The organism is Clostridium sp. 1001271st1 H5, from assembly GCF_005845215.1.
Taxonomy (GTDB): Bacteria; Bacillota; Clostridia; order Lachnospirales; family Lachnospiraceae; genus Enterocloster.
Genome location: NZ_SPHO01000032.1, coordinates 1 through 51,221, shown reverse-complemented (window position 1 = coordinate 51,221; position 51,221 = coordinate 1). Strand labels below are relative to the sequence as shown.

At 52.0% G+C, this 51,221-nt stretch carries 39 protein-coding genes; 32 read left to right on the top strand and 7 right to left on the bottom strand.

The features are described 5' to 3' along the window. The first annotated feature begins 227 nt into the window (after positions 1-227). Complete coding sequence (locus FGS84_RS28385) at positions 228-581, top strand: MGMT family protein (protein ID WP_138311547.1); 354 nt, start codon at positions 228-230, stop codon at positions 579-581. Here the strand turns inward: FGS84_RS28385 and FGS84_RS28380 are convergent. After that, on the bottom strand, positions 544-1,110 hold the full coding sequence (locus tag FGS84_RS28380) for a PadR family transcriptional regulator (RefSeq protein ID WP_138311546.1): 567 nt from the start codon (positions 1,108-1,110) through the stop codon (positions 544-546). The genes FGS84_RS28385 and FGS84_RS28380 overlap by 38 nt on opposite strands. A gap of 122 nt (positions 1,111-1,232) precedes the next feature. Here FGS84_RS28380 and FGS84_RS28375 point away from each other — a divergent pair, with 122 nt between their 5' ends. From FGS84_RS28375 to FGS84_RS28350, 6 genes are all read left to right on the top strand, one after another. Further along, entirely contained in the window at positions 1,233-2,576 is a 1,344-nt protein-coding gene (locus FGS84_RS28375) for an MATE family efflux transporter (protein WP_138311545.1), read from the top strand. Between the two features lie 477 nt (positions 2,577-3,053). Continuing rightward, positions 3,054-3,755 carry an ABC transporter ATP-binding protein gene (locus FGS84_RS28370; protein ID WP_138311551.1) on the top strand — a complete coding sequence of 234 codons (702 nt, stop codon included), beginning with the start codon at positions 3,054-3,056 and terminating at the stop codon, positions 3,753-3,755. Positions 3,756-3,757: 2 nt separating this feature from the next. Continuing rightward, entirely contained in the window at positions 3,758-6,127 is a 2,370-nt protein-coding gene (locus tag FGS84_RS28365; RefSeq protein WP_138311544.1) for a hypothetical protein, read from the top strand. Further along, positions 6,124-7,497, top strand: coding sequence for an ABC transporter permease (locus tag FGS84_RS28360; protein ID WP_138311543.1), 1,374 nt, complete (start codon positions 6,124-6,126; stop codon positions 7,495-7,497). The genes FGS84_RS28365 and FGS84_RS28360 overlap by 4 nt, the downstream gene beginning before the upstream one ends. A 162-nt stretch (positions 7,498-7,659) precedes the next feature. Further along, positions 7,660-8,370: a response regulator transcription factor gene (locus FGS84_RS28355; protein ID WP_138311550.1), complete on the top strand. Its 711-nt coding sequence runs from the start codon at positions 7,660-7,662 to the stop codon at positions 8,368-8,370. Continuing rightward, positions 8,363-9,703: a HAMP domain-containing sensor histidine kinase gene (locus FGS84_RS28350; protein ID WP_138311542.1), complete on the top strand. Its 1,341-nt coding sequence runs from the start codon at positions 8,363-8,365 to the stop codon at positions 9,701-9,703. The genes FGS84_RS28355 and FGS84_RS28350 overlap by 8 nt, the downstream gene beginning before the upstream one ends. A 56-nt stretch (positions 9,704-9,759) precedes the next feature. Here the strand turns inward: FGS84_RS28350 and FGS84_RS28345 are convergent, their stop codons facing one another. The 3 genes from FGS84_RS28345 to FGS84_RS28335 all read right to left on the bottom strand — a co-directional run bounded on the left by FGS84_RS28345 (position 9,760) and on the right by FGS84_RS28335 (position 13,061). Then, positions 9,760-10,962, bottom strand: coding sequence for an MFS transporter (locus tag FGS84_RS28345; protein WP_138311541.1), 1,203 nt, complete (start codon positions 10,960-10,962; stop codon positions 9,760-9,762). Between the two features lie 360 nt (positions 10,963-11,322). Then, positions 11,323-12,390, bottom strand: a complete 1,068-nt coding sequence (locus FGS84_RS28340; protein ID WP_138311540.1) for a HAMP domain-containing sensor histidine kinase — start codon at positions 12,388-12,390, stop codon at positions 11,323-11,325. Next, positions 12,387-13,061 (bottom strand): response regulator transcription factor, encoded by a 675-nt coding sequence (locus FGS84_RS28335; RefSeq protein WP_138311539.1) that lies wholly within the window; start codon positions 13,059-13,061, stop codon positions 12,387-12,389. The genes FGS84_RS28340 and FGS84_RS28335 overlap by 4 nt, the downstream gene beginning before the upstream one ends. A gap of 288 nt (positions 13,062-13,349) precedes the next feature. Between FGS84_RS28335 and FGS84_RS28330 the strand changes: the two genes are divergently transcribed. The 4 genes from FGS84_RS28330 to FGS84_RS28315 all read left to right on the top strand — a co-directional run bounded on the left by FGS84_RS28330 (position 13,350) and on the right by FGS84_RS28315 (position 19,999). Next, positions 13,350-14,465, top strand: coding sequence for an efflux RND transporter periplasmic adaptor subunit (locus FGS84_RS28330; RefSeq protein ID WP_138311538.1), 1,116 nt, complete (start codon positions 13,350-13,352; stop codon positions 14,463-14,465). A gap of 3 nt (positions 14,466-14,468) precedes the next feature. Further along, on the top strand, positions 14,469-17,474 hold the full coding sequence (locus tag FGS84_RS28325) for an efflux RND transporter permease subunit (RefSeq protein WP_138311537.1): 3,006 nt from the start codon (positions 14,469-14,471) through the stop codon (positions 17,472-17,474). Between the two features lie 18 nt (positions 17,475-17,492). After that, positions 17,493-18,653 carry a TolC family protein gene (locus FGS84_RS28320; RefSeq protein WP_138311536.1) on the top strand — a complete coding sequence of 387 codons (1,161 nt, stop codon included), beginning with the start codon at positions 17,493-17,495 and terminating at the stop codon, positions 18,651-18,653. Positions 18,654-18,730: 77 nt separating this feature from the next. Further along, a complete protein-coding gene (locus FGS84_RS28315; RefSeq protein WP_138311535.1) occupies positions 18,731-19,999 on the top strand; it encodes a TolC family protein in 1,269 nt (422 codons plus the stop codon). Between the two features lie 33 nt (positions 20,000-20,032). Here the strand turns inward: FGS84_RS28315 and FGS84_RS28310 are convergent, their stop codons facing one another. Further along, positions 20,033-21,910, bottom strand: coding sequence for a sensor histidine kinase (locus FGS84_RS28310; protein ID WP_138311534.1), 1,878 nt, complete (start codon positions 21,908-21,910; stop codon positions 20,033-20,035). After that, entirely contained in the window at positions 21,907-23,463 is a 1,557-nt protein-coding gene (locus FGS84_RS28305; protein WP_138311533.1) for a response regulator, read from the bottom strand. The genes FGS84_RS28310 and FGS84_RS28305 overlap by 4 nt, the downstream gene beginning before the upstream one ends. Before the next feature lie 161 nt (positions 23,464-23,624). Between FGS84_RS28305 and FGS84_RS28300 the strand changes: the two genes are divergently transcribed. Both FGS84_RS28300 and FGS84_RS28295 read left to right on the top strand, forming a co-directional pair. After that, complete coding sequence (locus tag FGS84_RS28300; RefSeq protein ID WP_227146058.1) at positions 23,625-24,653, top strand: substrate-binding domain-containing protein; 1,029 nt, start codon at positions 23,625-23,627, stop codon at positions 24,651-24,653. Positions 24,654-24,863: 210 nt separating this feature from the next. Next, on the top strand, positions 24,864-25,091 hold the full coding sequence (locus tag FGS84_RS28295; protein ID WP_002565147.1) for an HPr family phosphocarrier protein: 228 nt from the start codon (positions 24,864-24,866) through the stop codon (positions 25,089-25,091). Between the two features lie 99 nt (positions 25,092-25,190). Here the strand turns inward: FGS84_RS28295 and FGS84_RS28290 are convergent, their stop codons facing one another. Then, positions 25,191-25,850, bottom strand: coding sequence for a GntR family transcriptional regulator (locus FGS84_RS28290; RefSeq protein ID WP_138311532.1), 660 nt, complete (start codon positions 25,848-25,850; stop codon positions 25,191-25,193). 398 nt (positions 25,851-26,248) lie between these two features. On the opposite strand from FGS84_RS28290, the gene FGS84_RS28285 reads away from it, so the two are divergent. The 19 genes from FGS84_RS28285 to xylB all read left to right on the top strand — a co-directional run bounded on the left by FGS84_RS28285 (position 26,249) and on the right by xylB (position 50,729). After that, complete coding sequence (locus FGS84_RS28285; protein ID WP_138311531.1) at positions 26,249-27,649, top strand: alpha-glucosidase/alpha-galactosidase; 1,401 nt, start codon at positions 26,249-26,251, stop codon at positions 27,647-27,649. 17 nt (positions 27,650-27,666) lie between these two features. After that, complete coding sequence (locus tag FGS84_RS28280; RefSeq protein ID WP_138311530.1) at positions 27,667-28,563, top strand: sugar ABC transporter permease; 897 nt, start codon at positions 27,667-27,669, stop codon at positions 28,561-28,563. A 4-nt stretch (positions 28,564-28,567) separates the two neighbouring features. Then, complete coding sequence (locus FGS84_RS28275; RefSeq protein WP_138311529.1) at positions 28,568-29,416, top strand: carbohydrate ABC transporter permease; 849 nt, start codon at positions 28,568-28,570, stop codon at positions 29,414-29,416. Positions 29,417-29,450: 34 nt separating this feature from the next. Next, positions 29,451-30,869: an ABC transporter substrate-binding protein gene (locus FGS84_RS28270; protein WP_138311528.1), complete on the top strand. Its 1,419-nt coding sequence runs from the start codon at positions 29,451-29,453 to the stop codon at positions 30,867-30,869. A gap of 79 nt (positions 30,870-30,948) precedes the next feature. Further along, positions 30,949-32,043 carry a mandelate racemase/muconate lactonizing enzyme family protein gene (locus FGS84_RS28265; RefSeq protein WP_138311527.1) on the top strand — a complete coding sequence of 365 codons (1,095 nt, stop codon included), beginning with the start codon at positions 30,949-30,951 and terminating at the stop codon, positions 32,041-32,043. 20 nt (positions 32,044-32,063) lie between these two features. Beyond that, the gene (locus tag FGS84_RS28260; protein WP_138311526.1) at positions 32,064-33,362 is read left to right on the top strand and encodes a 3-isopropylmalate dehydratase large subunit; all 1,299 of its coding nucleotides are present in this window, start codon (positions 32,064-32,066) and stop codon (positions 33,360-33,362) included. A gap of 4 nt (positions 33,363-33,366) precedes the next feature. Continuing rightward, entirely contained in the window at positions 33,367-33,882 is a 516-nt protein-coding gene (locus FGS84_RS28255) for a 3-isopropylmalate dehydratase small subunit (protein ID WP_138311525.1), read from the top strand. Then, positions 33,872-36,298: a nickel-dependent lactate racemase gene (gene larA / locus FGS84_RS28250; RefSeq protein ID WP_138311524.1), complete on the top strand. Its 2,427-nt coding sequence runs from the start codon at positions 33,872-33,874 to the stop codon at positions 36,296-36,298. The genes FGS84_RS28255 and larA overlap by 11 nt, the downstream gene beginning before the upstream one ends. Before the next feature lie 176 nt (positions 36,299-36,474). Continuing rightward, positions 36,475-37,281 carry a GntR family transcriptional regulator gene (locus tag FGS84_RS28245; RefSeq protein WP_243130102.1) on the top strand — a complete coding sequence of 269 codons (807 nt, stop codon included), beginning with the start codon at positions 36,475-36,477 and terminating at the stop codon, positions 37,279-37,281. 196 nt (positions 37,282-37,477) lie between these two features. After that, entirely contained in the window at positions 37,478-38,812 is a 1,335-nt protein-coding gene (locus FGS84_RS28240) for an NCS2 family permease (RefSeq protein ID WP_138311522.1), read from the top strand. Positions 38,813-38,861: 49 nt separating this feature from the next. Further along, entirely contained in the window at positions 38,862-40,619 is a 1,758-nt protein-coding gene (locus tag FGS84_RS28235) for an adenine deaminase C-terminal domain-containing protein (protein ID WP_138311521.1), read from the top strand. 207 nt (positions 40,620-40,826) lie between these two features. Then, positions 40,827-42,014 (top strand): SLC13 family permease, encoded by a 1,188-nt coding sequence (locus FGS84_RS28230; protein WP_138311548.1) that lies wholly within the window; start codon positions 40,827-40,829, stop codon positions 42,012-42,014. A gap of 121 nt (positions 42,015-42,135) precedes the next feature. Next, on the top strand, positions 42,136-43,542 hold the full coding sequence (amrA, locus tag FGS84_RS28225) for an AmmeMemoRadiSam system protein A (protein WP_138311520.1): 1,407 nt from the start codon (positions 42,136-42,138) through the stop codon (positions 43,540-43,542). Continuing rightward, complete coding sequence (gene amrS / locus FGS84_RS28220; RefSeq protein WP_138311519.1) at positions 43,539-44,366, top strand: AmmeMemoRadiSam system radical SAM enzyme; 828 nt, start codon at positions 43,539-43,541, stop codon at positions 44,364-44,366. The genes amrA and amrS overlap by 4 nt, the downstream gene beginning before the upstream one ends. A gap of 87 nt (positions 44,367-44,453) precedes the next feature. Beyond that, positions 44,454-45,857, top strand: a complete 1,404-nt coding sequence (locus FGS84_RS28215) for a collagen-like protein (RefSeq protein ID WP_138311518.1) — start codon at positions 44,454-44,456, stop codon at positions 45,855-45,857. A gap of 213 nt (positions 45,858-46,070) precedes the next feature. Continuing rightward, positions 46,071-46,925 carry an AraC family transcriptional regulator gene (locus FGS84_RS28210; RefSeq protein WP_138311517.1) on the top strand — a complete coding sequence of 285 codons (855 nt, stop codon included), beginning with the start codon at positions 46,071-46,073 and terminating at the stop codon, positions 46,923-46,925. A 140-nt stretch (positions 46,926-47,065) separates the two neighbouring features. Further along, complete coding sequence (locus FGS84_RS28205) at positions 47,066-47,683, top strand: DUF4867 family protein (protein WP_347563904.1); 618 nt, start codon at positions 47,066-47,068, stop codon at positions 47,681-47,683. A 68-nt stretch (positions 47,684-47,751) separates the two neighbouring features. Continuing rightward, a complete protein-coding gene (locus FGS84_RS28200; protein WP_138311515.1) occupies positions 47,752-49,236 on the top strand; it encodes an L-fucose/L-arabinose isomerase family protein in 1,485 nt (494 codons plus the stop codon). A gap of 20 nt (positions 49,237-49,256) precedes the next feature. After that, positions 49,257-50,729, top strand: a complete 1,473-nt coding sequence (xylB, locus tag FGS84_RS28195; protein ID WP_138311514.1) for a xylulokinase — start codon at positions 49,257-49,259, stop codon at positions 50,727-50,729. The last annotated feature ends 492 nt before the right edge of the window (positions 50,730-51,221 follow it).

The window sequence follows — 51,221 nt, the reverse complement described above, 5'->3', positions numbered from 1 at the left end:
TAGACATAGCCACAAAATACGCTATTTCTTAAATTTTAAATTTCGTCACTTTGCCGATACTGATTTATGATACCTCTGAACAGTAACGGGATTTGTCCTGCGGGCCTTCTTTGTTGTTTGCCGGGTCTGTTAAATCAGCACCCGCCATGGTACAATGTTGATATGTTTTTATAATGAGGAGTCTGATGGCGGGCTTACAGAATATCTGTTGCAGGAGGATGGAAAAGATGGATTTTTATAAAAGGGTTGGGATTGCGGTGAGGGCGGTGCCGGAAGGAAAGGTGGCCACCTATGGTCAAATCGCCCTGCTCTGCGGAAAACCGAAAAATGCAAGGCAGGTGGGATACGCGCTGAACCGCGGACTGGCTGGAGAAGTTCCGGCCCACCGTGTGGTCAACGGACAGGGATATCTGACCGGCGCAGCGTCCTTTGAACACCCGGACCTGCAGAGAATGCTTCTGGAGGAGGAAGAGGTCCTGGTATCGGCAAAAGGACGTGTGGACATGAAACGGGATGGCTGGAGGAATACGCTGGAGGACGCCCTCAGGCTGAAGGAGATGTTTGATCGGGAAGGGATATGAATTCCGGCAAAGTACTTCTCAGGGAGGCAATCCATGATTCAATTGCCTGGGCCAGGATGAACTGCTGCTGCAGTACTGCCTTTCCTGTCTCAGGAATCTCCGGCAAATGTTCCTTCAGCGAGATGTTCTCTTCCAGGTATGTCTTTAAAATGTTTACGTTCTGTTCAATCCTGTCCAGGCAGGATGCCTGCTTTTCCGGGGGCAGGCTTGACAGATTCACAATGACGGCATTGAAATCCAGAAAGATGTTGATGGGTTTGGACGCAAGTTCCAGCATCAGGCTTTCAAATGCCTGTTCACCGGTTTCTGTCAGGGAATAGACCGCTTTTTCGGGCATTTTTCCTTCTTTTATCATATTGCTTTTAATGTATCCTTTTTCTTCCAGCTGGATTACCTTTTTATAGATGGATGGGGTACTGATTTTTACCCATTTCGAGATATTCCGGTATTCTACTAATTTCTGAATATCATAGGCACTCAGGGATTCTTTTTTTAAAATACCCAGCACAATTAAATCTATGGTTGCCATGACAACCTCCTTTTTTCTCTTGACAAATACTATAATTTATAGTAGTATGTGCCCTATGGCCAACTACTATAAATTATAGTACTATATTTTACAACTTGTGTCAAGTGAAAGGAGAGTACAAGATGGAAGGACGTAATAAGAAAATGGAGCTGCTGGGAAGCGCGCCCATACCAAGGGCGCTGTTAGCCATGGGACTTCCCACCATGGTTGGAATGATGATTAATGCGCTGTATAACCTGGTGGACGCATATTTTGTGGGAGGACTTGGAACCAGCCAGATGGGAGCGATTTCAGTGGCATTTCCACTGGGGCAGGCAGTGGTTGGATTGGGCCTGCTCTTTGGAAACGGCGCAGCATCCTATATCTCACGGCTGTTAGGCAGCGGGGACCGGGAGACTGCTGACAGGGTGGCAGCCACTGCCCTGTACAGCAGCATGTTGGTCGGCGGGGCGGTTATTGTCTGCGCAGTGGTTTTTTTGAAGCCAATCTTAAGATGCCTGGGGGCAACGGACAGTATCCTTCCCTATGCCGTTACATATGCAGGGATTTATGTGGTATCATCCATATTTAATGTGTTTAATGTCGCCATGAATAATATTGTAACCAGCGAGGGCGCTGCCAGGACAACCATGTGCGTCCTGCTGACAGGGGCTGCCCTGAATATGATTCTGGACCCTGTTTTTATCTATGTCCTGAATCTGGGAGTGGCCGGAGCAGCCATTGCAACGGCTATCTCACAGGCAGTCTCCACCCTGGTCTACCTGTATTACATTATCCGTAAAAGAAGTATCTTTTGTTTCAGCTTCAGAAAGTGCTGTTTTTCCAAAGAGATTATGTCTGAGATACTGAAAATAGGTATTCCTACCCTGGCCTTCCAGCTGCTGACCAGCCTGTCCATCACTATGATTAATATGGAGGCAAAGCAGTACGGGGATTCTGTGATTGCCGGAATGGGCGCTGTCACCAGGGTGATTTCCCTGGGAAGTCTGATGGTGTTTGGATTTATCAAAGGTTTTCAGCCCATTGCAGGTTATAATTACGGTGCGGGAAACTATAAGCGCCTTCATGAGGCAATCAGGACATCCGTGGTGTGGTCCACCCTGTTCTGCGGTGTATTCGGATTGACCATGGCTGTTTTCTCCGGACCTGTTGTTTCGCGGTTTACAAAGGATGATATGGAGATGATACGCACAGGGCAGAGGGCTCTCAGGGCCAACGGATTATCCTTTCTGCTGTTTGGATTCTACACCGTGTATTCTTCCCTGTTCCTGGCCTTGGGAAAGGCCGGGGAGGGATTTTTTCTTGGAGCCTGCAGGCAGGGAATCTGTTTTGTTCCCATTATCCTGGTTCTTCCGGCTCTGTGGGGATTAAACGGCATTCTGTATGCGCAGCCGGCGGCAGATATTATTTCCGCAATTGCAGCCCTGTATATGGCAATCCGTCTGAATCGGAATATAAGAGGATGAACAGGGCTGTTTGGGGGTGAGCAGTGATACAGCAGGATGAAACAGGAGAGTAAGAAATGAACCCTGAAAAGGAGAGGAGCCGGCGCGATGGGAGTCGTGCCGGCTGAGTATGAAAAAGCTATATATTGTATTAATAGGATGTTTTGTTTATCTATAATTCAAGTATAGGGTTCAGTTATGTCAAAAGTTTGAGCAGCCTATTAATAAAATATGAAAATATTTAATAATTACTTATGAGAATCTTATTTTTGGCAGCAGTAATTCTGAGGCCGTGCCCAATGGACCTTAAATCCGGCGGCACGGCCTTTTCCGTCTGCAGGCGGCAGTCTGCCGTCCATTGATATGGAACCATTATAGCAAAGAGCCATCCAAAAATACAGGCAAGAGGGAAATTAAGATTTCTTAAGATTTATATGAGGTAATTTCCATGGGATTATTTTCTATGATAGAGCCCATGAAAAGAGGAGTGACAAGATGATGGAACATGGAAAACCGATTATATATGTTAAAAATGTACGGAAGGTTTACCGGATGGGGGATGAGGAAGTGGTAGCCCTCAAACGGATTAATCTGAAGATTTATAAAGGCGAGGTCTGCTGTATTTTCGGCACGTCCGGTTCTGGCAAGAGTACGCTTTTGAATCAGCTGGCCGGGATGGAAAAGCCCACGGACGGACAGGTGTTTATCCGGGGAAAAAGTATTTCCCGGATGAGCGAGGAGGAGCTGGCTGCCTTCCGGCAGGAGCACATGAGCTTTATCTTTCAGTCCTATAATCTGCTGCCGTCCATGACAGCGGTTGAAAATGTGGCCATGCCCCTGATGTTTAAGGGGATGGAACGGAAGAAGCGGGAGGCCATGGCAGAAGAACTGCTGAAACGCGTAGGGCTTTCACACCGGCTTCACCACTATCCCTCACAGATGTCAGGCGGACAGCAGCAGCGGGCCGGGATTGCCCGGGCATTTGTGTCCAGGCCTGAGGTGGTGTTTGCAGATGAACCTACCGGCAATCTGGATACAAAAACAACAGCGGAAATCATGGACATGGTCATGGGATTTGCCAGAAGGTTCAACCAGACCATCATACTGGTAACTCATGACCCGGGCATGTCCAGGTATGCAGACCGAATCGTGACGCTGGTGGACGGAATCATAACGGGAGACGAAAGGAAAGGACGGTAAGGATGGAGATAGCGGGAAGGATAAAAAGGGCGGCAGCCGTGATGATTTCAGTTATTATGATAATTGGACTGTGCGGCAGCGCCATGGCAGAGGAGGCAGGCAGTCCGGCGGCGCAGGAACATATTGCCGCCGCAGGGACGGATGGTGAAACCGGTCCCGCCGGGACAGAAGGTGCCGGGGCCGGGGCAGAAGGTGCCGGGGCCGGGACAGAAGATGCCGGGGCTGGGGCATCTGAAACAGGAACAGTACAGCCAGGCAGAGACATGGAAAGTTCCGGCTCTGATTCCGGCAATGCAGTGCAGGGGGGAGAAAGTCAGGGCAGCGAAGGAAACGGCAGCCTGTGGGTGAGTGAATATGAGATTTTTGCCCTGGGCGGTTCAAAAGACACCCTGGATGTGCTGCGCAAAGGACGTCAGGCAAAGGTGGTGGTCAATGTAAGAAGCAATGGGGTCAGGACAAGTGAGGTGGGAAGACGGGGCATAACCGTAACAAAACTGAGTGACAGTTTCCGGAATGGGGAAAATCCAAAGGTAAAGATTACATCGGATAAGGAGGATGACCTGGAGTTTACAGTGACATTTTCCAAGCTTACCTATACGGGCAGGGGGGATGCCCTGAGACTGAAGGTGGGATTTAAGAGTTCGGGAATTCCTCCTGAACAGCTGGAGGTGAACATTTCGGAATGCGAGGAGTCGGCTCCCAGGGAAAATGGGGATACGGGAAGCACCACGGGACAGCCCATCATAAGAGTCAGAAGAATCTCGCCGCAGAATCCGGTGGGGCCCGGGGACCATTTCACGCTGGAAGTGGAGCTTGAGAACACCAGCAGGGATGCGGATATTGAGGATATGGTGGTCAATGTGACACCGGGAGGTTCCCTGTTCATAGGAGATGACACCAACGCAAGAATCATTAACCGTCTGGATACCGGGAGAACCGGACAGGTCAAATTCAACCTGATTGCAGGACAGGATATTTCCGGCCCCAGCCAGCTCATTGATTTGGAATTAAAATATAACTATTATTCAGGCGGACAGCTGACATCAGCCACCTCTTCCCAGAAGGTGCTTCTGCCTGTAAAAGGAGGAACCGCCGCGGGCCAGCCGGTTCTGCGCATAGACAGAGGACCTATGGGGCCGGTCAATTCCGGCCAGCCGTTTCAGATTCTTTTAAAACTGGAAAATACGGACACGGTCAAAGGAATCAGGAATCTCACGGCCACCTTTGAGCCCAATGACCAGATATCCCTTCTGGAAGCAACGGATACCCGGCAGATTGGGGAGATAGGGGCAGGCCAGTCCGTGGATGTGCCGGTGAACCTTAAAGCAGGAGCAGAGCTGTCGGCTGCGGCATCCCAGCTTCTGGGGGTCACATTAAAATTTGACTACGATACAGATAAGGGAACGGTCCAGGGCACCTATTCAGAGCGTATTGTGGTGCCCACCAATGGCAAGGCGGCCACACCGGGAGCCCCCACGCCCAATATCATACTCACCAATTATACATATGGCGATAAAGTCTCAGCGGGACAGGTGTTCCATCTGAGCATGGAGTTTATGAATACCAGTCAGGTATCGCCCATTGAAAATGTAGTCATTTCCCTGGAAACAGGAGAGGGATTATCCATCAACTCGTCATCCAACACATTTTACGTTCCAAAGATGGGACCCGGGGAGAAAAAAGCGCAGCAGGTGGATGTCCAGGCATTATTCCAGACAAAGGATTCCAAGGTACAGTCCCCGAAAATAACCATATCCTGCAAATACGAGTATATTGATAAGACAGAGAGAAAACAGTCCACTGCCGCCGAGACCATTGCAGTACCTGTTTACCAGCCTGACCGGTTCCATGTGAGTCCTCCTTCTTTTGTGGAGGAAATACGTCAGAATGAAGAAACCACCATCTCACTTCCCTATGTGAATAAGGGGAGAGGACAGGTCTACAATGTGGAGGCAAGTCTGGAAGGCGATATCCAGGTGATTGACAGAAGCCTGAACCTGGGGAATTTTGATGCCGGAAAAAGCGGGACCATTGACTTTATAGCAACCCCGAAAAAGACAGGAACCTTTGAGGGCAAGGTAAAGGTGACATATGAGGATGAGTCCATGGAGATACGGACTATGGAGATTCCTGTGACATTCCAGGTGAAAGAAGGCGCTGCCGAGGAACTGGCAGGTGCGGATATAATGGACGGGGAAACGGATGGAGGAAGGAAAATGGACTGGAAGCTGCCGGCAGGTATGCTTACCGCCGTATTGCTGGCAGGAGTCCTGTGGATAAAGAAAAAGAAAGTCGGGAGATTAGATGTTCAAAGGGAAAATCCCGGTCAGAATGGCTGGGATGAGCTGGAAGAAGAGGATGATGAATCATGAAAACAAAGGATTTATTTACCATATGTATCCAAAATCTGACCCGTCACAAGAGCAGGACATTTCTCACTGTATTGGGAGTTATCATCGGCTGCTGTTCCGTGGTCATTATGATATCCATTGGAATTGGAATGAAGGAGGCCCAGAAGAGCATGCTGGCCCAGATGGGAGACCTGACCATCATCAATGTTTATGCGGCCGGCAAAGGGAGCCGTTCGGCAAAGCTGGATAACCAGGCAATCCGGCGTTTAAAGGAAATGGGGTCAGTGGAAGTAGTGACGCCAAGGCTTACGGCGGAAAACATCCCCATCACCCTGTATGCAGGACGGAACCGCCGCTACAAGTCAACCTACACCAGCATAGTAGGGATTGACATAAAGGCGGCCCAGGCCATGGGATACAGGCTGACAGACGGGGCATGGGATAAGGCGGGAAGAGACAGTGTCTTTGTGGGGGAGAATTTTGCTTATATATTTGAGGACACCAAGAGGCCCCCGGGCAGGAATACGGTGGACATGTACAGCGGATATGATAATCTGGATAAAAACGGAATGCCTGTGAAGCCCCCGCCTTATTTTGATTCCATGAAAGAATCTTATACATTGGATATCAGCAGTGATAAGGAAGACGACAGGAAAATCACCCGCCGGCTGGAAGCCGCAGGAAGGATGAAGGAGGATTACGGAAAAGGCGAGGAGACATCCATGGGCCTTGTGATGGACCTGGAAATGCTTAAGACCCTGCTGGACCAGCAGGCAAAGCTTAACGGAAAAAAAACGGAGTGGAAAAAGGGGTATTCAGGCGCCCTGGTCAAGGTAAAGGATATGAACCGGGTGGCGGAGGCGGAGGCGGAAATAAAGCGTATGGGATTCCGGACCAGTTCCATGGAAACCATCCGCAAGCCCATGGAACAGGAGGCCAGACAGAAGCAGATGATGCTGGGCGGCCTGGGTGCCATTTCCCTGTTCGTCGCTGCCCTGGGAATCACCAATACCATGATTATGTCCATATCTGAACGGACCAGGGAAATAGGCGTCATGAAGTCACTGGGGTGTTTTGTCAGGGACATAAGGAGAATATTCCTGCTGGAAGCAGGCTGTATCGGGCTTTTGGGGGGAGTGGCAGGTACTGTGTTCAGCTACGCCATATCATTTATCATGAATATGACCTCCAAAGGCATGTCATCCTCATCCATGGTCATGGGAGTCATGGACACGGACATGGCGGACACGCCCTCCGGATTATCTGTGATACCGTGGTGGCTTTCCCTGTTTGCGGTCCTGTTTTCCATAGCAGTGGGCGTGGGGGCCGGGTATTATCCGGCCAGCAAAGCAGTGAAGATTTCAGCGCTGGAGGCAATCAAACATGACTGACAGGAAAGGGCGTTAGGAAAGGGCAGCAAAAAAGATGAAAGAAAATAGTTAAATGTATCCGTTTATTCTGGTGGAAGAGATGGTATGTCTGAGCTATAATGGAAGATAGCTTTACATGGCTGATACATCCCATGTGAAAAGATGTACGGTAAAAGCGTGATTATGGAGAGAGGTGTCAGGTTGGACAAACGGAAGATATTATTTGCAGATGATGACCCCGAAATACGGGAGGTAGTGAGAATCCTGCTGGAGAGTGAGGGGTACCAGGTTGTGGAAGCAGAGAACGGGGAGCAGGCGGCATCCATGGCAGACGGCACATTCGATTTAATCATACTGGACGTGATGATGCCGGGCCGCAATGGGGTCTCAGCCTGTGCAGAGATACGCAGAAAGTTAAACACTCCCATCCTGTTCCTTACGGCCCGCACCCAGGATTCCGATAAGACAATGGGATTCGGGGCAGGGGGTGACGACTATCTGGCAAAGCCATTTTCCTACGCAGAGCTGGCTGCCAGGGTAAAAGCCATGATACGCCGGTATCATGTGTACAAGGGAAAAGAGGGGGACGGAGCGGAGACGATAGTCATACAGGACCTTGTCATTCAGAAAACATTCAACGAGGTCATGAAAAACGGAGGGGAGATTTTTCTCACAGACCTGGAATACCGTATCCTTTTGCTGCTTGCGTCCAACCGGGGCAAACTGTTTACCATTGAGAATATCTATGAGAGCGTGTGGGGGGAGGCGTACTTTTACAGCGCCAATAATACGGTGATGGTCCATATCAGAAATCTCCGAAGAAAGCTGGAGACAGACCCAAAGAATCCCAAATATATTGTAAATGTATGGGGAAAGGGGTACCGGATTGAATAGAAGAAGGAGTATCAGCAGACTGGGAACAGAGCTTGCACTGGCAGCAGTGGCATCTGCCCTTGTGTCCCTGGCTCTCTATATGGCCCTTAACACCTTGTTTTTTAGCTTTCTGGACCAGGTGGTTTACAGCGAAGAGAGAATGAACCTGAGGGAGCAGGCAGGCGTGGAACGGCTTCAGGCTTATGTGACGGAAAACGGGCTGTCCGTGCATGACAGTAAGATGCTGGATAAGTGGGCCTCAGGGGAAAAGAATCTTCTCATATCCATTTATAAAGACGGCAGATTTCAGTACAGTAATGATGCCAAGGTGATGGTGATGGTTCCTGACATGGATGAATGGGAGGATACCGCGTGGCTCTATGAGGTGAAATTTGCAGACGGAACAGCCCAGGCAGGAATCAGCTATTATATGGAGTACGGTTACTATACTGCTGCCAGCGTGCTGGGCGGTGTGATATCCATGGCAGTCTTTGCCCTTGTACTGGTCATGCTGATTCGCGGAAAAATCAGATATATAGATTTAATGGAACAGGAGATACAGATACTGAAGGGCGGGGACCTGGATTACCGGATTACGGTGAAGGGAAAGGATGAGCTTGCCTCCCTTGCATGGGAGATTGATGCCATGCGCTGTGCCATCAAAGAACGGCAGAAGAAGGAGGAGGAAGCAGGAAAGGCAAACCGTGAACTGGTCACAGCCATGTCCCATGACCTGCGGACCCCCCTGACCAGCCTGTTGGGTTATGTGGACATACTTCAGATGGAAAAGGAGGAAGACAGGGGACGGCAGAGAAGGTATCTGAATTCCATCCGGGATAAAGCATACCAGATAAAGGAGCTTTCGGATAAATTGTTTGAGTATTTCATTGTATATGGAAGAGAACGGGAGGAGCTGGAGGCAGAGGAGGTCAATGGGGCTGAGTTCCTGGGACAAATCGTGGAGGAGAGCCTTTTTGACATGGAAAGCGAGGGGTTTGACATCAGGCGCAGTTCCGATGAAATCAACTGCAGGCTTTGGGCGGACATCAATCTGTGCCGCCGGGTATTCGGAAACATCTTTTCCAATCTTTTAAAATATGCGGACAGGGACCGCCCGGTAACCGTGTCCTACCGGCAGCGGGCGGATTGTCTCGTCATCTGCATTGGCAATTACGCAGCAGAGAATGCGGAGACAAAGGAGAGCAGCGGAATCGGCCTTAAGACCTGCGCTAAAATCATGGAGGCCCACGGAGGAAGCTTTTTCAGCGGACAGGAGGGTGATTTCTTCCGGACGCAGATAAGCTTTCCGCTAGGGCGTGCAGATGGAGGAAATGAATTTTCTGACAGGCCATAGTACGGCGTTGTGTAAGACAGCAGGTGCCATATCACGGTTAACTGTACAATGCTGTACTAATCATTTCCTGAAAGGCCGCATACAGCCACAACCGCCAGGATACCGATTCCAGCCACCAAAAACCACATATTTACCCCGAAAATCTGGGCCACAGGGCTGGATATAAGGAGGCCCACAGGCATGGCCAGGGACATGATGCTTCCCAAAAGGGAGAAGGCCCGCCCCTGGGCTTCGGCAGGTATGGTTTCCTGCAGATAGGCTATGAATGGTATATTGTAAACACTGCCTGAGCCGCCCATGAACATGCAGGTCACTGCAAAGACGTACCAGGCCCGCATATCAGGGGGCAGGATGCCGCAGATAAAACAGGTGATGCCGCTTCCTGCCAGTCCAAGGTAGGAGGCTTTCAGTTTATTATTTACTTTTCCCAAGCTGCCGAATATCATGGCGGATACCATCATGCCAAAGGCATAGAGGAATTCCACTGCGCTGCCATGCCATGCGCTGGCCTTAAAATATGTGCTGGACATCAGGGGGTAATAGGAGGCCAGGGGCAGGTAGAACACCATGGTAATGGCTGCGGCCGCAGTCAGTTTCATCAGTCTTCGGTCACTCATGCAGATACCCAGGCCCTCCTTCATCTCACGGATTAAATGAGGGGGTCCCTGATGGCTGTGTTCCGGCTCCGGTATGGTTACTGCTGCCATGGTAAGGCTGGCAGCTGCTGCACCGATAAAATCAGTCAGCAGGATGACGGGAAGAGGCAGCGCGGCATACATGGCGGCTCCTATGACAGGTCCCAGCATAAAAGCGCCGGACTGCATGAACTGGTTCCACCCATTGGCCCGGACCAGTTTGTCCGGAGGCACCAGCTGGGGTACGATGGACTGAATGGCAGGCGTATGGAATACGCCTCCCACGGCCCGTATGCCCAGAACCGCGCAGGCAGACCAGTACGGGGGATGGCCCAGCCACAGGAGGGCGGCAAAGACCACGGCTGTCAGGCCGATGAACATGTCCGCAGCAATGGCCACATATTTACGCTTCAGGCGGTCAATCCACACTCCGGCAAAAGGACCAAGAAAGATTTGGGGCAGAAATGCCACCAGGCCGGATAATGCCATCATTAAAGGGGAGCCGGTTTCGCTGGCCAGCCACCAAATCAGCGCAAACTGGACAGCGGAGCTTCCGATAAGGGAAACAGTCTGGCCCGCTGCAATGGTCAGGAACTTTTGTTTCCATTTTGAATAGTCATTCATATGAAAGTATCCTTTCTGTATTAAATCAGTTTCAAACACCTAAAAAGGCAGATAAAACCAATATGGTCTTATCTGCCTTGCCTGCATACGGAAAGAAAACTGTCCCCGGGGTCAGCGGCGGACAATTCACATAATATACGAAATGATATCAGGCGTATCTGCATCTCATCCGTAAAACAGGCACAACAAAAAAACCATGTAAGGTTTTATTTACTTGCTGCTTATCTTAAACGAATGGATAAATACATCAAACGCCCTCCTCTTTGTAAAGTACAGTTATCATATCAGAAAATGCGGGATATGTCAAAAGGAATTGATTCCAGGTAAATGTATCCGGAGAGATAATACCCCAGAACAGACTTACAGGCTGGAAGGTGAGGGTTCAATGGGAAGGTCTGCCGTGAAGGTGGTGCCGATGCCAGCCTCGCTGATGACCTGGATGCTGCCCTTGTGGAGGTGGATGATTTTTTCCACCACAGTCAGGCCGATACCGTTCCCTTCCGTTGTATGGGAACTGTCACCCTGGTAGAACCGGTCAAATATATGGTCTTTTGTCTCTTCATCCATACCGCATCCATTATCCATAATCTGGAAAATAATCTGGTCCTTTATCCGGTGCAGCTTCAGCTTTATTTTTCCGTTTTGTGGGGAAAATTTGACGGCATTGTCAATCAGGTTAATCCATACCTGGTTCAGAAGCGCCTTGTTTCCATGGTATTCCAGTTCATCCAAGTCAATAATCAGTTCCAGTTCCTTTTTCTGCCATTTTGATTCCAGCAGCAGGATGGACTGGCGTATTTCTTCCGACAGGTCAAAGGTTTCCATATCGGACAGGATGCTCATTTTCTCTATCTTGGACAGGTTCAGCACGTTGGTGGAGAGCTGGGACAGGCGGTTGGATTCGTTTATAATAATATCCAGATATTCGTCCCGTTCCTCCTTGGTGAGACTGTCATTTTTCAGTATCTTGGCAAAGCCCCTCAGGGATACGATGGGGGTTTTGAATTCGTGGGAAAAATCATTAATGAAGTCTGAGCGCAGCAGCTCCGTATTCTCCAGCTCCTGGGCCATGCGGTTAAAGCTTTCGGACAGCCGTTCAAATTCCCGGTTCAGCTCCAGATGGATGCGTACCTTGAAGTTGCCGTCCGCCAGCTGGTTGATGGCTTCAATCAGGTCCCGGATGGGTTTGAGGGGGATGCGGCTCAGGAGCAGGGTGAGTCCGGCACCCACCACGGCGCTGAGCACGGCCAGTAAGGGGATGGGGCGCCAGAACTGGGGAATGGGGATGTCAGCCTGGTAGAAAATCCTCCAGTATAAATACATTAAAAATCCCTGCAGGGTCATGACCGTGAGCATGATTAGGAAAATCCCTGCAGTCAGGATGAGGGTCATGGTACCCAGCGGCTTGCGGCCGTTTTTGTGTCTCATAGGTTTTTCACCGCCTTATAGCCCAGGCCGCGTATGGTTTCAATTGTAAACTCAGGATAGTCCTCAAAACGCTTCCGCAGCCGGTTTATGTGTACATTGATGGTATTGTCGTCTGATTGGGACTCCATGCCCCATATCTCATCCATGAGCTGGATTCGGGTAAATATCTTGCCGGGATAGGACAGGAGCTTGTAGAGAAGATAAAATTCCTTGCGGGGCAGGGTCTGGCTCTCATTCCCCCGGCTTACGGTCAGGGAATCGTAGTCCAGGCACACATCTCCCATGGTGATGCGCCGTTCGCTTACAATCTGGGCCCTGCGAAGCAATGCACGGATGCGCAGAATCATTTCCTCCTCATCCACGGGCTTTGTCATATAATCATCTGTTCCCACGATGAAGCCCTTCCGCTTGTCCTCAGGCAGCTGCTTGGCAGTGACCATGAGGATGGGCAGGGTGTAATCCGTTGCCCTCAGCTGCCTGGTGAGCTCATAGCCGTCCATGCCGGGCATCATGATGTCCAGGATTACCAGGTCCACATGATGGGTATCTAATAATTTCAAGGCCTCCAGGCCGTCGCATGCCAGGATGGGATGGTATCCGTGTTCCTTCAGCACAGCCTCCATCAGCCTTCGGGTGTTCCTGTCATCTTCCGCAACCAGTATCTGAAACATGTTCCGTTACCTCCCTCTTACACTTCATTATACATATATAACACCTTTTTATAAAGTAAACATAAACGAATTGTCAGGAAATCGAAGAATATTCATTTTTTAATCAAGAGATTGGCTTATTGGAAGTTTTATGAATCAGAACTAAAAGGCAGACACACAGTAAAGTCACAAAAAATTCACAGAATAAGGCGAAATAAATGGCTCACAGGCTGGATTTGTTAATGTTGAATTAATCTTCAACCTTTAATATTAGGAATCAGTTGAGTAAACCAGCAAAGGAGATTGGATATGAGCAAAAGCAGAAAAATCAAGATTGGCATTGCGGCCGGAATCATCGTCATACTGGCTGCGGCCTTGATTGCTATGAAAGGCGGAAATAAATCAAAGGGCGGAATGCCTATGGGACAGGAGGCTTCGGTCACAGTGGTGAGGGCGGAGCAGCCGTCCATAGGAGATATCATTCTTACCACAGGGCTTACCGGCACAGTGGAGCCCTCTGACGTGGTTCATATCTATGCAAAAGCAGCAGGAGATGTAACGGCAGTGTATGTGAAGGCAGGGGACGTGGTGACACAGGGCCAGGTCCTGTTTGAGATTGATACGGAGCAGGTGGAGACAGCTAAGAACTCCATGGATTCTGCTTCCGTATCCCTTTCAGAGGCCCAGAGCAACCTGAGAAGGATGCAGATTCTCTACAGCGGCGGGGATTTGTCAGAGCAGGAATACGAGCAGTATGTCAATGCGGTGAAATCCGCGCAGCTCCAGTATGAGTCCGCCAAGCTGGCCTACGAACGGCAGGTGCAGTACAGTTCCATCACCTCTCCCATTAACGGAAAGATTGAAAGCTTTGACGTGGAGGTCTATGACAGGGTGAGCCAGTCCCAGGATTTGTGCGTGATTGCCGGAGAGGGTGAGAATATAGTTTCCTTCTACGTGACCCAGCGCATGATGCAGAATGCCAATGTGGGCGATGAGCTGGAAATCCAGAAGAACGGTACTACATACAAAGCATATATCAGTGAAATCAATTCCATGGTAGATGCGGACACAGGGCTGTTTAAGGTAAAGGCCCAGATTGAAAACACCCAGGAAATCGCAGCAGGGAGCACGGTAAAATTAAACCTTGTAACGGAACGCGCATTGGATACAATGGTGGTACCCATTGATGCTATCTATTACAGCGGGGGCAATGCCTATGTTTATCTGTACCAGGACGGCGCCGCTGCCATGGCCCAGGTGGAAGTGGGGCTGGAAGACGAAGAGCATGCCCAGATTCTTTCCGGCCTGTCAGCTGGCGACATGGTGGTGAGCACATGGAGTTCCAACCTGTATGAAGGTGCAAAAATCCGTTTGAGGGATGAAGACAGCAAAGATACGCAGTCACAGGCAGAACAGGAGGCATAAACCATGGGATTGACAAAGTTTGTATTAAAACGTCCGGTGGCGACGGTCATGGCACTGCTTTGCCTTTTGGTATTCGGTATATCTTCCGTATTCAATGCCACGCTGGAGCAGATGCCGGACACGGACCAGCCAATGCTGATTATCATAGCCTCTTATTCCGGCGCAGGTCCTGAGGACATTGATGAACTGGTGACCCAGCCCATAGAAGACCAGGTGGGAACCATAGAGGGCGTAAAAAGCATGAGCTCCACCTCCAGCGAGAACAGGGCCATGATTATGCTGGAATATGATTACGGAACCGATATGGACGACGCATACAATGATTTATCCCAGAGTCTGGACGCACTGAGCCGTCAGCTTCCTGACGATGCGGAAACCTCTGTCATGGAGATGAATAACAATGCGGGCACCACCATGATGCTTTCCATATCCAATCCCTCCCAGGAGGATTTGTACGACTATGTGGACCAGACCGTGGTGCCCCTGCTGGAGCAGATTTCCTCTGTGGCGGAGGTGGAGGCCATGGGCGGAAAGTCGGAATACTATAAAATCGAGCTTCAGTCCGATGAGATGGCCCAGTATCAGGTGACTATGAACGACGTGTCCACAGCCATGAGTACGGCCAATCTTTCCTATCCTTCCGGCGATGCCGTATCCGGAAAGCTGGAGCTTTCTGTCTCCACCTCCCTGGAGCATGAGACCATAGAGGCCCTGAAGGAAGTCCCCATCACCACCTCCAGCGGAAAGATTGTATATCTGGAGGACATTGCCAGGGTTTATGAGGCAGAAGAAAGCCGGGGAGGCATTTCCCGCTATAACGGCGAGGACACCATCTCTATTTCTATTACCAAACAGCAGAGCAGTACTGCTATGGATGTGTCATCCGGGGTGCAGGAGGTCATAGAGAGCCTGGAGGCGGAGGATGAGAATCTGAATATCCGGATAGTCAGGGACAGTGCGGACAGCATTCTCAGTTCCCTTAAGGATGTGGCCCTTACCCTGGTGCTGGCAGCTGTTATTTCCATGATTATCATATTTATTTTCTTTGGAGATTATAAGGCCTCCCTGATAGTGGGAAGCTCCATACCCACCTCTATCCTGGTATCCCTGATTCTGATGACGGGCGCTGGCTTTTCCCTGAACATCATTACCATGAGCGGTCTGGTGCTGGGCGTAGGCATGATGGTGGATAACTCCATTGTTGTGCTGGAGAGCTGCTTCAGGGCCATAGAGACAGAGGAGGACAAGGGGCTGCTGGGATATGCCAGGGCTTCCCTGTCCGGCACCAACATTGTGCTGCAGTCTATCCTTGGTTCCACGGCCACCACCTGCGTGGTTTTCCTTCCCCTGATATTCCTGCAGGGAATGTCGGGGCAGATGTTCGGCTCCATGGGATACGTTATCGTATTCTGTATGTGCGCCTCCTTCCTGTCGGCCATTACCATTGTCCCCCTTACCTATATGGCCTATAAACCGCAGGAGAGGATGCAGGCGCCCATGTCCCGGCCCATGGAGCGGATACAGAACGGATACCGCCGCATCATGCCCGGACTTTTAAACCACAAGGCCGTCATCATGATTGCATCTGTAATCCTTGTGATTGCAGCCTATTTTCTGGCCAGCGGGATGGAAACCGAGCTTATGACTGCGGATGATACGGGAACGGTCAGCGTTTCCATAGAAACAAGGCCGGGCCTGCTGTCGGAAAATGCCGACGCCATGCTGACCCGTGCAGAGGAGATTGTCAAAGGACATCCGGATGTGGAATCCTACATGCTGCGCTACAACAATGACAGCGGTACCATAACAGCCTATCTGAGGGATAACAGGGAGATGAGTACCGATGAGGTGGTGGAGCAGTGGGAAACAGAGATGGCGGACCTGGATAACTGCACCGTGACAGTGGATGCATCCTCATCCATGAGCTTCATGAGCAGGAGCAGGGGATATGAAGTCATTCTCAACGGCACGGATTACGATGAACTTCAGGAAGTCAGCAATAAGATTGTGGCGGAGATGACGGCCAGGGACGATGTAAAGAACGTCCATTCCAGTATAGAAAATACAGCGCCTGTGGTCACTGTAAAGGTGGACCCGGTACTGGCGGCGGCAGAGGGGCTTACGGCATCCCAGATTGGTTCCCAGGTAAAACAGATGATGGACGGCGAGGAAGTGACCACCCTGGATGTGGATGGCAGGGAAGTCAGCGTGATGGCGGAATATCCGGAGGATGAGTACCGGACTGTCAGCCAGATGAAGGATATCATACTCTCCAAGCCTTCCGGGGGTTATGTGGGCCTGACGGATGTGGCGGAGATTTATTTTAAGGACAGCCCGGCTTCCATTTCCAAGACGGATAAGGCATATGAGATAACCATTACAGCAGATTATACAGGGGGAAATGTCCAGTCAGCCATAGACAGCGAGGTCATAAGCCCTAACTTAAGCGGCACCATAAAGAAAGGCGTAAACTCCATGAACCGTATGATGCAGGAGGAATTTGCAGCCTTGTACCAGGCCATTGCCGTTGCTGTATTCCTGGTATTCGTGGTGCTGTCGGCTCAGTTTGAGTCCCCCAAGTTTTCCTTTATGGTAATGACTACCATACCCTTCAGCCTTATAGGCTCCTTTGGCCTTTTGCAGATTACGGGAGTCAGCATCAGCATGACTTCCATACTGGGATTCCTGATTCTGGTTGGAACAGTTGTAAACAACGGTATCCTGTACGTGGATACGGTGAACCAGTACCGCATGACCATGGATTTAAAAACAGCCCTGATTGAGGCGGGAGCCACACGTTTAAGGCCCATCATGATGACCAGCCTTACCACCATACTGTCCATGATTCCCATGGCCCTGGCCATAGGCGACAGCGGTTCCACCACCCAGGGCCTGGCCATTGTCAATATCGGCGGGCTCAGCGTGGGCGTGGCAGTGGCTCTGTTCATCCTGCCGATTTACTATGCATTGATGAACGGTGATAAGAAGCGTGTGGTGCTGGATATCTAAGAAAGAGGTGTCAATTAAATGAGATATGGAAAGATAGGGACCGGGTGCCTGGCCGCGGCATTGTGCCTTGGCGCCATGCCGGTGCAGGCATGGGCCGGCACCCCGGAGTTTGCCTATACCGCAGAGCAGTGGGCTTCCCTCAGGGATAACCAGCTGGAATTTACAGAGATAGCTGACCTGATTCATGTATACAATAACACGGTGATTCAGAACCAGCTGGAGTATGAGGATTTCCGGGGAGAGGATGCGGATGATATTGCGGATGATTACTATGATGCTGCCGATGATATATACGGAAGCCTGGAATATCCGGATTCGTCGGATTCAGACTATGCCAGCCGCCTGTCCTCCTATTTGAGCAGCCAGATTCAGGCGGATAACCTGCGGGAGCAGGGAGATGACAATGTGGAGGACGGGGATATCAAGAAGCTGGGATACGACCAGACTGAGGCAGGTCTGGTGAAGGAAGCCCAGGAGCTGATGATAAGCTACTGGAGCCAGACATACAGTCTGGAGAGCCTGGAACAGAATAAGATACAGGCCCAGTCATCCTATGACCAGACGCTTACCCGCCTGAACGCCGGTATGTCAACCCAGGCCCAGGTACTGTCCGCCCAGGAAGACGTCACATCAGCGGATGCCTCCCTGCTGTCGGCCCGGAGCAGTCTGGGACAGACAAAAGAAAATCTCTGTCTCATGCTGGGATGGACCTACGGCGCCCAGGTGGATATAGGAGATGTGCCGGAGCCGGATTTGGAGGGAATGTCAGACATCAGCCTGGAGGAGGATGTATCCAGGGGAGTGGAAAATAATTACAGCCTGAGGATACTGGAAAAGAAAATAGCCAATGCAAAAAGCGGCACCAACAAGTCCAGCCTGGAGCAGAGTTTAAAGAGCCAGAAGGAGACGGCTGCTTCCAGTATAAAGAATGCGTATGAGAGCATGATGATATCCAAATCCGACTACGAGCAGGCTCTTAAGGCGTATGAGATTGAGGCGGCAGCCATGGAGACAGCAGAGCGCAAGATGGCGGCCGGGACCATGACAAGAAACAATTATGTTACGCAGCAGTCCTCCTTCGCAGCAGCCCAGGTCAATGTGCGGACACAGAAGCTGGCCCTTCTCAAGGCACAGCTGGATTACCGGTGGTCGGTGGACGGACTGGCATCCGTGTCGTAGAGAGAGGGAGATTTGTAGGCAGCTGAGAAACAGGTTAGGCGCAGGAACATGTCAGATGGAACAGAGGTGAGACAGAAATGAAGAACCGAAGTAATGAAGAGAGCAGCATGGATAAGAGCAGCAGGAATAAGGGAAACAGGGCGCAGATGTTCCTTTTAGCCGCGGTACTGTGCCTGTGGGGAACAGGCATGCGGGCTGTCTATGCGGCCCAGGACAGTTCGCAGGCTGCGGCCCAGGACAGTTCGCAGGCTGCGGCCCAGGATACAGTCCAGGCTGCGGCCCAGGATACAGTCCAGGCCGCAGCCCTGGATAACACAGAAAATACAGCCGATGTCATACACATAGAATACAGCAACCTGAGAGAACTGCTGAAACAGGGAAACCTGTCCTTAAAAGAGAGCATAGAGGATTATGAGGACAATGTAAACGCCTATCAGGAAATATGGGATACCCTTAAGCGGGAGCAGGACAACATGGAGGATAAGGCAGAGGATATGGATGATGAGGACAGCCAGACAGCCGGAGTTTACGCCTCCAATGCAGCCATGTTAAAATCCTCGGCCAGCCGTATATACAGCCAGCTGGATACCATGACCAGCGAAAAGAGCACACGGAGCCTGGAGAAGTCTGCGGACACATTTACCATGACAGCCCAGACCCTGATGAATTCCTACAACCAGATGGTGCAGAACGTGGAATATCAGGAAAAGAGGGCGGAATCCCTGCAGGCAGCCTGGGAGGCCATGGCGAGAAAGCAGGCAGCCGGTTCCGCCACCCAGGCCCAGCTAAAGGAAGCACAGAAAAGCCTGGACACGGCCAGGAATTCCCTGGAATCCCTCAATCTCCAGGCCAGGGAGCTGAGGCAGCAGCTGCTTACCATGCTGGGACTTGAAGCCAGCAGCCAGGCGGTCATAGGGACCATACCGGAACCGGATATGGCCGCCATTGAAGCTGTGGATTATGAAAGCGATAAAGTCAGGGCCATGGGAAATGACAAGAGTGTGCAGAACGCCCGTCACACCTCAGCCAGCAGCACCACTGAAATCAACATCAGGTTTAAGCTGGTGGATGAAGCGGAGGGGACAAAGGAGGCGGCGTTCCTGGCTTCCTACCAGGAATTACAGGCCAGGAAGACAGCCTATGAGGCGGCCCTCACTGCGTTCCGGAGCGCGCAGCTGTCCTATGAAGGACTCCAGAGAAAACAGCAGGCAGGACTGCTGACCAACACGGAATACCTGGAGGGCCAGGCATCCTATCTGGAGAAAAAGGCGGCAAAAGAAACCGCCTCCATGAATCTGGTGGCGGCCTATGAATCTTATTGCTGGGATGTAAAAGGTATCAGTTAAATGGATTGGATAAAAATGCGTACTCTCCGGGCATCAGCCGGACGTGATATGCCTGGCCGGAATCCGCACCGTTACCTCCGTGCCCCTGCCCAGGGTGCTGGTAAAGGAAAGGCCGTAGGCTTCGCCATACAGGCTTTTCAGTCTCAGGTTGGTATTATAGACACCGATGTGGCCGGAGAAGGCAGTGTGTCTGGGGCTGGCGGTGGAGCCGGTACCTGCATTCACGTCATCCTTTAATGTATCAAGCGTTTCAGGCGGTATGCCTGCCCCGTCGTCAGAGATGATGAATACAATGTCATCCCCCTCTGGCCAGCCGGTGAGCAGGATGCTGCCTTTTTTTTCTTCCTTCATCATGATGCCGTGAAGAAAAGCGTTTTCCACGATGGGCTGGAAGGTGAGCTTGGGTATGGTGTACTCGCACAGCTCTTCCGGCACATCCACCACAAAGGCCACGCAGTTGTCATACCGCATGTTCTGGAGACGGACGTAAAGGCTTACATGCTCCAGCTCCTTCTCGATGGAGTTCATCAGCTCCTTGCGGCTCAGGGTCAGCTTATAGAAGCGGGACAGGGTCTGGACCGCCTCCGTGACCTTCTCGCTCTGTCCGGTCTGGGACAGCCAGTTAATCATATCCAGGGTATTATATAGAAAATGCGGATTAATCTGGGCCTGGAGGGCGCGGAATTCCGCCATCCGAAGCTCCTCCGAGGCCTTTTTCTGGCTGTCCATCAGGGAGATGATTTCCTCTGTCATATAGTTGTAGGTATCGGAAAGCACGCCAATCTCATCGCAGCCAGTGTCAGCCATATCCATGGGCTGGGGCGGTCCCTTCCTCACAGTCTCCATCTGCAGGGCCACGCCTATAATGCGGTCCGCAATGGAGCCTGACAGCCGGAAGGCCGTGTACAGGGCCAGGGCAGTGAACAGCAGGTAAATCAGGGCAAAATGCATCATCAGCGCCTTGCCTGCATCACCGATATGGAGGGCGGGAATGATGGACATCATATACCAGTCCGTGTCTGCAATGGGAAAATAGGCCACATAGGCAGAGCCGTCCAGATAGGATACAAGGGAAAAGGTTTTTTCCTTTCCCACCCGCAGCACCAGGTCTGAGCGGGGAATAAAGTATTTACCTGCCAGCCCCATGTCTGAGGCGGATACAATGACATCCCGCTCATTTACAAGGAAGGCAGCCTCGTCCGTGACCGTGGCGTCATTGCGCAGCACCATGTCAAAGGCGGGCCTGGACAGGTACAGGGCCACATAGGCAGAGGCGTTTTCAATGTCGGACACAGTGCCGTCGTCATGGATATACGGAATTCGGGTGATGTAGGCCAGTTTTCCGTTTTTCTCTGTCTCGTCCGGAGTCAGGTACAGCTCCGGGCACAGCATGCGGGCCTGCTCCGTGGTGCTGTAGATGCCGTACCAATAGCTGCTGCTGATTGAGGACACCGGATTAAACAGGGCGTTGCCTATTTTGTTGTACTGCATCAGGTCGCCATACACGCTGTCATCATAATATATCTTCACATCCGTAATCATGGAATGGTCCGTGATGCTCTGGACCAGGTGGAACAGGCTGTTCATCCGGGAGGTGGAGATATCCAGGGTACCGGCCTCTGACCTGGGGACATGGAACAGGTCCTGTACCATCATGGCGCTGGTGATGGTGTCCGAGGCGTGGCCCACATGGGATATGAGAGTCTCAATGGAGGTCACGGTCTGGGCGGACAGGGCCTGCTCAGAACGGATGCTGTCATCCATGACAATGCCGTAAATGCGCAGGTAAAGAAAGCCTGACAATACGGCGGTGGGCAGCAGTACCAGGATAATGTGTGATATGACAAGCTTTGTTTTCAGCCGCATGTCATAGGTATAATGATAAATCAGCTTTGCCAATGGGTTTTTCATGCAAGCATTTTCTCCCTGTATTCAGAAGGGGACAGGCCCACGATTTTCTTAAAGGTTTTGCTGTAGTAATTGCCGTCGCTGTACCCAACCTTGGAGGAGATGTCGGCAATCTTGTACCTGGGGTCGCTTAAGAACTGTTTGGACATCTTGATGCGGTAGTCTGTCAGGTACTGGTTCAGGGTCTGGCCTGTCTCATTTTTAAAAATCGTGCACACGTAGCTGGAGGAGAGGCGGACGCATTCGCTGACATCCGGTACGGACAGGGAAGGGTTGGCGTAATTCTTATGGATGTATTCCTTAATCTGGAATACAACCGGATTTCCCACGCTGTTTCCCCGCAGGCGCTCAAAGAACAGCCGTACTTTTGCGGCCAGCAGGTCATTAAGCTCCCTGAGAATGGTGCAGTTCATGACTCCCTCCCAGATGGATTCGGAATCCAGCCCTTCCTTCTGCCACAGGGAGATATAGCTTCCCAGGCCGTGCTCGTCCAGCTTGCTGAAATACTTGTAGTAGATATCCTTTACCTGGCTGGGGCCGATTATGTCGTTTGGCACAAAGGATTCATACAGCCGCCTGACAATGTCCAGGGCTTCCTCCTCCTGCTTTTCAGACAGGGCCATGGAAAATTCCAGAAGAAGGTCTGCGGGCGGCCGGAATACGGCTGTTTCCATGTTGTGGCTCAGGATGAATCCGTAGTCATGGAAAAATGCCTCGTTCAAATGTTCCCTGGCTTCCTGAAAGGAAATATAGGCGCGCTCCATACCGCTTACAACCGGTCCGAGGGATATAAAGAAGGGGCAGACCTCTATAAGCTTTTGGGCCAGAAGACCTGCGCAGTCGTACAGGGTCTTGTCCATGGGCCGCTCCGGGGAGTAAAGGAAGACAATAATGCGGTGGTCCCCCCTGAGGACATAGGCCTGGGATATGCCTATGGACGTGAGATAATCCACAAAATAATCCCTGATACCGTCCATGGGCTCCTCAGGCAGTGCGGACAGGGGAGTGACACAGTCAATAATGATGCAGCAGAAAAAGGTGGTATGGGTAATGGGAAGGCCCAGGTCAGTTACCAGCTGGCCTGCCTTTGCCAGATTCTCTTCTCCCGGCTGGGACAGCAGGAGGCAAAGGTGGCCCAGCTGTTCCTTTTCCTGAAGCCTGGCCGCTGCCTGGCTCATTTTCTCGTTCCTGCTGTTGTCCACTGCCTCTTTGACGGCTGCGGTCAGCTCATCCATGTCAAGGGGCTTTTCCACATACCCCAGGGCCTTCAGCTTGATGGCTGCTTTCAGGTATTCCTTATCTGAATAAGCGCTCATAAAAATGATGGAGGTTCCGGGCAGCTCCTTTAAAATCCGCTCCGCCATCTGGACCCCGTTCATCCTGGGCATCCGCACGTCCGTGAGCACGATGTCCGGATGCTCCTCCAGGGCAGTCTTAAGGCCGTGAATGCCGTCATCCTCCAGCAGCACCTGGCTGATGCCAAGGCATTCCGGATTCAGGCTGTCCCGGATTCCTTCACGGGTCAGTTTCTCATCGTCAACAATCAGTAGTTTCATCTATTATCATCCATCCTTTTCTAAAAGGCAGTGATTTGTATACAATAATCAATACCGATACAACTATTGTATCAAGAAATCATAAATTTGCAACGGAAATGGACAAAATACGACATTAGGTATATACTGGGAAAAAACAGAAGGAAGGCAGGGACAGCACGGTGAAAGGGAGAAATTGGGTTTGGATGGCAGGAGCGGCCATGATGGCAGGGGTGTTGTTTCTGTTTTCCTGCCAGAGCAGCCAGTTTAACAGGGGTAAATATGCCATTATCATGAAATCCAAGAACAACTGGTACAATGAGCTGGCCAGTGAGGGCTTTAAGCAGGCAGTGGAGGATGCAGGCGAAAACTGCATTGTCCTGTATCCGGACCATCCCTCTGCCCAGGAACAGATACGTCTGATACAGAACCTGATTGACGAGAAAGTGGAGGCCATTGCTGTGGCTGCCAACGATGAATATGCACTGACACCTGTTCTGAATCTTGCCAGGGAAAAGGGAATCTCCGTTATCACCCTGGATGCGGATGTGGAGGCGGGAAGCCGCAGCATATACATAAGCCCGGTGGATGCAAGGGAGCTGGGAAAGGAACTGGTCCGGGAGGTGGACAATATCTGCGGCCACAGAGGCCAGTGGGGCATCCTGTCTGCCGGAAGCCGCTCCGCCAACCAGAATGAATGGATTTTTATGATGAAGCAGGAGCTTCAGAACCTGAAGTACCGGGACCTGCGGCTGGTGGATATTGCCTACGGGGAAGGGGAATATGAAAAGGCGGCTGAGAAAGCGGAGCAGATGCTGGATGCCTATCCGGACCTGAGGGTAATGTGCTGCCTGTCCACGGAAGGTATCAAGGCAGCCGCCGATGTGGTGAAGGAACGGGGGCGGGCGTCGGAGGTAAAGGTCATCGGTCTGGGGCTTCCGGACCAGATGGAAGCATATGTGGGCAGCGCTGCTGAGGATGTCTGTCCGGTGCTATACATATGGAATCCCGTGGACCTGGGCAGGGTGGCAGGATATGTGTGCCTGGAGCTGGCCGGAGGCCGTATAGAGGAGAGGGGGGACCAGGAGCTGGTTCTGGGAGGCGTGACATATTCCATGGATTACGGCCGGGACGGCGGGCTGGAGGTCATAGCCGGAGAGCCGATAAAGGTGGATTCGGAGAATATTGGTTACTGGAAGGACCAGATATAAAGGATAACAGGATAATATTTGAAAATATTCCATGAGATAGAAAAATATTACCATGGAAATCCATTGCCTGAACGTGGTATGATAAGTATGTCGGAAGACAAACAAAAGATAAGGTTAGCAGGCATTGTCAGGTACGGACTTACCAGTAAGTACCATCCCCCAAGTATCTGGCAGTGATACTAAATAAAATACCATACGGAGGTGAACAACATGAAACGTATCCTTGTTAAGTTTGACCAGGCAGACCAGATTATTAATTTCGTAAGAATCATGAACCGTTTTGAGTGTGATGCAGATGTGAAATGCGGAAGCCGTATGGTTGACGCAAAGTCTATCGTAGGCGTATTATCACTGGCAAAGTCCAAAACCGTAGAACTGATTCTTCACACAGATGACTGTGACCAGCTGATGGAGGAAATTGCTCCGTTTGCAGCATAGTCAGACAATTGATACACTTTCCTTAAATTCTACATGAACAAAGAACCGGGCCTGCAGCACCAGATTTGCTGTGGCCCGGTTCTTTTGCGTCCCTCTTTCCTACTTGGTTTCCTTTAAGGAGAAGCTGTCAATGATGTTGTTCATGCTCCGCTCAATGTGGTGCTCCATCTCCTTGCGCACCAGATAAGGGTTGCAGGACTGGATGTATTCCAGGATGTTCCTGTGCTCCCGGATGGAGAGAAGCTGGTGGTCCTTGGCGGAAACGGTTTTTCCGAAGGAACTTCCATTCCACAGAGAGGAAAGGGTGGAATACATCTTACTGTTGTCAGCCGCTTTCCATATGGCAGTGTGCAGGTTCTGGTTGTAGGACTGATACTCGTCATCTGAGAAATCTTCTCCCAGGCCTTCAATGTGGACCTGGGATTCCATCAGTTCCGATACGTCAAAATGTCTCAGGGTGGCCCTGACAGCGGCCTCACCCTCTAATAAAGACCTCATTTCAAAATGCTCACGGATTGTTTTGGTGGTGATTCCCTTTACAATGGCACCTTTATTCATTCTCAGCAGAATCAGATTTTCAGAAGAAAGAATCTGAAATGCTTCACGGACCGGTGTCCTGCTGACACCCAGGTTATTGGCTATGTCTGTAAGGGACAATTCCTCCCCTTCTTTAAACTCGCCTGACAGAATCGCCTTGCGAAGAATGGAAGCGATTCGGATGCGCGTGGGCATTATTTCCAGCGAATCCAGCTTTTTCATTTGTTTCACCCGCTTTTCTTAGAATAAGGCTATTTTAGCATACAAAGCCAAAAGAGTCAAAACCTAGTTATGGGATGGAACGAAAATATGCACATAAAAATTTGTGACAATAGACCAAAAATTAAAATATTATACAAATGTTGTTGAAATTCCATCGGAAGTATGATAAAACTACAGTAAATCGTATACGATATACGATATTCAGAATGCAACTTAACGAGACATCGCTAAGTGCCAGTGACATGTATCGCACGTAGGGAGCCAGAATACGGTCTCCAAGTGCTCATAACAGGCCACTGCACTAAGCTCGAAAGGACCTCGCTAAGTGCCAGTGACATGTATCGCACGTAGGAGACCAAAGGACGGTCTCCAAGTGCTCATAACAAGGAGGGTATGGAATGAAGTGGACCAATCATCATGTATCGGATATCAAGATGGCTTACATAGGAGGCGGCTCCAAGGCATGGGCGTGGAAGCTGATGGCGGACCTGGCCCTGGAGCCGGCTCTGGACGGAACGGTCTGGCTCTATGATATCGATGCCAGGGCAGCTGAGGAAAACCAGATTATCGGCAATCAGCTGAAGGGAAGAAGGGAGGCCAGTGGCCAGTGGGATTACAGGGTGGCCTACTCCTTAAAGGAGGCCCTGGAGGGAGCTGACTTTGTGGTGATATCCATTCTTCCGGGTACCTTTGAGGAGATGCGTTCCGACGTACACCTGCCCGAACGGCTGGGCATCTATCAGTCGGTGGGGGACACGGCAGGCCCCGGCGGCATGGTCCGCGCCCTGCGTACCCTGCCCATGTACGAGGAGATTGCATTGGCTGTCAGGGACATTTGTCCCAAGGCATGGGTCATCAGCTATACCAACCCCATGAGCCTGTGCGTGGCCAGCCTCTATAAGACCTTCCCCGGAATCAAGGCCTTTGGCTGCTGCCATGAGGTCTTCGGCACCCAGAAAGTGCTGGCCGCCATTGCTGCCGGAGAACTGGGGACGGGCCCCATTGACCGCAGGGACATCCATGTGAATGTATTGGGAATCAACCACTTTACCTGGTTTGACGCTGCATCCTATGAGGGAGTTGACCTGTTTCCTGTCTACAGGGAGTATATAAGGACTCATTTTGAGGAAGGGTATGACGACCCTGACCGCCCATGGGAAGAATCTACCTTTAACTGCCGCCACAGGGTAAAGTTTGACTTATTTAACCGCTACGGCCTCATTGCTGCGGCAGGGGACCGGCATCTGGCGGAATTCATGCCGGGCAGCTCCTATCTCAACGACCCGGAGACAGTTACGTCATGGAAGTTCGGCCTGACCACCGTGGATTTCAGAATCCATCAGATGGAGGAGCGCCTGGCCAGGAGAAAGCGTCTCATGGAGGGTGAGGAACAGATGGAAATTGTTCCGTCAGGAGAGGAGGGCGTACAGCAGATTAAGGCCCTGGTGGGACTGGACCGGATGGTGAGCAATGTGAATATGCCAAACAGCTTCCTGCAGATTCCAAACCTTCCAAAGGAGGCCGTGGTGGAGACAAATGCAGTGTTCTCCCGGGACAGCATCAAGGCGCTGGCAGCCGGTCCCCTTCCGGAGTCCTTAAGGGAACTGATACTTCCCCATGTAGAGAATCACGGATATATACTGGAAGCAGCAGATACATATGACCGGGACCTGGTGGTAAAGGCATTTATGAACGACCCGCTGGTGAAGTACAAATGCCGGGACGAGGGAGCGGTACGGAAACTGGCAGATGACATGATTAAGAATACAGAACATTACCTTCCGGATGGATGGAAATAAACGTATGGGGGAAAAGAATGAAGAAAAAGAAGAAAGGATTCTGGAAACGCAATATAGGACTGGTCTTTGTCATGCCCTGGCTGGTGGGACTGCTGGTATTTAAGCTGTATCCCTTTGCTGCCTCCTTTATTTACAGTTTCCATTCCTATAATCTGTTCAAGACAGCCTCCTTCACAGGGCTGGAAAATTACAAATACATCCTGGGGGACAAGCTGATTATCAAGGCATTCATACAGACCTTTAAGTATGCGTTCCTAACCGTGCCCTTAGAGCTTATGTTCGCCCTGTTCATTGCCTATATACTCAATGATAAGATAAGAGGACTTAACTTTTTCAGGACCATTTACTACATTCCCTCCATACTGGGCGGCTCCGTGTCCATTGCTGTGCTGTGGAAGTTCCTGTTTAAGACAGAGGGCCTTGTAAACATCATGCTGGGGTCACTGGGGATTCCCGCCTTTAACTGGCTGGGAAATCCCGACGGGGCGTTCCTTGTAATCGTGCTCCTGCGTGTATGGCAGTTCGGTTCGCCCATGGTCATTTTCCTGGCAGCCCTGAAGGGAGTGCAGGGAGACCTTTACGAGGCAGCAGCCATTGACGGGGCAGGAAAATGGAAGCAGTTCTTCAAAATCACGGTTCCGCTTATCACGCCGGTCATATTTTATAACTTTGTGACCCAGCTGTGCCATAAATTCCAGGAATTCAACGGCCCCTTCATCGTGACCCAGGGAGGTCCGCTGCGTTCCACAACTTTAGTTTCACTGCTGGTCTATAACGAAGCTTTTAAGCGGAATGAGATGGGACTGGCCAGCGCCATTGCATGGCTATTGTTCCTGGTAATCATGACCTTTACGGCGGTGGCATTCATCAGCCAGAAGTATTGGGTTTACTATGCGGATGAGGATGGGAGGTAAGCATATGAACAGAAAAGAAAAAGCGCGGCTTAACCTGTTTTTGCGGTATCTCCTTTTGATTGGCCTGGGAATCGTGATGATATATCCCCTGTGCTGGATGATTGGTGCGTCCTTTAAGACAAATTCAGAGCTGTTTTCCAGTGCGGGAATCATTCCGCTGGCGCCCACGCTGGACGGATACAAAAACGGGTTTAAGGGCTACGAGGGCATGAACCTGCTGCATTTCATGGGAAATACATACAAGTTCGTGCTGCCGAAGGTGGTGTTCACCGTTGTATCTGCGGTGATTACATCCTATGGCTTTGCCAGGTTCCAGTTTATCGGCAAGAAGCTGCTGTTTGTGCTTCTGCTCTCCACCCTGTTTCTGCCCCAGGTAGTATTGAACGTGCCCCAGTATATCCTGTTTAACGAAGTGGGATGGCTGAATTCCTATCTGCCCATTGTGATTCCGTCCATGCTGGCAGGGGACACCTTCTTTGTATACATGCTGATACAGTTTTTAAGAGGCATTCCCAGGGAGCTGGAGGAAGCAGCGGAGATTGACGGGTGTAACGTGGTGGAGAGACTGTGGTACGTGATTGTTCCCATGTTAAAGCCATCCATTGTTTCCTGCGCCCTGTTCCAGTTCATGTGGGCTTCCAACGATTTCATGGGGCCGCTTATCTATATTAATTCAGTGCGGAAATATCCGGTATCCATATTTTTGAGGATGTCCATGGATACAGAAACCGGATTTGACTGGAACCGGATTCTGGCAATGTCGCTGCTGGCAATCGTTCCGTCCCTGGCCGTGTTCTTTATGGCACAGGATTCCTTTGTGGACGGCATTGCAGCAGGCGGTGTAAAGGGATAATTAAAAAAATTATATTATAAATGGGAGGTTACACATGAGAAAACGAGGAAAACAACTGGTTAGTCTGATTTTGGCAGGCGTCATGGCAGGGTCCCTGGCGGGATGTATGCCCACACAGTCAAAGGAGACTGAGGCTGCTCCTGCACAGACACAGGAAACCAAGGCCGAAGGCGGCACAGAGGCGGCCGGGGCGGGTACGGAGGCGGCCGGCACTGAGGCAGCGGCATCTGCCGGCATGGAAGTGAATACGGCGGACCCCATCACCCTGCGTTTCAACTGGTGGGGCGGGGATTCGCGCCATGAGAAGACCCTTAAGGCCATCGAGGCGTTTGAGGCAAAATATCCCAATATTTCGGTGGAGGCAGAGTACGAGGCATTCAGCGGGCATGAGGAGAAGATATCCCTGGCCTTAAACGCAGGCTCTGCTGCGGATGTGATTCAGCTGAACATGGACTGGGTATTTGCATATTCCCCGAACGGAGACACGTTTTACGACCTGAATAAGGTTTCCAATATTATCGACCTGTCCAATTACGATGATTCCGACAAGGCCTTCTACACCATAAACGGGTCCCTGGAGGCCCTGCCCATTGCCAACACGGGCCGCGGCTTTATCTGGAACAAGACCACCTATGACAAGGTTGGGGCAAAGATTCCCACCACCCTGGAAGAGCTGTACGAGGCAGGGGAAAAATTCGCGGCCTATGAGGACGGTTCCTACTATCCCTTTGCCTGTGCTGATTATGTAAAAGTGCATCTGATGATTTATTATCTCCAGTGCAAATACGGCAGGGACTGGATTAAGGACAATACCCTTCAGTATTCCAAGGAAGAAATCACGGAAGGCCTGGATTTCATCAAGGAGCTGGAAGACAAGCACGTTATCCCCAATTCCGAGAAGCTGGCAGGAGAAGGCACCTCTGAGCTTCTGGAGACAAGCGAGAGCTGGATAAACGGCCATTACGGCGGCGCCATGTGCTGGGATACCAATATTGCCAAGTACGTGGATGCTGTGACGGACGGAGAAATCGTGGTGGGCGACATGATTAACATGGGCGAATACCACGGCGGCCCCATCAAGGCGTCCCAGGTCATTGCAATCACCTCCACCTCAGAGCATCCCGCAGAAGCAGCAGCCCTGATACAGTTCCTGTTCGGGGACGAAGAAGGCGCCACCATACTTGGGGACAGCCGCGGCATCCCGTGCAACAAGAATGCGGTTAAATATGTTGAGACCGAGGGCAGCCTGGTGGCTGAAATGAATGAGAAACTGATGGCATGGTCTGCCTTCAAGCTGGATATATTCACGGAGCGGGCAGCACTAAAGGCGCCTGACGGTGTGTATACCCTGGCAATCCAGTCTCTGAGCTATGGGGAAGAGGACGCTGCTGCCTGTGCAGATATGCTGATTGACGGAATCAACCGGGAAGTAGAGACAGCAACTGCCCAGTAAAGGCAGAAGGAAACAGGAGGATAATGCCGCAGAATGGGGTTATGCATTTTGCGGCATTCCTTTTTAAAAAGGACAGTGTATGAAGATAACAGATGTAAGACAGGAATATTTCAGGTGGGAGAAAAGCCGGCCCATCTCCAATGGAATGCACACCTACACCCACTGCGGCCTGGCAGTCATTACAGTGGAGACGGACCAGGGAATCAGGGGATACGGCCTTTCCGGGCCGGTACTGGGCATGAATCCATTTATGATGGCAGGGGAGCTAAAGGATAGGATAATCGGACAGGACCCCATGCGCACGGAGTGGCTCTGGGACAGGCTCTATGTCCCTAAGCTGACAGGGCGTAAAGGCATCAGCACCAGAACAATCAGCGGCATGGACATGGCGCTTTGGGACATCAAAGCCAAGTCGCTGGGGCTGCCCCTGTACAGGCTGCTGGGGGAATACAGAAAAAGCGTGCCTGTTTACATTGCCGGCGGATATTATGAGCCGGGAAAGGGCCTGGAGGACCTTCAGCGGGAGATGGAGGGGTATATGAACCAGGGCGCTGCCGGCGTCAAGATGAAGGTGGGGGCCCTGAGCATCCGGGAGGATGCCGCCAGGGTAAAGGCTGTGCGGGAAGCCATAGGGCCGCAGGCCCTGCTCATGCTGGACGCCAACTGCGGATATTCCAGCCACAGGGCAATCCAGTTTGCCAGGCAGGTGGAGGAATATGATATCTACTGTCTGGAGGAACCTGTGGCGCCCCATGATTATGACGGGATGAAGAAAGTTGCGGAAAAGACAGTCATTCCCCTTGCCTCCGGCGAGAATGAGTACACCAGATGGGGGTTCAGGGAACTGATTGACACAGGAGCTGTCCCAATCCTGAACCCGGCGCCCTTTCTCATGGGCGGCGTCACGGAGTTTCTAAAGACAGCTGCCCTGTCCCAGGCCCACTGCCTGGAGCTGGCGCCCCATGGGGACCAGACCATCAATGTTTCCCTGGGGGCGGCCGTGGGCAATGTGTCTTATATTGAGTACTATCCTCCGGAATACGACCAGGTGTGGCATGAGGCATTCAGCCATTCCCTGGAGATAGACAGGGAGGGAAGGCTGCAGCCCCCGGAACGGCCGGGAATCGGCTTTGAGCCGGATTACCGCGTGTTGGACAGATTCAGAATTATATAAGCAGGACAGGAGAAAAGGATATGCATGCAATAGAGAAGATATTGGCAAGGCACAGCGGCCGTGACCGGGTGGTAAGCGGGGAGATTATAACGGCTGACATTGATTTTGCGGAGATTAACGACCTGTATCTACAGACCGTCTATTCCTTCCGGGAGATGGGAGGGAAAACCGTATGGGACAGGGACAAGGCCGCCTTTGTATTTGACCACTATGCGCCCTCGCCCACCATTGAGGCGTCCCAGAATCACAGGGAGATGCGCCTGTTCAGGCAGGAGCAGGGGCTTACCCATCATTTTGACATCAATGCGGGAATCTGCCACCAGGTTATGCCGGAGGCGGGCCTGGTATATCCCGGCATGATTCTGGTGGCAACGGATTCCCATACCACCACCCACGGCGCATTCGGCTGCCTGGGAACCGGCATTGGGGCCACGGATATGGCTACGGTACTGATAACCGGAAAGCTTTGGTTCAGGGTGCCGGAAATCATACGGATTCACCTGGAAGGAATGCCCGGAAACCATGTGCTTCCCAAAGATGTGATTTTATACATCATAGGAAAAATGAAGGCAGACGGGGCTGTGTATAAGGCCGTTGAGTTCACCGGGGACTATGTGGAACAGCTGGATGTGGCAGGGCGTATGGTGCTCTGCAACATGGCGGTGGAGATGGGGGCAAAGACAGCTTACATGCAGCCCAACCAGGCCGTGCTTGACTATGTGGCCCGCAGGACCAGCCGTCCGTTTACAGTGGAGCACACGGACAGGGATTTTGAATATGGGGAGACATATGTCTTTGATATAAGCGGGCTGAAGTCGCAGGTTTCCATGCCCTCCAGCGTGGACAACGTGGGCGCGGTGGACCAGGCCGGCAGGGTGCGTATCGACCAGGCCTTTTTGGGTGCCTGCACCGGCGGACGCGTGGAGGATATTGGGGAGGCGGTCCGCATCCTGAAGGGGCGCAGGATTGCTCCCCATGTCCGTCTGGTGGTGATTCCGGCATCCGCTGAAGTATTTAAGAAATGCATTGCAAACGGATACCTGGATGCCCTCATAGACGCTGGCGCCACCATATCTGCGCCAGGGTGCGGCCCCTGTCTCAGCGCCCACCAGGGGGTCCTGGCTGCCGGCGAGGTGTGCGTCACCACTTCCAACCGGAATTTTCCGGGAAGGATGGGAAGCAGGGATTCCGGTATTTATCTGGCGTCACCGGCCACCGTGGCCATGTCTGCGGTGACCGGGTATCTGACAGACCCGTCCGCGGGGATGCCGGGAGAAACGGACGGACAGGAAACAGCAGAGACAGGGAAAGGGGAGTGAGGATATGAAGGAAGAATTTACAGGCCAGGCCCTGGCGCTGGGGAAAAACATTGACACGGACCAGATTTATCCGGGCCGTTACCTGGCTCTCACCAATCCCGAGGAAATCGGCAGCCATTGCCTGGAAGGCGTGGATGAAGAAATTGCCGGACATTTTCCAAAGGGCGGAATGATAGTGGCAGGCACTAATTTTGGATGCGGCTCCAGCAGGGAGCATGCAGCCATTGCCCTCATTCATATGGGGGCAGGGGCAGTGGTGGCTGAATCCTTTGCAAGGATTTTTTACCGGAATGCCATTAATCTGGGACTTCCCCTGCTGGTGTGCAAGGGCATCGGGGGAAAGGTGGAAAGCGGCCAGAACCTGAAACTCAACATGAGGACAGGAGAACTTACAAACCTGGATACCGGGGAAATGTTCCAGTGTGAGAAAATCGGGGAATACGCAATGTCCATTCTGGAAGCAGGAGGCATAAAGCCCCTGTTTATCAGGCGGATGAAAGAGGAGGGCCATGACAGCTGAACGTTATATCAGGCAGTACACGGAAGAGTTTATGAAACTGGACCGGAGGTTCTGGAACTATGAGGACGGCTGCGTCCTTACGGCTCTGGAGGCCATGTACAAGGCCACCGGCAGGGAACGCTATGCCCAGGCAGTCAGGATATTTCTGGACCGGTACATATGCAGCGACGGCAGGATAAAGTGGTATGACAGTGAGGAATACAGTCTGGATAAGATACTGTCTGGCCGCGCCCTGCTCTTTCTGTACCGTGAGACAGGAGAGGAAAAGTACCGTCTGGCAGCAAAGCAGCTGATGGAACAGCTGCGGCATCAGCCCAGGACAGAATCCGGCAGCTTCTGGCATAAGAAGATATATCCGCGTCAAATCTGGCTGGACGGCCTTTATATGGCAGCACCCTTTTATCTTCAGTATGAAATGGAGCTGGGAGACAGAAGGAACTGCGGCGACGTCATGAAACAGTTTGAAAATGCCAGGCGGTTTCTGTACGATGAAGGGACCGGCCTGTACATCCATGCATACGATGAAGGAAAATGCCAGTTCTGGGCAGACCCTGAGACAGGAAGGTCCCCTAATTTCTGGTCAAGGGCAGAGGGATGGTATCTGATGGCCCTGGCAGACTGCTGTTCCATATTGCCTGAAGGGACGGAAGAATGGAAGTATCTGGCCGGTTTGTGGAAGGAGGCCATGGATGGAATGCTCCGGTACCAGGACCGGGAAACAGGGCTGTTTTTCCAGCTGACGGCTCTGGGAGAGATACCGGGCAATTACCTGGAGACATCCGCTTCCGCCATGGTGGCCTATTCTATCTATAAGGGATATGAGACGGGGGTACTGGACAGGGGGACAGCGGACCGGGCGGACCTTATCATGATGGCCCTGGAGACGGAAAAGCTGAAGGTGAGAGAGGGTATTCTCCACCTGGACGGAACCTGTGCGGGCGCTGGTCTGGGACCGGCCGGCCGGCCGGAGCGGGATGGGAGCATCGGGTATTATCTGGGGGAGCCGGTTGTCTCAGACGAGCAGAAGGGAGCGGCTGCCTTTATGCTGGCTTACAGCCAGTGGATAGCCGGGGGAAGGAATTCCCTGGATACGGAGGAAACGTGTGTGGTAAAAATAAATGATGTGTATGAACTGCGGCACCGGGCAGTGGAGCAGATAGAACTTGGCTACGGAAAAGGTACGGAAAAGGTGGACATACCCAGGGATTCCATTGCCCATATCCTGGTCCCCCATAAAAAGGAGGAAAGCCGCCCTGAGGCGGATATCATTGAACAGGCCCTGGATTCGCCCTTGGGCACAAAGCGGCTTGAAATACTGGCAGCCGGGAAAAAGGATGTGGTCATTGTCACCAGCGACATTACGCGCCCCATGCCGTCCTGGAAGGTTCTTCCCCATGTGCTCAAACGGCTGGAAAAGGCCGGGGTCAGCCGCAGCCAGGTGACGGTGGTGTTCGCAGTGGGCACCCACAGGAGACAGACCCGGGAGGAGATGCGGCATCTGGCCGGGGATGATATTTACAATACCTGCAGGTGCATGGATTCGTCCGAATGCAGCTTCATCCATATGGGGGAGACAAAGGCCGGGACGCCGGTGGACATAGCGGACAAGGTGGCGCAGGCTGATTTGAGGATATGTCTGGGCAATATTGAGTACCATTTCTTTGCCGGTTACTCCGGCGGTGCAAAGGCAATCATGCCGGGGGTTTCCACCATGGAGGCCATCCGTAAAAACCACAGCAGGATGATTCATCCCATGGCAAAGGCAGGAACCCTTGCAGGGAATCCGGTGCGGGAGGACCTGGAAGAGGCGGCCGGAATCTGCGGCGTGGATTTCCTGCTGAATGTGGTGCTGGATGAACATAAAAATGTAATCCACGCAGCGGCAGGTGATTTAAAGGAGGCTCACAGGCAGGGATGCAGGTTCCTGGACGGTTTTTACCGGACGGAAATCAATGAGCTGGCAGACATTGTGATTGTCTCCCAGGGCGGAGCGCCGAAGGACCTGAACCTGTATCAGACCCAGAAAGCCCTGGCCAATGCGGAGCAGGCCGTGCGCCCGGGGGGAATCATAATTCTGGCCGGCGCCTGCCCGGAAGGATTGGGAGGAGCTGTGTTTGAGCAGTGGATGCTGGAGGCAGAGGACCTGGACAGCATACTGGAACGCATACAGAAGGATTTCCGGATTGGCGGACACAAGGCTGCTTCCTTTGCCAGGGCGTTAAAGCGGGCCAGGATATTCCTGGTATCGGGAATTGAACCAAAATTGGTCCGCGATATTTTCATGGAGCCCTTTGACCATGTGCAGGAGGCCTATGATGCGGCTGTAAAGGAAATCGGGCCGGGGGCAAGAGTGATTGTGATGCCCTATGGAGGCTCCACTTTGCCGGTACTGGCTGGAAACAGGATGCCGAATTGATGTAAATGGCTGATGAACGGTCTGAATGAAAGCAGGCAGGGGGATTTGAAACAAAATGCCCTTGCCTGCTTTTGTGTAATCTATCGAAGTTGGGAACGAAATTTCGTATAAAGTATCCATAGGCAAGGAAAAACATATATGATACACTGAGTGAAAGGTATTACCATAATACTAAGATGAGCGAAGAAAAAAACATGAAAACGGGAAAGAAGATGGAAAGGATGCATGATATGTCATCGATAGCCCCTATCCGTAAAAAAACATTAAGTGACGCCGTGAAGGAGTCACTGCGGAAACTGATATCGGACCAGGCCTTTCATGAGGCAGGAAAGCTGCCGCCGGAGGAGGAACTGGCCAGGCAGCTTGCTGTCAGCCGCATTACCATACGCAAGGCCCTCACAGATTTGGAACAGGAGGGACTGCTTTTGCGTCTTCACGGCAGGGGAACATTTGTGAACCCTGCTGCCAGGCAGGTGAAGGTAAATCTGTCCAGTATGCTGGAATTCGGCTCCGTCATCAGCGGCAACGGCTACCGTCCTGAGTGCAGGCTGGTTTCCGTGGAAGAGGAGAGGATTCCGGCTGCCTATGGGGAACAGCTTGGCGCCGGGAAGGAAGGCCGCGGCATACGGGTGGAAAAGCTTTATATGGCAGACGGCGTTCCCGCCATTGTCAGCATAGGGCGGGTTCCCCTCCGCCTGTTTTCCCAGGTGCCCGGCCGGACAGCCTGGCAGGAACGGTCCAACTTTGAGGTGATTCAGGAATATACCGGGCGTATGGTGGTCCGGGACTGGGTGGAAATCAGCTCCCTGTCAGAGAAGGAGGCCGAAGATATGCTGGGACATCCATGTCCTCTTAATGCAGCTTCCGTGCTGATGATCCAGGCAGTGGGATATGACCGGAACAGCGAGCCCGTTATACACGGCGTGGCTCTCTATGATACCAACCATATCCGTTTCAACCTGCTGCGCCATGCAGAGGGGTGACAGCGCGGGGATTAGGAAGGGACAGGGAGATGGAAAATAGGGAAATGAGGAAAAACATGCCCTATGAAAGGTATTACCATAATATCATATGACTGTAACGGAAGAGGGTCTGCGGATGGACCCCGGCGCAGATTGCGGTATAGTTTAGTTTGTCCTAACGTTAAATCTAATAAATAAAAATACAAAGGAGGAAGCTATGAACACATTGGAAACATTTTTTAAAATCAGGGAGCGGGGCTCCAGCGTGAGGACCGAGGTTCTGGCCGGCATGACGACCTTTGCCACCATGGCCTACATCATTATCCTGCAGCCGGTGAACATGCGGGATACGGGGATGGATACAGTGGGAATCCTGATTGCCACGGCATTGGTTTCAGCTCTTATCACCATGCTGATGGGGGTGGCGGCCAACATGCCCATTGCGCTGGCGCCGGGGATTGCGTCCGGTATCGTGCTGACCTATTCCATCGTGGCGCCGGGGCTGGCTACCTGGCAGGTGGGCCTGGGCATGTCCATGATTTCAGCAATCCTGTTCCTGGTGCTGAGCCTGTTTAAGATACGGGAAAAGATAGTGGAGCTGATACCGAAAAACATTAAGATTGGCATTAGTGCGGGCCTGGGGATTTTCATCATCCGCACGGCCCTGGTTAATTCGGGGCTGGTGAACCCGGACTTCAGAGGATTCGGTGATTTCTCCGACCCTTCTGTGCTGCTGTCGGCTGTCAGCATTGTCATATGCTTTATCCTGTATTTCCTCCGCGTCAAGACAGGAGGACGGGAGTACAGAATCAGAAGCTCCCTGCTGATTGCCATTATTGTCACCACCGTGGCCGGCATTCCCATGGGAGTGGTCCGGGTACCCTCATCCATCTTTACATCGGGAGGTCTTTCCTCTCTTGGGAATATTGCTTTTAAAGCAGACGTAGCGGGCGCTTTAAGGCCGGAGTACATTGCTTTTGTCCTGGCTTTCTTTGTAAGTGATTTTTTTGGTACGCTGGCCACTGCCCTGGGCCTGGGACAACAGATGGGGATGCTGGATGAAAACGGGAATTTTCCTATTATCGGAAAGATTTTTCTGGTGGACGCCATAGGGTCTGTGGTGGGAACCTGTATGGGAGTGACCGTGGTCACAAGCTATGTGGAAAGCGCCTCCGGTATTGAGGTGGGAGGGAGGACCGGACTGGCCTCTGTGGTTACCGGGGTGTTTTTCCTGCTGGCCGTGTTGTTTGCCCCCCTGTTTTTGATGATACCTGCCGCAGCCACCACACCGGTGCTGCTCATTATCGGATTTGTCATGATGCAGGGGCTTAAATCCATTGATTTTGAAATTGAGGAATGGGTCCCGGTAGGGATGCTGATTATTTCCACTCTGTTTTACGGGATATCCCAGGGCATTGGTATCGGCCTGCTGACTTACTGCTGCGTGAAAAGCGCGTATTACCTGTTTACGGATGAACGGGGAAGGGATAAGCTTCCGTCTCTTTTTACCATTTTGTTTACCCTGCTGACCTGCATCCAGTTCTTTATCTAGTGTTTCCGGCTGTTTGGAGCACTGCCTGTTTCCGAAAGGAGGAAATGATATGAAAATAGCAGCATGGATGGACCGTGGGAAAATGGTCAGGGCAGCCATGGGAAGGATTCCCTGTGACCTGACTGTCTGTAATATACGGCTTGTCAACATGTTTTCCGGGGAGGTTTATCCTGCCCAGGTGGATATACTGGACGGCATCATTGTTCGGGTGCGGACAGAGGGGGAGTGTCCGGCATTGCCCCCGGAGCAGTTTTTTGACGGAGGAGGGCGCTATCTGATTCCCGGTTTTATTGACTCCCACCTCCATGTGGAAAGCACCATGATGATTCCGGAAAATTTTGCAAGGGCCGTGCTTCCCTGGGGAACCACCACCATTGTCATGGACCCCCATGAGATTGCCAACGTAATGGGCATCCAGGGCGTCAGCTTCATGCTGGACAATGCAAAGAAAACCCCTCTGCGCCAGTTTGCCCTGGCCCCCTCCTGCGTGCCCTCCGTACCCGGGGTGGAGAACAGCGGGGCTGTGTTTGGCGAGGAGGAAATCGCCCGGCTTCTGGACATGCCGGATGTGCTGGGGATTGCGGAAATCATGAACTATGTGGATGTATGCCAGGGGGACGCAAGGATGAGCCTCATTATTGCCCAGGGCCTGAAGCGGAATCTGTATCTGCAGGGCCATGCGCCCCGTCTGGAGGGAAATGCCCTTGCAGCCTATCTGCTGGCAGGACCGGAAAGTGACCATGAATGCCGCAGCGCCCGGGAGTGCGGGGAGAAAGTCCGCCAGGGCATGCATGTGAACCTTAAGACCAGTTCTCTTTCCAACCATCTGCCGGATGCGCTGGAAGGAATCAGGGAGCATCGCTGGCATGACAGCGTATCCCTGTGCACGGATGATGTCCATGCAGGGGTGATTTACAGCGAAGGCCATCTGAACCGGGTGGTTGGAAAGGCCATAGAATATGGGGCCCATCCATTGGATGCCATCCGTTACGCCAGCTATAACGCTGCCAGGGAGTACGGGTTTGAAGACCTTGGAGCCATTGCTCCGGGGTATGTGGCGGACATGCAGCTGGTGGATGCCCTGGACGGCCAAAGGCCCAGCCATGTATTCTGCCGGGGGCAGCTGGTTGCTGAGAATGGAAGATATCTGGGAAGTCCCTGCGGCGGCGGACTCAGGTTTGCCAATACCATGAAGCTGTCCTGCCTGTCCGGCCCCGGGGATTTCAGGCTGAAAGCGCCTGCTTTGCCGGGGAAGACGCTGGTGGTTTACAGTAAATATGACGGGCCTTTTAATAAAGCCTTCTATGAGTCGCTGCCTGTTGAGGACGGATACATTTCCGTCAGGCACGATTCCGGCCTGGCCATGGCCTGCGTGTGCAACCGGTATGGACTGGACCAGAGAACCATTGTCCCTATCCGGGATTTTGGAATCACGGAAGGCGCCATTGCCACTACCGTGTCCCATGACTGCCATAACCTGACCATGATATACCGGGACCCGGAGGATGCGTGGATTGCGGCAAAGACCTTAAAGGAGAGTGGTGGGGGCATAGCCGTGGTATTGAACGGAAGGGTACTGGCAAGTCTGGCCCTGCCGGTTGGCGGGCTGATGTCTAATCTGCCCATTGAAAGCCTTGCACCGCAGGTGGAGCGGGTGGAGAAAGCAGTGTATGACCTGTGCGCGGGAAAAAGCTCGCTGCTAAAAATGTCCACCTTTGCCCTGGCTGCCCTGCCGGGCGCCATCATGACGGATAGAGGCGTACTGGACGGGGAATCCCAGACATTTATGCCTGTTTTCCTGGCATGAATGCTCCGCTGAGTTTGCACAATCACATGCCGGCCGTTTTAGGTCCGGCTTTTTTCCATGCCATGATACAATCAGCGGTACGGTAAAACAGCGGGCTGAAAAACATCTGTATTTGTACAGATTTTGTATTGATTCCGGGGCTTTCCGATGGTATAGTAGGCTGTCGTGGGATTATGAACGTAAAGCGGGGGTTGAGAGATGATAGAGATGAAAAGGATAAAAAGATTTATTAAGAGGGAGACTGTCCTGAGCGGAGCTTCCATATTGGCGCTTTTGTCTGCCCTGGTCATAAGGCCGGACAGGGAATATGCATCCTATATTGATTACAGCACAATCAGTCTCCTGTTCTGCCTGATGACCGTGATGGCAGGACTTCAAAGCCTGGGCGTGTTTAAGAAAACAGGAGAGCGGCTGCTGGGATATGTAAAAGGGCCGGGGGCTGTGTCGTCCGTGCTGGTATTTCTCTGTTTTTTCTTCAGCATGGCTATTACCAATGATGTGGCGCTGATTACTTTTGTGCCCTTTGCCATCACGGTTCTTAAAATGGCGGGAATGGAGCCGCTGGTGCTGCCCGTGGTGGTGCTTCAGACCATTGCAGCCAACCTGGGCAGCATGCTGACGCCGGTGGGAAATCCACAGAACCTGTATCTGTATTCAAAAGCCGGTTTAAGTGCAGGCCAGTTCCTGAATCTGATGGCCCCCTATACAGCGGCATCCTTTGTAATGCTGGGGCTATGCCTGGCCGTGGTGGGATTGAGAAACAGAATGCCGGGAAAAGAGGCGGACGGCAGGGGACAGGGCCCCATGGTCAGCGGTTTTCCCGGACTTTCCGAGGAAGCAGTGAGTATGGACGGGGCCGGAACGGGGATTCAATTGGGGCGTCTGGGGCTGTATCTGTTCCTCTTTCTGCTATGCCTGGGCTGTGTGGCCCATATTCTTCCCTGGCCGGTCCTGCTGGCTGTTGTAATTGCAGTGGCATGGTTTGCCGACAGGGGCCTGTTTCTGGCAGTGGATTATTCCCTTCTCCTGACCTTCTGCGCCTTTTTCATATTCATCGGCAATATGGGAAGGGTACCGGCTTTCTGCCGGTTCCTGGACCACATTCTGGGAGGCAGGGAAATCATTACCTGTGTGGGGGCCAGCCAGATTATCAGCAATGTGCCTGCCGCACTGCTGCTGTCCGGATTTTCACAGGATTACAGGGCGCTGATTGTGGGAACGAATCTGGGAGGGCTTGGGACCCTCATCGCATCCATGGCCAGCCTAATCTCGTATAAATATATTGCCCGCATGTATCCCATGGAAAAGGGACGGTATCTGGGTTGGTTCACAGGGGTCAGCCTGCTGTTCCTGGCAGTGCTGCTTGTACTGGCTTTGTGGGTTATCCCCTTTTAAAATGGGATTACCGATGCTATACTAAAATCAGAACTGGTAATAGAGCGTGCCGGTGTCAGAAATGATTTTTATGGCACGTCCCGGGCCGGTGAAGCGTGCCGGACAGAAAAGGAGAAGTATTATGGCTGTGATTGCAGGAATCATGGTGCCCCATCCGCCTCTCATCGTGCCGGATGTGGGCAGGGGGCAGGAGGTTCTGATTAAGGAAACCATTGAAGCATACCGGAAGGCTGCCAGGATGGCGGCAGAGCTGGAACCGGAGACCATTGTGGTGATTTCACCTCATGCAGTGATGTATGGGGACTATTTTCATGTATCACCGGGAAAGGGGGCCAGAGGGGATTTCGGGCCGTTTATGGCTCCTCAGGCTTCGGCAGAAGTCATGTATGATGAGGCCTTTGTAAGGGAGCTGGAACAACTCTGTGAGGAGGCGGATTTTCCCATGGGCACAGAGGGGGAGAAGGAGAAGGAGCTGGACCACGGAACGCTGGTTCCCCTGTTTTTTATCAACCAGTATTACAGGGATTATAAGCTGGTGCGTATCGGCGGCTCCGGACTGCCCTTTGCGGACCATTACCGGGCAGGGCAGTATATTGCCAGGGCAGCGGAAAGTCTGGGGCGCAGCGTATTCATTGTGGCCAGCGGGGATTTGTCCCATAAGCTGAGAGGGGACGGGCCTTATGGCTACAGCGTCCAGGGACCGGAATATGATGAGCGGATTATGGACGTCATGGGAAAAGGCGCATTTGGGGAGCTTCTGACATTTCCGGAAGACTTCTGTGAAAAGGCGGGGGAATGCGGCCACCGCAGTTTTACCATGATGGCCGGTGCCATGGATGGAAAGGCGGTTGTGTCCAGGCGTCTGACTTATGAGGGTCCCTTTGGAGTGGGATACGGCATTTGTACGTTCCGTGTAACAGGGGAGGACGAAGGCCGCAGATTCCTGGAAGCATATGAGAGATGCCAGAAGGAAGCGTGTAAAAGACGGCAGATGGCAGAGGACGATTATGTATCCCTTGCCCGCAGGTCACTGGAGTATTATGTATATGAGGGGAGGATGATTCCCTTTGCCGGGACAGAGGCAGGGCTGCCGGAAGAAATGCTCCGGACCAGGGCAGGCGTTTTTGTATCCATCCATAAGGGAGGCGCTTTGCGGGGATGCATTGGGACCATATCGCCGGTATGCAGGAACATTGCCGAAGAAATCATTCAGAATGCGGTGAGCGCAGGTATTCATGACCCCAGGTTCCCGGCTGTCAGGGAAGAAGAGCTGCCCTTATTGGAATACAGTGTGGATGTGCTGGGGGAAACAGAGCCGGTTCAGGGTGAGGACCAGCTGGACCCCAGGCGTTACGGGGTTATTGTCACCAGGGGCAGGAAGCGGGGGCTTCTGCTTCCCAATCTGGAGGGAGTGGACACGGTGAAGGAGCAGGTGTCCATTGCCAAACGCAAGGCGGGAATCCGTGAGGAGGAAACAGGTGTGGAGCTGGAGCGGTTTGAGGTAATCCGCCATGGTGCAAAGTCATGAGGGCTGTGTGCGGGGGATGTATGAACCGGTGCAGCCTGGAAGATGGGCAGACCGGTATCTGCAGGGCCAGGAAGAATACCGGGGGAGCGGTGATTTCTGTTAATTACGGGAAAATTACGTCCATGGCACTGGACCCCATAGAGAAAAAGCCGCTGAAGCGGTTCATGCCTGGTTCAGCCATATTGTCGGTGGGAAGCTTCGGGTGCAATCTGAGGTGTCCTTTCTGCCAGAATCACGAGATATCCATGGCAGGGGAGGCAGACGCCCATGCATTGTCCGTGAATCCTGAGGAACTGGCGGGAAAGGCCCTGGAGCTGAGAAAAAGGGGGAATATAGGCATTGCCTTTACCTATAACGAACCACTGGTGGGCTGGGAGTATGTCAGGGACACAGGGCGCCTTGTGAGAAATGCAGGGATGAAAAATGTAATTGTCACCAACGGAAGCGTATCGGACCAGGTACTGGATGAAATCCTGCCGGTGGCAGATGCCATGAACATTGATTTAAAAGGTTTTACAGAGCATTATTACAGGAAACTGGGCGGAGACCTTGGGACTGTAAAGCATTTTATAGAGCGTGCCAGCCGTGCATGTCATGTAGAGCTGACCGTCCTTATTGTACCCGGGGAAAATGATTCAGAGAAGGAAATGAGGGAGATGGCGGGTTGGATATCATCCCTGAACTCCGGTATTCCTCTTCATGTCTCCAGGTTTTTCCCGCGCTGGCATATGGATGACAGACCTGCAACAGATGTGGCCAGGGTATATGCCCTGGTGCAGACCGCCAGGGAATATTTAAAGTATGTGTGGCCAGGAAACTGCTGATATAAAGACCCCGGAAACAGTGCGGTACAGATGCATATATTGATAGTAATGGATTTATACAGAATATATGCAGAAGGGGGAACCAAAATGTGGGATGGTAATCAGGAGGATTTCAGGGAGAGGGCCGGATGCTGGTATAAGGAGTGCTGCTGCTGTCCGGGACCTGCGGGACCGGCTGGTCCCAAAGGAGATACCGGCCCTGCTGGCCCAAGGGGTCCCATGGGAGCCCCGGGAATAAGCGGCGCTGCAGGACCTCAGGGCCCGCAGGGGATACCGGGAGAACGGGGCTTAACAGGTCCGCAGGGAGCCGCCGGCCCGCAGGGAAATACGGGACCTGCCGGACCAAAAGGAGATACAGGCCCTGCCGGACCGAAGGGAGATACCGGTCTGCGCGGCGCCATGGGGCCGGAAGGTCCCCGGGGGGAAACCGGTCCTCAGGGGCCGGCCGGTGCAGCCGGGCCCACAGGGGCGCAGGGCCCCATGGGAATTCAGGGGCCCCAGGGAAATCCGGGACCCGCTGGCCCAAAAGGAGATACAGGTCCGCGCGGAGTAATGGGGCCTGAAGGTCCCAGAGGAGAAACCGGTGTGCAGGGACCGGCCGGAGTAACCGGACCAACCGGTCCGCAAGGGCCGGTGGGAATCCAGGGGCCTCAGGGAATCCAGGGAGTCATAGGACCAACAGGCCCCCAGGGCCCGCAGGGACTTCAGGGGAATCCGGGAGCTGTTGGACCCCAGGGAATCCCCGGGGCAGCAGGAATTCAGGGCCCCATGGGAGCAACCGGCCCGCGGGGGATGACCGGCCCGGCGGGAGCGGCGGGACCGACAGGAGCCGCAGGCCCGGCGGGAGTGACAGGACCAACGGGAGTGACAGGAGCCACGGGAGCCGCAGGCCCGGCGGGAGCCACAGGACCGACAGGAGCCGCAGGCCCGGCGGGGGTCACAGGACCCACGGGAGCCACAGGCCCACAGGGAGTACCGGGACCAGCAGGAGAAAACGGCCAGCCAGGGTCCACAGGACCAGCGGGAGCCACAGGTCCCACAGGAGCCACAGGTCCCACAGGAGTAACCGGGCCAACGGGCCCGGCAGCTGGAGGCGTATTCGCGTCGTTTATCAATTTTGGCGGTTTGTGGAATAATGGTATTCCGATTCCAATGGGAGAAGGGGTGGAAGACACTACCGGGAATATTGTCCTGACTGACGCAACCCACATTACCCTTATGCCAGGATACTACGCCATATCCTATCAGGTGTCTGCCATACTGGTGGACATTAGTTATATGCAGATAACCCCTGCATACAATGGAAGGGCACACCTGGAATACGGTATCTATTTTAAGACGGGAACAGAAAGAACCACTGCGTTCGGGGCAGTATCATTCATCATTGAGGTACCTGAAACCACCACGCTGTCTTTGTATTTTAACAGCCCTACCACCGGCCAGGAAGGGACTGCTACCATGGTGATTTTTAAGCTGGACAGAGATGTCTGAGCAGATGAAAGTGAATAAGGGAAAACAGTTCGGCGTGAAAGCGGGTATACCCTGTTTCCGCGCCTTTTTGTCAATGGAAGAGATGAATGCCGGACTGCAGGAGAATCCTGGCATGATATTGCTGTTTTTGATTATTTTTGCTATACTTTTATGTATTCAGTGATTTGATATCATTACATATGTATGATAACAGGATAAGCGGGGAGGTGCAGGATGGATTTCAGATATGAGACAGTGATTCCCAATGATGATTTGCCCTTTCGGATGTTCATATTTGAGGGAAGGGATGGGAATTACAGGGTCAGCAAGCATTGGCACCAGTCTGTGGAACTGTTTCTTGTGTTGGAGGGAAAGCTGGACTTCTACATCAATTCAAGACAATATACATTGAACCCCAATGATTTTGTCATTGTGAATCCCAATGAAATCCATTCCATTGAGTGTCCCGACCCCAACATTACCATTGTACTCCAGATTCCAATGAAATCCTTTGAAGGATATATGAGTGACGAGTCCTGCATTACCTTTGCGGATAGGGATGAGAACCAGAGGGCCAGGCTTGTGTCCCTGGTCATTGCCATGTACCGCACGTATGAGCAGAGGGGATTCGGCTATCGCCTGAAGGTGAAGAGCCAGTTTATGGAGTTCCTTTATCTGATTGTGACGGAATTCAGGATTGCGCAGATTGATAAGGTCCAGGTACAGCAAAAGCGGCATTTGGACAAGCTGTCCCAGGTAACCCAATACATGAAGGAGAATTATGACAAGGAATTGAGCCTGGAAATGGTTGCATCCAGGTTCGGCTTTACGCCGTCTTATCTTTCACATATGTTCAGGGAATATGCCCAGGTGGGGTACCGCACATACCTGATGGACTTAAGGGTGAAGTATGCTATGCGGGAACTGCTGAATTCAGACCGTTATGTGGGGGACATTGCCCTGGACCACGGATTTGCGGACGCAAGGGCATTTGCCAAAGCCTTTAAAAAGCGGTATGGCTGCCTGCCCAGTCAGTACCGGAAGCAGATGAACCGGAAGCAGATGAACCAGAAACAGGCGAACCCATAAAAATCGCAAAAAAGTGCTGTTAGTTCGTAAAATAACAGCACGTTTTTTTTGTCCGTTTATATTATAATAAATACCAGAGAAAACAGGCCGGTGCACATGGAGAAACGCACGGCCCGATACAAGGAGGTATGAACATGGGGATGACAGTCAAAAAGGTGACGGATTCGGCATTTAAAGCCTATGGAAGGGTCATCACAGGTTATGATTTCAGCGGTCTGCTAAAGGCAATGGAACAAACGCCTTTACCTGAGGACGTTATTTACATACCCTCACTGCCTGAGATGGAGGCCCTGCCTGCGGCAAAGGAGCTGGGAAATGGAATCTACGGCCAGATGCCCATCCAGATAGGATGCTGCAACGGACATAACAAGAAACTGAATGCAGTGGAATATCACCGGGATTCAGAAGTGGACATTGCTGTGGACGACCTGATTCTGATATTGGGAAAACAGCAGGATATTGAGGAGGACCACACATACGACACATCCAGAATGGAGGCATTTCTGGTTCCGGCAGGAACAGCCGTGGAGGTATATGCAACCACCCTGCACTATGCACCCTGCCATGTAAAGGATGAGGGCTTCCGATGTGTAATTGTCCTTCCGAAAGACACCAACCTGGACATGGAGCCGGTGGAAGTAAAGGACCCTGAGGACAGGCTTTTATTTGCCAGGAACAAGTGGCTCATCGGACATGCAGAGGGCGGGCTGCCGGAGGGAGCGTTTATCGGCCTAAAGGGTGAGAACCTGAGCGTGTGATGCAGATAACAGAACACAATTTTCAGATGCAGACAATAAAATCAATCATGTATGAGGAGGATAATACAATGAACAATACACCAGAAGTAAAAATCGGAATCGTGGCAGTGAGCAGGGACTGTTTCCCGGAGTCTCTTTCTGTCAACAGAAGAAAAGCATTAGTGGAAGCCTACAAGGCTAAATATGACGCAGCAGAAATATATGAATGTCCGGTATGCATCGTGGAGAGCGAGATACATATGATGCAGGCATTGGAGGACATCAAGAAGGCAGGCTGCAACGCCCTGTGCGTATACCTGGGCAATTTTGGTCCTGAGATATCAGAAACCCTGCTGGCAAAGCATTTTGACGGACCTAAGATGTTCGTGGCAGCGGCTGAGGAGTCCGGCGATAATCTGTGCCAGGGCCGCGGCGATGCATACTGCGGTATGCTCAATGCCAGCTATAATCTGGCGCTGCGCAACATCAAGGCATATATTCCGGAGTATCCGGTAGGGGATGCAGAGGACCTCGCGGATATGATTCATGAATTTGTGCCCATTGCCCGTGCAGTGGCTGCATTAGGCGAGCTCAAAATCATCAGCTTCGGTCCAAGGCCGCTGAATTTCCTGGCCTGCAATGCGCCAATCAAGCAGCTTTACAACCTGGGCGTGGAGATTGAGGAGAATTCCGAGCTGGATTTGTTCGAGGCATTTAACAAGCATGCAGGAGATGAGCGTATTCCAGGTATTGTGAAGGAGATGGAGGAAGAGCTGGGAGCAGGCAATAAAAAGCCTGAGATACTTTCCAAGCTGGCCCAGTATGAGCTGACCTTAAAGGATTGGGTGGAAGAGCACAAGGGCTACCGCAAGTATGTGGCTATTGCCGGAAAATGCTGGCCCGCATTCCAGACACAGTTTGGTTTCGTGCCCTGCTATGTGAACAGCCGTCTGACATCACAGGGAATCCCGGTGTCCTGCGAGGTGGATATCTACGGAGCCCTCAGCGAATACATCGGTACAGTTATCAGCCAGGATACAGTTACTCTTCTGGACATCAACAACACGGTTCCCAAGGATATGTATGAGGCTGATATCAAGGGCAAATATGATTACACGCTTAAGGATACATTCATGGGCTTCCACTGCGGTAACACAGCTTCCGGAAAGCTGTCTTTCTGTGAGATGAAATACCAGATGATTATGGCCAGGGCTCTTCCAATCGAAGTGACCCAGGGAACCCTGGAAGGAGATATAAAACCGGGCAGCATTACCTTCTACCGTCTCCAGAGCACAGCAGACAACAAGCTGAGAGCTTACATTGCACAGGGAGAGGTGCTTCCGGTTGCAACCCGTTCCTTTGGCTCCATCGGCGTGTTCGCTATCCCGGAGATGGGACGCTTCTACCGCCATGTGCTCATCGAGAAGAACTATCCGCATCACGGAGCAGTTGCTTTTGGAAACTACGGCAAGGCATTATTTGAGGTATTTAAGTATATTGGCGTGGATGTGGAGGAAATCGGCTACAACCAGCCAAAGAGCGTAAGATATAAGACAGAGAATCCATTTGCATAAAAATGCAGGGAGGGAAAGATATGCTTTACATAGGAGTGGACCTGGGAACCTCAGCAGTAAAATTATTATTAATGGATGGAAGCGGACGAATCCACAAGGTGGTTTCACGGGAGTACCCTCTGTATTTCCCCCATCCTGCATGGTCGGAGCAGAACCCGGAGGACTGGTTCGCAGCCTCCGTGGACGGCATGAAGGAGCTGACTTCGGAGTGCGATAAATCACAGGTGGCAGGTATCAGTTTCGGAGGCCAGATGCACGGCCTTGTGACGCTGGATGCGGCGGATGAAGTCATTCGCCCGGCCATCCTCTGGAATGACGGACGGTCCGAGAAGGAGACAGATTACCTGAACCAGACCATTGGCAAGGATAAGCTGTCCGCTTACACGGCCAATATTGCATTTACCGGCTTTACAGCCCCAAAGATTCTGTGGATGAAGAAGAATGAACCGGAGAACTTTGCCCGTATATGTAAAATTATGCTTCCCAAGGATTATCTGGCTTACAGGCTGTCAGGCAGTTTCTGTACGGATTACTCCGATGCCTCCGGCATGCTGCTTCTGGATGTGGCCCATAAGTGCTGGTCTGATGAGATGATGGAGCTGTGCGGTATCACCAGGGAACAGCTTCCGGATTTGTATGAGAGCTATCAGGTGGTGGGAAATCTGAAGGCAGAACTGGCAGAAGAGCTGGGATTTTCACAGAACGTGAAAATTATTGCCGGAGCAGGAGACAATGCGGCTGCTGCCGTAGGCACCGGAACCGTTGGGGAGGGATGCTGCAATATTTCCCTGGGAACCAGCGGAACCATCTTTATTTCCAGCGAAAGCTTTAAGGTGGACTGCAACAATGCACTTCATTCCTTTGACCATGCAGACGGGCATTTCCATCTCATGGGATGTATGTTAAGCGCTGCCTCCTGTAATAAGTGGTGGATGGAGGAAATCCTTAAGACAAAGGAATTCTCCAGGGAGCAGGAGGGAATCGTGAAACTGGGAGAGAACCATGTGTTCTATCTGCCCTATCTCATGGGAGAGCGTTCTCCTCATAACGACCCAAGGGCCAGGGCATGTTTCATCGGCATGACCATGGATACCAGCAGAGAGGAGATGACCCAGGCCGTATTGGAAGGCGTGGTATTCGGACTCAGGGATTCTCTGGAGGTGGCAAGAAGTTTAGGCATCCGAATCGACCGAACCAAAATCTGCGGCGGGGGAGCAAAGAGCCCTCTGTGGAAGAAGATGGTGGCCAACATCATGAATGTGAAGGTGGATGTGGTTGAAAACGAGGAAGGCCCTGCCCTGGGAGGCGCCATACTGGCAGCCGTGGGCTGCGGGGAGTATCCGGACGTGAAGACCGCAGCGGACAGCATTGTAAAAGTCATAGAGACCATTGAGCCGGATGCTGACCTGGCCGGAAAGTATGAAAAGCAGTACGGCAAGTTCAGGCAGATGTATCCTGCACTTAAGACGGTATTCCAGAATCTGGAAGAATAATACAAACAGGGAGCCGGATGATTCAGGCCCCATTGCATGGCAGTTGGATGCAGCGGGGCCCTGGAAGTCAGGCTCCTTTTTTTTCTGTGACGGTGCTCATTGTGCTGAGTATAGGCAATGTGATATGGGGTCAAGCCTGTACAGTTTCGGTTTGTGCTGCTTCAGGATAAGCAGCATATCATTGCCTTGCACGTTCACAGGGATTATGATATAGTAATTCTACCAGATGATAGTTGGTCAATATAGGAGGCTATCACCACTCATCAGATTTAAACCATATCATAGGCATGCATTGTTTAAATGGTATGCTGATTCATCATTCACCAGGATTTCATCCTGTGCCGTCTGGCAAGAAGCAATTATCTGATTTTCCGCCCGGTTTTGGGCAGTGAATCCAAGCATGAAACTATAATATAAAAGAAGTCAGGATACTATTGGGTTCTTTCTGGACTTTGGGTATTACAAGAAAAAGTAGATACGAGAGTATCTACT

Excerpts from the sequence above, each read along its gene's own strand:
- FGS84_RS28385 (WP_138311547.1), top strand. The coding sequence starts at position 228 with ATGGATTTTTATAAAAGGGTTGGGATTGCGGTGAGGGCGGTGCCGGAA.
- FGS84_RS28380 (WP_138311546.1), bottom strand. The coding sequence starts at position 1,110 with ATGGCAACCATAGATTTAATTGTGCTGGGTATTTTAAAAAAAGAATCC.
- FGS84_RS28375 (WP_138311545.1), top strand. The coding sequence starts at position 1,233 with ATGGAAGGACGTAATAAGAAAATGGAGCTGCTGGGAAGCGCGCCCATA.
- FGS84_RS28370 (WP_138311551.1), top strand. The coding sequence starts at position 3,054 with ATGGAACATGGAAAACCGATTATATATGTTAAAAATGTACGGAAGGTT.
- FGS84_RS28365 (WP_138311544.1), top strand. The coding sequence starts at position 3,758 with ATGGAGATAGCGGGAAGGATAAAAAGGGCGGCAGCCGTGATGATTTCA.
- FGS84_RS28360 (WP_138311543.1), top strand. The coding sequence starts at position 6,124 with ATGAAAACAAAGGATTTATTTACCATATGTATCCAAAATCTGACCCGT.
- FGS84_RS28355 (WP_138311550.1), top strand. The coding sequence starts at position 7,660 with ATGGAGAGAGGTGTCAGGTTGGACAAACGGAAGATATTATTTGCAGAT.
- FGS84_RS28345 (WP_138311541.1), bottom strand. The coding sequence starts at position 10,962 with ATGAATGACTATTCAAAATGGAAACAAAAGTTCCTGACCATTGCAGCG.
- FGS84_RS28340 (WP_138311540.1), bottom strand. The coding sequence starts at position 12,390 with ATGAGACACAAAAACGGCCGCAAGCCGCTGGGTACCATGACCCTCATC.
- FGS84_RS28335 (WP_138311539.1), bottom strand. The coding sequence starts at position 13,061 with ATGTTTCAGATACTGGTTGCGGAAGATGACAGGAACACCCGAAGGCTG.
- FGS84_RS28330 (WP_138311538.1), top strand. The coding sequence starts at position 13,350 with ATGAGCAAAAGCAGAAAAATCAAGATTGGCATTGCGGCCGGAATCATC.
- FGS84_RS28325 (WP_138311537.1), top strand. The coding sequence starts at position 14,469 with ATGGGATTGACAAAGTTTGTATTAAAACGTCCGGTGGCGACGGTCATG.
- FGS84_RS28320 (WP_138311536.1), top strand. The coding sequence starts at position 17,493 with ATGAGATATGGAAAGATAGGGACCGGGTGCCTGGCCGCGGCATTGTGC.
- FGS84_RS28315 (WP_138311535.1), top strand. The coding sequence starts at position 18,731 with ATGAAGAACCGAAGTAATGAAGAGAGCAGCATGGATAAGAGCAGCAGG.
- FGS84_RS28310 (WP_138311534.1), bottom strand. The coding sequence starts at position 21,910 with ATGAAAAACCCATTGGCAAAGCTGATTTATCATTATACCTATGACATG.
- FGS84_RS28305 (WP_138311533.1), bottom strand. The coding sequence starts at position 23,463 with ATGAAACTACTGATTGTTGACGATGAGAAACTGACCCGTGAAGGAATC.
- FGS84_RS28295 (WP_002565147.1), top strand. The coding sequence starts at position 24,864 with ATGAAACGTATCCTTGTTAAGTTTGACCAGGCAGACCAGATTATTAAT.
- FGS84_RS28290 (WP_138311532.1), bottom strand. The coding sequence starts at position 25,850 with ATGAAAAAGCTGGATTCGCTGGAAATAATGCCCACGCGCATCCGAATC.
- FGS84_RS28285 (WP_138311531.1), top strand. The coding sequence starts at position 26,249 with ATGAAGTGGACCAATCATCATGTATCGGATATCAAGATGGCTTACATA.
- FGS84_RS28280 (WP_138311530.1), top strand. The coding sequence starts at position 27,667 with ATGAAGAAAAAGAAGAAAGGATTCTGGAAACGCAATATAGGACTGGTC.
- FGS84_RS28275 (WP_138311529.1), top strand. The coding sequence starts at position 28,568 with ATGAACAGAAAAGAAAAAGCGCGGCTTAACCTGTTTTTGCGGTATCTC.
- FGS84_RS28270 (WP_138311528.1), top strand. The coding sequence starts at position 29,451 with ATGAGAAAACGAGGAAAACAACTGGTTAGTCTGATTTTGGCAGGCGTC.
- FGS84_RS28265 (WP_138311527.1), top strand. The coding sequence starts at position 30,949 with ATGAAGATAACAGATGTAAGACAGGAATATTTCAGGTGGGAGAAAAGC.
- FGS84_RS28260 (WP_138311526.1), top strand. The coding sequence starts at position 32,064 with ATGCATGCAATAGAGAAGATATTGGCAAGGCACAGCGGCCGTGACCGG.
- FGS84_RS28255 (WP_138311525.1), top strand. The coding sequence starts at position 33,367 with ATGAAGGAAGAATTTACAGGCCAGGCCCTGGCGCTGGGGAAAAACATT.
- larA (WP_138311524.1), top strand. The coding sequence starts at position 33,872 with ATGACAGCTGAACGTTATATCAGGCAGTACACGGAAGAGTTTATGAAA.
- FGS84_RS28245 (WP_243130102.1), top strand. The coding sequence starts at position 36,475 with ATGAGCGAAGAAAAAAACATGAAAACGGGAAAGAAGATGGAAAGGATG.
- FGS84_RS28240 (WP_138311522.1), top strand. The coding sequence starts at position 37,478 with ATGAACACATTGGAAACATTTTTTAAAATCAGGGAGCGGGGCTCCAGC.
- FGS84_RS28235 (WP_138311521.1), top strand. The coding sequence starts at position 38,862 with ATGAAAATAGCAGCATGGATGGACCGTGGGAAAATGGTCAGGGCAGCC.
- FGS84_RS28230 (WP_138311548.1), top strand. The coding sequence starts at position 40,827 with ATGAAAAGGATAAAAAGATTTATTAAGAGGGAGACTGTCCTGAGCGGA.
- amrA (WP_138311520.1), top strand. The coding sequence starts at position 42,136 with ATGGCTGTGATTGCAGGAATCATGGTGCCCCATCCGCCTCTCATCGTG.
- amrS (WP_138311519.1), top strand. The coding sequence starts at position 43,539 with ATGAGGGCTGTGTGCGGGGGATGTATGAACCGGTGCAGCCTGGAAGAT.
- FGS84_RS28215 (WP_138311518.1), top strand. The coding sequence starts at position 44,454 with ATGTGGGATGGTAATCAGGAGGATTTCAGGGAGAGGGCCGGATGCTGG.
- FGS84_RS28210 (WP_138311517.1), top strand. The coding sequence starts at position 46,071 with ATGGATTTCAGATATGAGACAGTGATTCCCAATGATGATTTGCCCTTT.
- FGS84_RS28205 (WP_347563904.1), top strand. The coding sequence starts at position 47,066 with ATGACAGTCAAAAAGGTGACGGATTCGGCATTTAAAGCCTATGGAAGG.
- FGS84_RS28200 (WP_138311515.1), top strand. The coding sequence starts at position 47,752 with ATGAACAATACACCAGAAGTAAAAATCGGAATCGTGGCAGTGAGCAGG.
- xylB (WP_138311514.1), top strand. The coding sequence starts at position 49,257 with ATGCTTTACATAGGAGTGGACCTGGGAACCTCAGCAGTAAAATTATTA.